Annotated in this window: 48 protein-coding genes (1 of these 48 cut by a window edge); 15 read left to right on the top strand and 33 right to left on the bottom strand. The window is 38.0% G+C overall.

The features are described from left to right. Nucleotides 1-177 precede the first annotated feature (177 nt). Nucleotides 178-1,368, top strand: a complete 1,191-nt coding sequence (sucC, locus tag BKM32_RS13525) for an ADP-forming succinate--CoA ligase subunit beta (protein WP_076664276.1) — start codon at nt 178-180, stop codon at nt 1,366-1,368. Nucleotides 1,369-1,541: 173 nt separating this feature from the next. Next, nucleotides 1,542-1,898, top strand: a complete 357-nt coding sequence (locus tag BKM32_RS13530) for a hypothetical protein (protein WP_053975612.1) — start codon at nt 1,542-1,544, stop codon at nt 1,896-1,898. A 39-nt stretch (nt 1,899-1,937) separates the two neighbouring features. On the opposite strand, the gene BKM32_RS13535 is transcribed toward BKM32_RS13530, so the two are convergent. After that, the gene (locus BKM32_RS13535; protein ID WP_076664277.1) at nt 1,938-2,201 is read right to left on the bottom strand and encodes a DUF1456 family protein; all 264 of its coding nucleotides are present in this window, start codon (nt 2,199-2,201) and stop codon (nt 1,938-1,940) included. A gap of 6 nt (nt 2,202-2,207) precedes the next feature. Beyond that, complete coding sequence (locus BKM32_RS13540) at nt 2,208-2,897, bottom strand: alpha/beta hydrolase (RefSeq protein WP_253187463.1); 690 nt, start codon at nt 2,895-2,897, stop codon at nt 2,208-2,210. Nucleotides 2,898-3,291: 394 nt separating this feature from the next. Between BKM32_RS13540 and BKM32_RS13545 the strand changes: the two genes are divergently transcribed. Continuing rightward, entirely contained in the window at nt 3,292-3,693 is a 402-nt protein-coding gene (locus tag BKM32_RS13545; RefSeq protein ID WP_053975610.1) for a hypothetical protein, read from the top strand. A gap of 5 nt (nt 3,694-3,698) precedes the next feature. Here BKM32_RS13545 and uvrB read toward each other — a convergent pair whose 3' ends face one another. The 7 genes from uvrB to BKM32_RS13580 form a co-directional block, all read right to left on the bottom strand. Further along, nucleotides 3,699-5,702, bottom strand: a complete 2,004-nt coding sequence (gene uvrB / locus BKM32_RS13550) for an excinuclease ABC subunit UvrB (protein ID WP_076664279.1) — start codon at nt 5,700-5,702, stop codon at nt 3,699-3,701. A 97-nt stretch (nt 5,703-5,799) separates the two neighbouring features. Continuing rightward, nucleotides 5,800-10,644 (bottom strand): T9SS type B sorting domain-containing protein, encoded by a 4,845-nt coding sequence (locus tag BKM32_RS13555; protein WP_076664280.1) that lies wholly within the window; start codon nt 10,642-10,644, stop codon nt 5,800-5,802. A gap of 136 nt (nt 10,645-10,780) precedes the next feature. Next, nucleotides 10,781-12,571, bottom strand: a complete 1,791-nt coding sequence (locus BKM32_RS13560; protein WP_076664281.1) for a gliding motility-associated C-terminal domain-containing protein — start codon at nt 12,569-12,571, stop codon at nt 10,781-10,783. Nucleotides 12,572-12,615: 44 nt separating this feature from the next. Then, entirely contained in the window at nt 12,616-15,063 is a 2,448-nt protein-coding gene (locus tag BKM32_RS13565) for a T9SS type B sorting domain-containing protein (RefSeq protein WP_076664283.1), read from the bottom strand. 9 nt (nt 15,064-15,072) lie between these two features. Continuing rightward, nucleotides 15,073-18,474: a T9SS type B sorting domain-containing protein gene (locus BKM32_RS13570; RefSeq protein WP_076664285.1), complete on the bottom strand. Its 3,402-nt coding sequence runs from the start codon at nt 18,472-18,474 to the stop codon at nt 15,073-15,075. Between the two features lie 26 nt (nt 18,475-18,500). Then, nucleotides 18,501-19,325 (bottom strand): ABC transporter permease subunit, encoded by an 825-nt coding sequence (locus tag BKM32_RS13575; RefSeq protein ID WP_076664287.1) that lies wholly within the window; start codon nt 19,323-19,325, stop codon nt 18,501-18,503. A 22-nt stretch (nt 19,326-19,347) separates the two neighbouring features. Continuing rightward, nucleotides 19,348-20,244 carry an ABC transporter ATP-binding protein gene (locus BKM32_RS13580; protein ID WP_076664289.1) on the bottom strand — a complete coding sequence of 299 codons (897 nt, stop codon included), beginning with the start codon at nt 20,242-20,244 and terminating at the stop codon, nt 19,348-19,350. A gap of 93 nt (nt 20,245-20,337) precedes the next feature. Here BKM32_RS13580 and BKM32_RS13585 point away from each other — a divergent pair, with 93 nt between their 5' ends. Continuing rightward, entirely contained in the window at nt 20,338-21,402 is a 1,065-nt protein-coding gene (locus tag BKM32_RS13585; RefSeq protein WP_216349602.1) for a hypothetical protein, read from the top strand. Nucleotides 21,403-21,408: 6 nt separating this feature from the next. Here BKM32_RS13585 and BKM32_RS13590 read toward each other — a convergent pair whose 3' ends face one another. The 4 genes from BKM32_RS13590 to BKM32_RS13605 all read right to left on the bottom strand — a co-directional run bounded on the left by BKM32_RS13590 (nt 21,409) and on the right by BKM32_RS13605 (nt 25,064). Then, nucleotides 21,409-21,927: a hypothetical protein gene (locus tag BKM32_RS13590; RefSeq protein ID WP_076664293.1), complete on the bottom strand. Its 519-nt coding sequence runs from the start codon at nt 21,925-21,927 to the stop codon at nt 21,409-21,411. Nucleotides 21,928-21,951: 24 nt separating this feature from the next. Continuing rightward, nucleotides 21,952-22,902, bottom strand: coding sequence for a COX15/CtaA family protein (locus BKM32_RS13595; protein WP_083702190.1), 951 nt, complete (start codon nt 22,900-22,902; stop codon nt 21,952-21,954). An 83-nt stretch (nt 22,903-22,985) separates the two neighbouring features. Beyond that, nucleotides 22,986-24,431: a CCA tRNA nucleotidyltransferase gene (locus tag BKM32_RS13600; RefSeq protein ID WP_076664297.1), complete on the bottom strand. Its 1,446-nt coding sequence runs from the start codon at nt 24,429-24,431 to the stop codon at nt 22,986-22,988. A 72-nt stretch (nt 24,432-24,503) separates the two neighbouring features. Beyond that, complete coding sequence (locus BKM32_RS13605; protein WP_076664299.1) at nt 24,504-25,064, bottom strand: L-threonylcarbamoyladenylate synthase; 561 nt, start codon at nt 25,062-25,064, stop codon at nt 24,504-24,506. 251 nt (nt 25,065-25,315) lie between these two features. Here BKM32_RS13605 and BKM32_RS13615 point away from each other — a divergent pair, with 251 nt between their 5' ends. Both BKM32_RS13615 and BKM32_RS13620 read left to right on the top strand, forming a co-directional pair. Continuing rightward, nucleotides 25,316-25,801, top strand: coding sequence for a hypothetical protein (locus BKM32_RS13615; RefSeq protein ID WP_076664303.1), 486 nt, complete (start codon nt 25,316-25,318; stop codon nt 25,799-25,801). 92 nt (nt 25,802-25,893) lie between these two features. Beyond that, nucleotides 25,894-26,784 (top strand): ATP-grasp fold amidoligase family protein, encoded by an 891-nt coding sequence (locus tag BKM32_RS13620; protein WP_076664305.1) that lies wholly within the window; start codon nt 25,894-25,896, stop codon nt 26,782-26,784. Here the strand turns inward: BKM32_RS13620 and BKM32_RS13625 are convergent. Beyond that, the gene (locus BKM32_RS13625; RefSeq protein ID WP_076664307.1) at nt 26,771-27,877 is read right to left on the bottom strand and encodes a glycosyltransferase family 4 protein; all 1,107 of its coding nucleotides are present in this window, start codon (nt 27,875-27,877) and stop codon (nt 26,771-26,773) included. The two genes, BKM32_RS13620 and BKM32_RS13625, sit on opposite strands and share 14 nt — an antisense overlap. Then, nucleotides 27,877-28,734, bottom strand: a complete 858-nt coding sequence (locus BKM32_RS13630) for a glycosyltransferase (RefSeq protein ID WP_083702191.1) — start codon at nt 28,732-28,734, stop codon at nt 27,877-27,879. Before BKM32_RS13630 ends, BKM32_RS13625 begins: the two co-directional genes overlap by 1 nt. A gap of 108 nt (nt 28,735-28,842) precedes the next feature. Here BKM32_RS13630 and BKM32_RS13635 point away from each other — a divergent pair, with 108 nt between their 5' ends. Beyond that, nucleotides 28,843-29,616: a lipopolysaccharide kinase InaA family protein gene (locus BKM32_RS13635; RefSeq protein WP_123812123.1), complete on the top strand. Its 774-nt coding sequence runs from the start codon at nt 28,843-28,845 to the stop codon at nt 29,614-29,616. On the opposite strand, the gene BKM32_RS13640 is transcribed toward BKM32_RS13635, so the two are convergent. Continuing rightward, nucleotides 29,613-30,374, bottom strand: coding sequence for a glycosyltransferase family 2 protein (locus tag BKM32_RS13640; protein ID WP_076664311.1), 762 nt, complete (start codon nt 30,372-30,374; stop codon nt 29,613-29,615). The genes BKM32_RS13635 and BKM32_RS13640 overlap by 4 nt on opposite strands. Before the next feature lie 39 nt (nt 30,375-30,413). On the opposite strand from BKM32_RS13640, the gene BKM32_RS13645 reads away from it, so the two are divergent. Both BKM32_RS13645 and BKM32_RS13650 read left to right on the top strand, forming a co-directional pair. Next, entirely contained in the window at nt 30,414-31,244 is an 831-nt protein-coding gene (locus tag BKM32_RS13645; RefSeq protein WP_076664313.1) for a glycosyltransferase family 2 protein, read from the top strand. Then, nucleotides 31,237-32,061, top strand: a complete 825-nt coding sequence (locus tag BKM32_RS13650; protein WP_076664315.1) for a glycosyltransferase family 2 protein — start codon at nt 31,237-31,239, stop codon at nt 32,059-32,061. The genes BKM32_RS13645 and BKM32_RS13650 overlap by 8 nt, the downstream gene beginning before the upstream one ends. On the opposite strand, the gene BKM32_RS13655 is transcribed toward BKM32_RS13650, so the two are convergent. Next, complete coding sequence (locus BKM32_RS13655; protein ID WP_076664316.1) at nt 32,058-33,119, bottom strand: glycosyltransferase family 9 protein; 1,062 nt, start codon at nt 33,117-33,119, stop codon at nt 32,058-32,060. The two genes, BKM32_RS13650 and BKM32_RS13655, sit on opposite strands and share 4 nt — an antisense overlap. An 88-nt stretch (nt 33,120-33,207) precedes the next feature. Further along, nucleotides 33,208-34,023, bottom strand: coding sequence for a 2,3,4,5-tetrahydropyridine-2,6-dicarboxylate N-succinyltransferase (locus tag BKM32_RS13660; RefSeq protein ID WP_076664476.1), 816 nt, complete (start codon nt 34,021-34,023; stop codon nt 33,208-33,210). 136 nt (nt 34,024-34,159) lie between these two features. Here BKM32_RS13660 and ruvX point away from each other — a divergent pair, with 136 nt between their 5' ends. The 4 genes from ruvX to mazG all read left to right on the top strand — a co-directional run bounded on the left by ruvX (nt 34,160) and on the right by mazG (nt 36,643). Then, on the top strand, nt 34,160-34,576 hold the full coding sequence (ruvX, locus tag BKM32_RS13665; protein WP_076664318.1) for a Holliday junction resolvase RuvX: 417 nt from the start codon (nt 34,160-34,162) through the stop codon (nt 34,574-34,576). Between the two features lie 102 nt (nt 34,577-34,678). Next, nucleotides 34,679-35,269 (top strand): peptide deformylase, encoded by a 591-nt coding sequence (gene def, locus BKM32_RS13670; protein ID WP_076664320.1) that lies wholly within the window; start codon nt 34,679-34,681, stop codon nt 35,267-35,269. A gap of 65 nt (nt 35,270-35,334) precedes the next feature. Continuing rightward, the gene (locus tag BKM32_RS13675; protein WP_076664322.1) at nt 35,335-35,775 is read left to right on the top strand and encodes a DUF5606 domain-containing protein; all 441 of its coding nucleotides are present in this window, start codon (nt 35,335-35,337) and stop codon (nt 35,773-35,775) included. A 94-nt stretch (nt 35,776-35,869) separates the two neighbouring features. Next, nucleotides 35,870-36,643, top strand: coding sequence for a nucleoside triphosphate pyrophosphohydrolase (gene mazG / locus BKM32_RS13680; RefSeq protein ID WP_076664323.1), 774 nt, complete (start codon nt 35,870-35,872; stop codon nt 36,641-36,643). A 200-nt stretch (nt 36,644-36,843) separates the two neighbouring features. On the opposite strand, the gene BKM32_RS13685 is transcribed toward mazG, so the two are convergent. The 12 genes from BKM32_RS13685 to BKM32_RS13740 all read right to left on the bottom strand — a co-directional run bounded on the left by BKM32_RS13685 (nt 36,844) and on the right by BKM32_RS13740 (nt 52,170). Further along, entirely contained in the window at nt 36,844-38,835 is a 1,992-nt protein-coding gene (locus BKM32_RS13685; RefSeq protein ID WP_076664324.1) for a DUF349 domain-containing protein, read from the bottom strand. 91 nt (nt 38,836-38,926) lie between these two features. Further along, entirely contained in the window at nt 38,927-39,664 is a 738-nt protein-coding gene (locus tag BKM32_RS13690) for a shikimate dehydrogenase (RefSeq protein ID WP_076664326.1), read from the bottom strand. Next, nucleotides 39,657-40,676, bottom strand: a complete 1,020-nt coding sequence (locus BKM32_RS13695; protein ID WP_076664328.1) for a DUF368 domain-containing protein — start codon at nt 40,674-40,676, stop codon at nt 39,657-39,659. The genes BKM32_RS13690 and BKM32_RS13695 overlap by 8 nt, the downstream gene beginning before the upstream one ends. 1 nt (nt 40,677) lies before the next feature. Next, nucleotides 40,678-41,691: a DUF368 domain-containing protein gene (locus BKM32_RS13700; RefSeq protein WP_076664330.1), complete on the bottom strand. Its 1,014-nt coding sequence runs from the start codon at nt 41,689-41,691 to the stop codon at nt 40,678-40,680. 181 nt (nt 41,692-41,872) lie between these two features. Then, the gene (locus BKM32_RS13705; RefSeq protein WP_076664332.1) at nt 41,873-43,282 is read right to left on the bottom strand and encodes a tetratricopeptide repeat protein; all 1,410 of its coding nucleotides are present in this window, start codon (nt 43,280-43,282) and stop codon (nt 41,873-41,875) included. Between the two features lie 158 nt (nt 43,283-43,440). Then, the gene (locus BKM32_RS13710) at nt 43,441-44,631 is read right to left on the bottom strand and encodes an aspartate aminotransferase family protein (RefSeq protein ID WP_076664334.1); all 1,191 of its coding nucleotides are present in this window, start codon (nt 44,629-44,631) and stop codon (nt 43,441-43,443) included. Nucleotides 44,632-44,633: 2 nt separating this feature from the next. Continuing rightward, a complete protein-coding gene (locus BKM32_RS13715; protein WP_076664336.1) occupies nt 44,634-46,418 on the bottom strand; it encodes an OstA-like protein in 1,785 nt (594 codons plus the stop codon). Between the two features lie 126 nt (nt 46,419-46,544). Beyond that, entirely contained in the window at nt 46,545-47,819 is a 1,275-nt protein-coding gene (locus BKM32_RS13720) for an adenylosuccinate synthase (RefSeq protein WP_076664338.1), read from the bottom strand. 8 nt (nt 47,820-47,827) lie between these two features. Next, complete coding sequence (locus BKM32_RS13725) at nt 47,828-48,283, bottom strand: Fur family transcriptional regulator (RefSeq protein ID WP_053975577.1); 456 nt, start codon at nt 48,281-48,283, stop codon at nt 47,828-47,830. A 26-nt stretch (nt 48,284-48,309) separates the two neighbouring features. Further along, complete coding sequence (locus BKM32_RS13730; protein ID WP_053975576.1) at nt 48,310-50,520, bottom strand: bifunctional (p)ppGpp synthetase/guanosine-3',5'-bis(diphosphate) 3'-pyrophosphohydrolase; 2,211 nt, start codon at nt 50,518-50,520, stop codon at nt 48,310-48,312. A 149-nt stretch (nt 50,521-50,669) separates the two neighbouring features. After that, nucleotides 50,670-51,308 (bottom strand): DUF4386 domain-containing protein, encoded by a 639-nt coding sequence (locus BKM32_RS13735; RefSeq protein WP_076664340.1) that lies wholly within the window; start codon nt 51,306-51,308, stop codon nt 50,670-50,672. A gap of 103 nt (nt 51,309-51,411) precedes the next feature. Next, nucleotides 51,412-52,170 (bottom strand): SDR family NAD(P)-dependent oxidoreductase, encoded by a 759-nt coding sequence (locus BKM32_RS13740; protein ID WP_076664342.1) that lies wholly within the window; start codon nt 52,168-52,170, stop codon nt 51,412-51,414. Between the two features lie 205 nt (nt 52,171-52,375). Between BKM32_RS13740 and BKM32_RS13745 the strand changes: the two genes are divergently transcribed. Continuing rightward, complete coding sequence (locus BKM32_RS13745; RefSeq protein WP_076664344.1) at nt 52,376-54,604, top strand: tetratricopeptide repeat protein; 2,229 nt, start codon at nt 52,376-52,378, stop codon at nt 54,602-54,604. A 20-nt stretch (nt 54,605-54,624) separates the two neighbouring features. On the opposite strand, the gene BKM32_RS13750 is transcribed toward BKM32_RS13745, so the two are convergent. From BKM32_RS13750 to BKM32_RS13760, 3 genes are all read right to left on the bottom strand, one after another. Further along, on the bottom strand, nt 54,625-55,587 hold the full coding sequence (locus BKM32_RS13750) for a DUF3365 domain-containing protein (RefSeq protein WP_076664346.1): 963 nt from the start codon (nt 55,585-55,587) through the stop codon (nt 54,625-54,627). A gap of 234 nt (nt 55,588-55,821) precedes the next feature. Beyond that, complete coding sequence (locus BKM32_RS13755; RefSeq protein WP_076664348.1) at nt 55,822-56,346, bottom strand: hypothetical protein; 525 nt, start codon at nt 56,344-56,346, stop codon at nt 55,822-55,824. A gap of 141 nt (nt 56,347-56,487) precedes the next feature. Then, entirely contained in the window at nt 56,488-57,141 is a 654-nt protein-coding gene (locus tag BKM32_RS13760) for a porin family protein (protein ID WP_076664350.1), read from the bottom strand. A 362-nt stretch (nt 57,142-57,503) separates the two neighbouring features. On the opposite strand from BKM32_RS13760, the gene BKM32_RS13765 reads away from it, so the two are divergent. Continuing rightward, nucleotides 57,504-57,671, top strand: partial view of a BCCT family transporter gene (locus tag BKM32_RS13765; RefSeq protein WP_076664478.1) — the 5' end (the start) only. Its footprint extends 1,455 nt past the window's final position; the window shows 168 of its 1,623 coding nt (coding positions 1-168); its start codon is at nt 57,504-57,506; the stop codon falls past the right edge of the window.

Here is a 57,671-nt window from a genome sequence, read left to right on the forward strand (position 1 = left end):
AGAATTTCTTATTAAGACCATAAACCAAGGCGTATTAACGCTTCTTTATGCAACTTTTTTAACCTAGGAATACTTCCTTTAAAAATTATTGGTAAAAAGTTATAGGTTGTTTACTTTTGTTCACCATAAATTTAAAAAGTGATTCTCTTTTAGGAGATAACAAATAGATTATAACAGATGAATTTACACGAGTATCAAGGAAAAGAAATATTAAGCAGTTTTGGAGTGCGTGTCCAAAGAGGTATCGTAGCCCAAAACGCTCAAGAGGCTGTTGCTGCAGCAAAACAACTAACCGCTGAGACTGGAACCGGATGGCATGTGATTAAAGCACAGATCCATGCGGGTGGACGTGGAAAAGGAGGAGGTGTAAAGTTGGCCAAAAACCTTCAGGAAGTTGAGCAGTTGGCAGGTCAAATCATTGGAATGAATTTGATCACCCCACAAACTTCGGCCGAAGGGAAAAAAGTACACCAAGTATTGGTTGCTGAGGATGTTTACTATCCAGGAGCTAGCGAGCCAGAAGAATTCTACATTTCTGTGTTGTTAAACCGTGGTACTGGTCGTAACATGATCATGTATTCTACCGAAGGAGGTATGGATATTGAAACTGTTGCTGAAGAAACTCCACACTTAATTTTTACTGAAGAAGTAGATCCAGCTGTTGGACTTATGCCATTCCAAGCAAGACGTATTGCTTTCAACTTAGGATTGTCTGGAAACGCTTTTAAAGAAATGACTAAGTTCGTAGCAAGTTTATATACTGCTTATGTGAAATCTGATGCTTCTTTATTTGAGATCAACCCTGTGTTGAAAACAAGTGATGACAAAATCATGGCTGTAGATGCTAAGGTGACTATCGATGACAATGCACTTTACAGGCACAAGGATTATGTAAACTTAAGAGACTTGCGTGAGGAAAATCCAATTGAAGTTGAAGCTAAAGAAGTTGGTTTGAACTACGTTGATTTGGACGGAAACGTGGGATGTATGGTAAACGGAGCTGGATTGGCCATGGCAACTATGGATTTGATCAAGCAAGCTGGAGGTGAGCCTGCAAACTTCTTGGACGTAGGTGGTACTGCCGATGCTGCTCGTGTTGAAGCTGCTTTCAAAATCATCTTGAAAGATCCTAACGTAAAGGCTATCTTAATCAATATCTTTGGAGGTATTGTACGTTGTGATAGAGTTGCTCAAGGAGTTATTGATGCTTACAAGAACATGGGAACTATCAATGTGCCAATTATTGTACGTCTTCAAGGAACCAATGCAGACATTGCCAAGGAATTGATTGACAATTCAGGATTGGATGTATTGAGTGCAACTGAATTCCAAGAAGCTGCCGATAAAGTACAACAAGTTTTGTCGTAAGGCAAAACCGCTTATAATATTATATATGAAGAAGACTGAAGCCTTATAGGTTTCAGTCTTTTTTTGTTAATAATGTTAAAAGTCGTTAAGGTGGCGTTAATAACTCGATTTAAGTGTAACATTTTTGCTTACTTATAGTCTATTAAGTATCAATCATTTAAAATCGAACATTTATGAAAACAATTAAAGGGCTTTTATTGGCGGTAGCAATTATCTCCAGTAGTGTACTTATGGCAAGTACATCGCCAAAAACAACTGCCACAACAAAAAGTGCTGAAGCAACTGCAATTTCAAATGAAATTAACCATTTTTTGGTAGAACCAAATTTTGTGTTGGAAGAAGATGTAATGGCTTACGCTACAATTACGTTTAACCATGATAACGAAATTGTCGTACTTTCTGTAGACAGCCCAAATGAGGCTGTAGAAGAATTTGTAAAGGAACGTTTAAATTATAAAAAGTTACCTTTTAATATCTACAACAAAAAACAAACCTTTTTGGTTCCAATAAAACTGGATGTAGAAGAGTAAATAATTTTACCGTTTGAAAAACTCCTAAGCAACTTTTGTTTAGGAGTTTTTTGTAGGGTTATTTTGTTGCTTATTAGTTTTGTCAGGCATCGGTCCACGCATATGAATAATCAATCCATTTAAAAAGTTGCGAAGAATTTGATCGCCGCATTCCATGTATTTAGGATGGTCTTCTTTTCTGAAAAAAGCGCCCAATTCGCTTTTTGAAATTCTAAAGTCTACCAACTCCAGAATTTTTACAATTTCTTCATCCCTTAATTTTAGGGCTACTCTCAATTTTTTGAATATATCGTTATTAGTCATAATTCTTTAATTTTTAATTAGCCAATTGTAGGCTTCAGCAAATTGTGATTTCCAAAAAGCTTCATTATGCTGGCCGCCATCAATTATTTTATTTACTATGTTTTCTTCTGTAACACCCTGTGATTTAAGGAGAGTTATCATTTTGTTTTGATCTGTTACCCCAGTGTCACTTTCTTCGGTTCCTATTAAAAAGTAAAACCTTGAGCTGTTTGGAATTTGTGCTGCTCTTGCAAAATCGTAAATCTCTTCACTATACCAAAATGAAGGGGAAAAAACGCCTGCATTTCCAAAGACCTCAGGATACTTTACTACTGCGTAAAAGGCCATAAGCCCTCCAAGGGAAGATCCCCAGAAGGTAGTAAATTGAGCATTGGACTTTGTTTTGTAATGTTGGTCTATATAGGGCTTAAGTGTGTTGATAACAAAATCGAGGTAGTTGTCTCCGTTTCCTCCCCCGTATTCTGAATTTGCATAAGGAGTGAGTTCGTCGAGGCGTTTGGCATTGCCATGTTCAATTCCTACAACAATGGATTGTTTGGTTATAAGGCTATCCATAAATTCATCAACACCCCATTCGCCAACATAAGACGTTTCATTATCAAACAGATTTTGGCCATCAGCCATATAAATTACTGGATAGGTTTCTTTTGAGCTGTTATAGGAGCTAGGAAGGTAAATCCATATTTTTTTTGTCATATTCAATTGCGGAGCTTGTATTGTGAAATGCGAGACATTTTTAGAAGCAGTGCTCTGTGCATTGACAGTTAACGAGCAAACGGCGATTAAAATATAAATATGGATGGCTAAAATGACCTTCATTAGAAACTTCTGGAAAAAGAACTTTACAAATTTAGGCAAATAACTACAGTGCCGTTTATCGAACTTTGATTTTTACAATTTATTATTCGTCGTTTCCGGATAAATTATGTAAATTGCTGATTTCCAACATATTAAATGATTAATAGCATACCAACGTAAAAAAAGGAGGACGAACGGTATTTTTTTTTTCGATAACAGACTATAAATCAACGATGATCCAAAATAATATCTTTCTAATTTTAAATGAAGTAAAATATTAGATCCCTTAGGTATGATAAACCGTGTTGAAAAATTGAGCTTACTTTCGGAGATGATTGCTTTTGCTCAAGCAGATGACAATATGAAGATTATTGAATATAAATTCCTTTTGGGGGTAGCCAAGCAATTGGATATTTCTAGGGAAGATTTCGATTATCTTTTTAAGCACCCCGTTACCTATGTACATTTAAAGTCGCATAGCGAACGTATTGTTCAATTCCACCGATTGGTACTTTTGATGAATTTGGACAATGAAATATCCAGAAAAGAATTGAGAAAACTCCACAATTTTGGATTACGAATGGGTTTAAGTCATGAGTCCATTAATAAAGTGTTGGACTTGATGGAAAGTTTTCCCAATAAAATTGTTCCTCCAGATTTCTTAATAGATATATTTAAGATTCAGTATAATTAATGGTATTATACTTTTAAGGCGTCCAATTTGGTTTGATAGGCCTTAATTTCATCCCTAAACTGCGCAGCTAGCATAAAGTCTAAAGCTTTTGCAGCGTCTTCCATAAGCTTTCTTTTATCTCGAATTTTCTTCTCCAATTCTGCTTTGGATAAGTATTCGCTTTCAGGTTCGGCAGCCTTGGCAGCTTTGAGCTCGTAGCTGTATGTGCTCACAGAATTTTTGGTGAGTACATTGTCTAAACTTTTATTAAGTGGTTTTGGGGTAAGCTTATGTTTGGTGTTGTAGGCAATTTGCTTTTCGCGACGATAGTTGGTTTCGTCAATGGTTTTTTGCATGCTTCCAGTGATTTTATCGGCGTACATAATAGCTTTACCATTTACATTCCTTGCCGCTCTACCAACGGTTTGGGTTAGAGAGCGGTTGGATCTTAGGAAACCTTCCTTGTCCGCATCCAAAATGGCTACCAAGGAAACTTCTGGAAGGTCAAGACCCTCACGAAGAAGATTGACACCCACTAATACATCAAATAACCCCTTTCTTAAATCCTGCATGATTTCAACTCGTTCCAAGGTGTCTACATCACTATGGATATAACGGCAACGGATTTGGATACGGTCTAAATATTTGGTCAACTCTTCCGCCATACGTTTGGTAAGGGTCGTTACCAAAGTACGTTCGTCCTTTTCAACCCGTTGTTGTATTTCTTCTATCAAATCATCAATTTGATTTAAACTTGGACGAACCTCGATAATAGGATCCAACAATCCTGTTGGACGAATCACCTGTTCTACATAAGCACCTCCTGATTTTTCCAATTCATAGTCTGCAGGCGTAGCACTTACATAGATGACTTGGTTTTGAAGCGCTTCAAATTCTTCAAACTTTAAAGGGCGGTTGTCCATGGCAGCGGGCAATCTAAATCCATATTCTACCAAATTCTCTTTCCGGCTTCGGTCACCTCCATACATGGCATGTACTTGGGAAATGGTCACGTGGCTTTCATCCACAACCATCAAATAGTCGTCTGGGAAATAGTCTAAAAGGCAGAACGGACGTGTTCCGGGCTCTCGACCATCCAAATACCTTGAATAGTTTTCAATTCCAGAACAATAGCCCAATTCCCTAATCATTTCAAGGTCAAATTCCGTACGTTCCTTAAGGCGTTTTGCTTCTAAATGTTTGCCAATTTCTGTAAAATAATCATACTGTTTTACCAAATCGTCTTGGATATTTTTAATAGCCCCTTGCAAAACATCTGGTGATGTCACGAACATATTGGCAGGGTAAATATTGAGTCTGTCGTATCTTTCAAGCACTTCGTTGGTCTGAACATTAAAAGCTTCGATATCCTCAATTTCATCCCCAAAAAAATGGATTCTAAAAGCATGATCGTCGTAACTAGGGAAGATATCAACAGTATCTCCTTTTATTCTGAAATTTCCATGGTTGAATTCAGCTTCGGTACGTGAGTACAAGCTTTGCACCAACATGTGAAGTAATTTGGTTCGAGAAATTATTTGGTCCCTTTCCAATGAAATGACATTCTTTTGAAACTCCACAGGGTTCCCAATACCATACAAACACGAAACCGAGGCAACCACTAATACGTCTCGCCTTCCTGAAAGCAGGGAAGAGGTCGCGCTCAAACGCATTTTTTCGATTTCCTCGTTAATGGAAAGATCCTTTTCTATATAAACTCCCGTTACAGGGATATAAGCTTCAGGTTGGTAATAATCGTAATACGAAACAAAATATTCTACGGCATTGTCAGGAAAAAACTGCTTGAATTCCGAATACAATTGAGCGGCCAAAGTTTTGTTATGGGCCAACACCAGGGTAGGTCGTTGAACTTTTTCAATAACGTTGGCAACAGTAAAAGTTTTACCAGAGCCCGTTACTCCCAAAAGAGTTTGGTATCTGTCACTTCCTTCAATACCCGCAACCAGTTGTTTAATGGCTTGAGGTTGATCCCCGGTAGGACCAAATTCTGATTTTATTTTGAAACGCATAGCGCAAATTTACACGTTTGCATTGCGTGAACAAAAAGAAATGAGGGCTATAAAGCGATGATTGGCATAAATTTAACAGGTGGTATTTAAGAAATATCTATCGACGAAGCGCAAAATGCCCACGGACTTCAAATTCAATATCTCCGCGTTTTACATTGGCCACAAACCAATAATCTGACGCGGGCATTAAATGGCCATTGTAAGTACCGTCCCAACCTTCTGAGTCTGACGATAGTTGTTTGAGCAGTTTTCCAAATCGGTCATATATATAAACGATAGTGCCAGGTAATGTTTCCACTCCTGCAATATGCCATGTATCTGCATATCCATCGTGATTTGGTGTCATGAACTTTGGAGCATCCACGACCACAATTTCTTTGCTAACTTCAGAACATCCATTCAAATCAATTACGGTGATAGTATGGTATCCATAGGTGACATTTTCAAAGACATTGGATTCCTGAGGTTCCTCATCATCCCATTGATAATGATAGTCTCCAATTCCGCTTACGGTTACAGTCACATTATTAGGATCTGAGAAGTCCAAAACTTCAGTAAATTCTATATTAGCTTTCTCAGATTCGGTGATTGTAAACTCACTTGTAGTACTACATCCATCCAATGTGGTTACAGTAACAGAGTAAATACCTATTTCGTCAATTTCAATTTCCGCGGTTGTGTCTCCTGTAGACCAGAGGTAAGTATCTCCCTCCACAGAGGTATTGGCGTCAATAACTAATGGTAAATTATCTAAACAGATAGCTTGGTTTGGGATCTCAACAATAGGTTTTGGATTAACAAAAACCTTGAATTGAGTAATGCTAAAACAACCTGTTTCGTTGTTTTCTACTCTGGCATAGACTATCTGTTGATCTTGTAAATTGGAAGGTTGGCTAAGTGCATTTTTTCTAGCACTGGCGTATACTTCATCTGAATAGTAAGTGACTGAGAATTTTGTAGGGTCTTGAGCTCCTAAAATAGTAGTATCCTGTCCGGAAAGATCAAAAGTTAAAAAACCATCATAATCATCATCGCAATCTTCCAAATCTGGAGGGGTGTTTACATTGGGCAATTCATTTACATTCAATATAAAGGAGTAGGTGCTGACACAACCTGTCTCATTATATTCAGCTCTAACATGAATTGTATCGTTATATGATTGATAAGTGTACTCTGTAGAAATAGGATTTATATTATTCTGGGCATCTTCCGCGGTTTCAAAATAGTTGAAAGTAACTCCATTGGTGTCGTTCAGCAGTAAACTGTTTGTTTCATTAAGATCATAGAAGTTGTTTTCGTTTTCACAGATTTCAACATTTCCTATTTGATTTATAGGAGGAGGTAGATTGACTATAAGATCAATTGGGATGGCCAAATAACAACCAGAGACTGTATTGGTAATTCTAAAATAGACGGTTTGCGGGGTGGTTACATTGTTATAAAAAGTAGGGTCAAGGATTTCGTAAGCCTCATTGTCCAAGTCTTCTAAAGTTTCATAATAGGAAATGATAATGTTTTCCTGTCTTACATCTAAAATATCTACCTCTGTTTGTGTTAAGTCAAAAGTAACAATGCCATCATTGTCTGTATCGCATTGCACTAGGGGTAAGGCGGGGTTTGCCTCTGGTGCTTGTATGACATTTAGTTCGAAGCTTGTTATTGAATTACAGAAAGTTCCGTTGTTAAGATTTGCATAAATTGTTTGTGGATTGGTGGTATTGGTATAATTTCGGGGAAGAGGTTTATTTCCGCTTTCGGCATCAGCTAAAGTAAGATGGAAAGTAAAGTCAATAGTTTCATCTATACCTTGGGTAATTTCAATGATTTTTTCATTAAGGTCGAACTCTTCAAATCCATCATTGGCAATATCGTCACACACAAACCAATCAATTGGCTTGTTGAACTGAGGGTTAGTGCCCATTTCTATGGAAAAAGAAGAAGTGATGAAGCAATCTTGATCGGTAATGTTTTCCATTCTTATATAGATAATCTGTGGATTGCTTGTATTTTGGTAAGGAGCATTTTTGTCAATAGCGGCATTTCTGTTTTCAGCATCAGATAGAGATGTAAAATACAGAATTTGTTTACCTGTCTGTCCATTTAAAATTTCATCGTCTTTTGTTATAAAGCTAAAATCTCCGATGTCATCACTATCTTGTTCACAAATTTTATAGTCACTAATTGTTGTTGATATTTGGGGTAAAGTATTAATGTAGATATCTAAAGGTTCGATAGAGAAACATGAACTGTCTCCATTTTCAACCCTTACATATAAAGTTTTAGTATTTGTAGTATAATTGTTTGGTTCCAGAATAGGTTCAGTTCCTGTATCAGCATCCTCAAAGCTATTATGGAATGTAATAGTTTTGTTTGTAGTGTCGGAAATTATCTCAGAAATTTTTGAAGTAAGATCAACTATGTGTATTCCATCCTCATCATCGTCACAAATTTTAATTGGTGAAGGGGTATTGGTGGTAGGAGCTAGTAATACAGTTATTTGAAATGAGTTAGTAGAGGAGCAACCTGTTTCATCAAAACGAATCCTTGTGTAGAAAGTTTGAGGGTTCGAGGTATTGGTATACTTATTTGGAAGTGCATGCAAGTTGGCTTCAGCGTCAGCTTTGGTGGCAAAATAACTTACTGTATACTCCGATTGTCCTCCAGTTACAAGGCTGTCAAAAGAAGTAAGGTCTATTAAAGTGAAACCATCTTGATCGTCGTCGCAATATTCTTTGTTTCCAATAGATTCAAATTCATTGATGCCAGTTATAAATAGTTCTATTTCTGCATATTCTTCACAGGTAGGGCTACTAATAGTCAAATACAATTTTTGAGGATATTCTGTTGGGGTGAAAGGCTCAGTTTGATTTAATTCACCAATTTTATTTTCTCTATCACTTTCGGATAGGTAAAAAGCAATAGTCACATCCGGAATATTATTGGCAATGGTTACAGCTATACTGCCCAAATCAAAATTCTCGTAGCCATCATTGCTGATATCACATACTGAAATATCTTGGATGTTAGTTCCTGTTAGTAATAGGTTTGGGTGGATTTCAAAAGAGGTTACTGAGGCGCAGCCGGTGATATCATCTACTACCCGAATGTAAACAGTTTGTACTTCAAAATCTTCGTTGTCGTAACTAGAAGGGTTTGGAATAGGGTTATCTCCTAAAAGTGCATCTTCATAAGTTTCGTGAAATGTGGAGGATACTCCTGTAAGACCATTCAGGACTTGATCAATAATGGTATTTAGGTCAAATGTGGCGTAACCGTCGTGTTCTGTATCACAGGCATCGATATATAAATCTTCCGAATTAATAACAGGATTGCTTTTTATTATAATGTCAAGAGTTGTCGTAGAGGCGCAGCCTGTTTGAGAATCAATTACCCTAACAAAGAGCTGCTCTGTGGGATTTGTGTTAGTGTAAGGTGAAGGTAAAGGATTATCTCCTGAATTGGCATCAGCTTGAGAGTAATGGTAAGTTACCTGCAAATTACTTTGTCCAGAGGTTATTTCTTCGTTCTTTTCTGTTAGGTCAATGTTTGTCAAACTATCAGGATTACTATCATCGCATACCAAAAGATCTGTGGGGTCTACAATTACAGGAAGTGGATTGACTACTAGATTAAAACTACTATAGGCCAAGCATCCATTATCAATATCTTCAATTCTTACGTAAATAGCTTCTGGGCTTGTTGTGTTTTGTATTGGAGCTGTTATTGGATCTGAATTGTTTTCGGCATCTGTCTGTGAATAATGATAGGATATAGCATAGTTTGATTGCGGCACAGATTCTAAAACGACATTATTCATTGAATTTAAATCAAAGGTTTCGGTGCCATTGTTGCCAGGATCATCGCAAATTTCAAAATCATCTATAGGGCTAGCTGTTTGGGTAGAGCTCAGATTTACGATTACAGTATCCTCAATTAGACAAGTGCTATTGGAAATAGGGATTTCAATAACTACTTTATAGGTCCCTGATTGGGTTACGTTAAGTGTAGGTTGTGTTTCTCCAGAAATAAGGGAGTCATCCAAATACCAAGAGTACGCAGCTATAGGATTATGAATATCTCCATTTAGGATTTCCGAAGCGGCACAAGTGGTAAGATCGTCTCCCAAATCAACATTGGTGTTGAAACTATTTCCTTCTATAAAAACTGCGGAATCGTAATTTTCGTCGGTTTGATCTGCAATAACCAATTTAACATGATATTGGACATTGGGAGTAATGGGGGCTGTTGCGGTCATAACAGCAGTACGACCATTAAAATTAGTGTCCCCAATACTGTATCCTGCAAAGTATTCCTCATTTTCGGAGGGACAATTATTTCCCATAGCATAGCCTGAAATTTCATCGTGAATGGTATTGGTATTTACAGGAGTGGAAGTTCCTGGGATTACCGCTATATTTGTATAAGGACCTGTGTTGCCGGTTTCTTTGATTAAAAATGCAAATCCGTCGGAATTTTGACAAGGGTAATGGTCAATATATTCTTCGGATGCCAAAATATAATTGAATTGTATTTGATTGGAAATAGATACAAAATCAAATTCTATGGAAGTAGCATTAACAGTACCACTAATATTCAATGCATTTTCCAAATCTGTATCTGCTCCCCAATTAGGCTCCCCTTCATTTAAAATATTTGTATTAGGAGTGTTTCCTGCAGAAGTAGCATTACCCGTAGATAAAATAATTCCTTTTTGGAATGGAAAATTTGAAGTGGATTTTTCAAAATACCCAAAACTTTGAAAACCATTAACACTCCCATTTATTTGAGAAGTTACATTGGAAATTTCAACACACCCTTGTACTAGTATATCTTCAATAAGCTTTTGAGCAGAGTATGAATTGTCCACCGAAATTTGCTGGGAAAATATGGGATTACATAAAAAACAGGCAAAGATTAGTAAGGATATTTTGAATGCTTTCATGACAAGAGGTTAAAGCTTTCCATACTTTTGCATGCTATTTGGGGCATGTTTTAATTTCAAGCTAATTATTTAGTCGGCAAAAGTACTGAAAATTAGATGAAAAGCAAAAAAACACGACTAAAGGAGATTGAAAGTTTTAATAATTAATATAAACCCATCCAACGATGTCTTTATAGTTAGGGTCGTTTAAATCTAAAATGTAATAGTAGGTTCCTACAGGCATAAGATTGCCAACATTATTTAAGCCTTTGTTGGATCTACCTTCCCAAGGAGTTGTATTGTTGCCTTCAAAAATTAAGACACCGTTTCTGTTAAATATTTTTAGTTTATGCTTTTCAAAGATATCATAAAGACCTTGGATGTTAAACCAATCATTTAAGCCATCTGAATTAGGGGAGAAACCTTCAGGAATAAAAGGGGGACAATTTTCAACTATAATATCAAAACTATAAACGGTGTAACAATAATCGTTTTCAACTTTAACAAAAATTGTTTGGGGGCTAGTGATATTGGAATAGTTATTAGTATTGAAAATTTCATTTTCGTTATTCTTTAAATCTTCCAAGGAAGTATAAAATGAATAGGTTTCGGAATTCAGAGGTAAACTTTCGAGTATTTCTTCTAAGTTGAAATAGGCTGTGTCAAATCCTTCGTCACAGGCCACGTTTGTCTGTAAGACTTCAGGAGGAGGAACGATTAACAGTTCAATATAGGTGTTTTCCGTATTGTTTTCTTCATTCAGTTCTGTAACAATTCCCGAGTTTACACCGGTGTCATCAACAGATAACGTTAGGATAAAATCATCTTCAACGCTTTCGGGTATAAGTATTGTGATAGTGTTTGATTCTGAACCATCAATAGGAATGTTGTTAAGTGTATAGCTTTGACCTACTAAAACCGAATTGGCATATAAGGCTATTGGCGTATTGGCAGGAAGGATGTCTGTTGAGTTGGTATTGAAAACCGTATAGGTTATTTCAATACCCCTATCATCACATTCTAAAGTGTAGCTATCTAAAGTAATTTTAGCATCTGGAAGCTGATTGTTTAAAACTGTGATGATATTATTGATTATTACAAGGTCTTGGCCTGAAGTGAGCTCTATGATTGCGGAAGAATCTCCTATAGAGATGTTATTTTGAAGATTGTAAACATCAATATCCATGTTGTATAAGTTGGATGAACCTGTGAAACTATTTGTACCATTGAAGGCATTGTTGGGAGGGTTTAAAGGAGGATTTCCTATAACTTTTCCATTGATTGTTAACTGTTCACTGACAGCTAAAGAAGCGTCACCTTCCCATGCAATGAATCCTATTTTTGAACCTTCATTGTCCAGAACATTTAAGTTATCTAACTTAATGCTTAGCATATCAGGAACACTTTGCAAGCCGTCATAAACGTTTAGTTGATTTAGAGGGAGATTATTATCCTTAAATATGATCACAATGGCCCAACCCGCAAAGTTTGTGCCCGTAGGACAATATGATGGGATTTCTTCGGAAACATCAAGGTCGGATATATTATATTCTCCAGAACCATTTTCCAGAAATATTGAAGTAACATCTGTAAAAGCTGCAAAAAAGGCTAATTCAGAGTCATTATTAGAAAAAATGTTTGAAAATTTCCGTTCAGCTATAATATCTATATCATTAACTTTAATCTCGAAATCTCCAGGTCCACTTCCAGCCCAATATAAATAGGCAGCAATAATATTTTGGTTCGAATTTAAATTTAAAGATGCGGAAGAAGAGGTTAAAATTTCACAAGGGTCATCAGTACCATTTTCTACAAGATTAAGGGTGTTTCCAATGGCTGTATAGTCGTACCGTCCATTAAATTGCTTGTATAATGAAATATCTTGTCCAAAGCAGTAGGTGTTATAGCAGAAAAGTATGAGGCAATTTAGTAATTGTTTACTTCTCATAGGTCGGCTTTAAGTTGTTAATTTAGTGAAATTTAACTAAAATACTATAGTTTTAAAGTAAAATGACTAGTGAAAGTTCGGCCATCTTCCAATGTTACTGAAAACCAATAATCGTTAGAAGGCAATGGTTTGCCATTAAATGTGCCGTCCCAACCAGAACTTAGAGAGGTAAGTTCTTTAACTAGTTGACCATACCTATCGAAAATGTAGATAGTGCTATTAGCTTGAAATTGTGGGCTAATACCTTTCACTTGCCAGAAATCATTATACCCATCTCCATTTGGGGTAAAGAATTTTGGAAAACCAATAACGGAAACTGTTTTTTCTGTTATCCCACAACCGTTTTTATCCCTGACATAGGCGGTATGAAGCCCTGCTTCTATGTTGGTAAAAGTAGGACTATCTTGGTAAGGTCCATCAATATCCTCTAAAGCAAATTCATAGTCCCCATCACCAGTCACAAACACAGTAATAAGGTTGTTCTCAGAAGCATCAATTACTTCAATGGATTCTATTGTGGCTGTATTAGAGGGTAAGACTGTAATAATACGATTCTTAAAGCATCCCAATGTATTGGAAACTCTTACAGTGTATGTGCCAGGGGAATCTACAATAATGGATTCTGTGGTTTCACCCGTAGACCAAGTGTAATTGTAGTCTAGAGGTAAGCCATCAATAACACCGCTAGTAAGGGTTAAAGTTTCTGGATGTAAATTGAGGCAATAAAAGGTTTCATATTCTGTTTCAAGATTAGGGAGTTCTAAGACTTCAAGTAAGACCTCTGAAATACCATAGCATCCATTATTAATTTCCACCCGCGCAAAGATAGTTTGAGAATAAGGTATTGAATTGGTAAAGTTGTCTGGTAGCGGATCTGTTTTTAAGAGGGCATCTTGATAAGTTTCGTAAAATTTTAAATCCAAATTAGAAGGAAGTCCATTTAAAATTGCTTCGGAAGCATCACTGAGAATAAAATTATAAAAGCCATCTTCTGTACCATCATTATCACAGACTTTCAGAATTGTACTGTTGGTAGAAGTTGTACTGACTTCTATCGTTAAGATTGCGGTATTGGTACATCCAGTATTGGTATCGGTAATCTTAACAAAGATGTTTTGGGGATTAAGGGAATTATTGAATTCCTCTGGATTGAGGATAGTGTTGTCTGAAGAAATGTCAGACTCGGATAGGAAGTATTGAATTGTTCTATTTGGAGAACCTCCGGTAATAATTTCTTCAGCTTCGGTTAAATTGAATAAGGTTAATCCATCTGTCTTAGAATTCTCATCACATTGGATTAAAGGGGTATCATTAGCTACAGGAATTGGATTTACAATAAGGTAACATGAAGTTATTATCTTACAGTCAGGATTGAAAGGGTCTTCAATCCTGATAAAAATTTCCTGAGAATCAGGAACTGAATTAAAGTATTCTGCAGGTAGATTTTTATTTTCGCTTTCGGCATCATCGAGTGTTTCATGATAGGAAACTTTTAAGTTTTGTTCTTCAAACCCTTGAATGATTTCGTTAGTAATAATTCCCAGGTCAAAAATTGTTTGCCCATTGGTAGCATCCCCATCTTCTATATTATCACAACTTTCCAAATCTGAAGGAGGGTTGAAGTCAGGGCTGGGATTTACTTTTAAATTGAATTCCCCCAAAGTGTAACAATTTGTGATAGTATTGGTGATTCTGAAATATATGGTTTGGGGATTCCTTTTGTTGGTATAAATGCCTCCTAAAGAAAAGGCTTCTCCAATATTGGCATCACTTTCATTTTCGTAATAACTAACGGTTGTATTAGTTTGTTTTCCAATAATAGCGGTTGAATTGGCTTCAAGATCAAAAGTGGCAAGTCCGTCATCAAAAGGAAGGAGGTCGTCACAGGTCTCCATATTTAAATTAATATTTGACACTACTTGGTTGGTGGGAGGTTCATAAAATTCAGCTGTTCCAGTCCATTCCAAACTAAATGGGCTAACTCCTATAGGCCTATCTATTACGATATAGTAGGTGTCTCCTGGATTGACGTTTAATTGTTTAACAAAGCTGTTCCCGTCAGGGCCTGGTCCTTCTGAAGTGTCTGATTCAGTTGCATTCATACCTGTAGTATTGCTACTCAGGTTGGCATTTGACGGATTTGTGGTAGAGCACCTTATGGCTTGTCCCAAGTTGTCACATGATACATTGGGGCCAAAAACAAAAAAATCATAATCCTCAGAAATATTTGTGCTATTTGGAGTTAAGGTAAAGCCCAATGTCCCATTCGTTGTTACTGTAACTTTTAGCCAAATACTATTGTTCTCTTGTCCACTACAACTATTTGAGCTTAATAGTTCTTGGATGCCCACACCATTTACATTCAGATTGAGATTGGAGTTGCCACATATTGTTACAGAGTCAAAACAGTCTGTCGGTTCTTGTGAAAAAGTATTTCTGAAAAATAGTAGTAATATTAAGGTTAACAGTAAGTGTTTCGGGGTATTATTCATAAAGTGTAGTTATCGTTTTAAAGTAAAATGACTGGTATAAGTTCTTCCATCTTCTAATGATACAGAAAACCAATAATCGCTTGTAGGTAGAGGTTTACCGTTTAGGGTTCCATCCCAACCGGAACCAAGAGGTGAAAGCTGTTTCAGTAGTTTGCCATAACGGTTATAAATATAAATGACGCTATTGGATTGAAATTGTTGGCTAATACCTTCAACTTGCCAAAAATCATTGTGCCCGTCCCCGTTTGGAGTGAAAAATTTTGGAAACCCAATAACTGAAACTATTTTTTCTTTTATTCCGCAACCGTTTTTATCCCTAACATAAACAGTATGAATCCCTGCTTCCACATTGGTGAAAGTTGGACTATTCTGATATGGTCCGTTAATGTCATACAAAGCATATTCATAATTGCCATTACCGCTAACAAATACTGTAATCAGGTTGTTTTCTGTCGCATCTATAACTTCAATGGATTCAATAGAGGCTATATTAGAAGGGAATACAGTAATGCTACGTTCTTTAAAACAGCCAAAGGAATTTGTAACTCTTACAGTGTAAATGCCGGGTGCGTCTACTTTGATGGAGGCTGTGGTTTCTCCTGTTGACCAATTGTAATTGTAGTCACTGGCCAAGTCATCGTTAGCTCCTCCGCTTAGGGTAATTGTTTCAGGGTATAGATTAACACAATAATAGGTTTCTGCCTCGGTATCTACTTTCGGAAGTTTCAAAACCTTCAATAAAACCTCAGATACTCCATAACAGGCATTATTATTTTCTACACGCGCAAAGATAGTTTGAGAATAAGGTGAGGTATTAGTAAAATTGTTTGGTAGTTCATCTGTTTCTAAAAGGGCATCTTTGTAGGTTCCGTAAAAGTTTAAATCTAAATCAGGAGAGAGTCCATTTAAAATAGCTTCGGAAGCATCATTTAACTTAAAACTGTAAAAGCCATCTTCTATGCCATCGTCATCACAGGCTTTCAAAATTGTATTATTAGCAATGGTTGTACTGACTTCCAAAGTTAAGTGTGCGGTATTAGTGCAGCCTGTATTGATATCCGTGACCTTTACATAAAGGTTTTGAAGATTAAAAGAATTGTAAAATTCCTTTGGGTTAAGGATGGGATTGTCAGAATCAGCATCGGCTTCAGAAAGAAAGTATGCCACATTTTTATTTGGAGCACCACCGGTAATAGATGCTTCAGCTTCGGTTAAGTTGAAGGCTGTAATTCCTTCTGGAGCGGTGACTTCTTGACATTGGGTTAAAGAAGAGTCAAAGGCGCTAGGTGCTGGATTTACTGTTAGGAAAAACGAGTCAGTATTGTAGCACTGGGGAGTGAGTTTGTTTTCAATTCTTACAAAAATTTCTTGAATGAAGGGTGTTGTATTAGAGTAATTTGTTGATAATGGAAAGGCATCGGTGTCAGCATCATGTTGAGATGCATGAAATGTGATATTATACAATGAAGGATCTTGATTTCCATATATTCCATTATAGAGACTAGATAAATCCATAGAGACAATACCATCTGATGGATTAGATTGGAAGTCCTCATCGCAAATAGTGATGTCATTTAAAATATCAATAGTAGGCGTGATATTTACTTCAACGAAAATAGAAGTCGTATCGTAGCAATCAGGATTATTGTTATTATGGACTCTAATAAAAATCTCCTGAGGGTTAGTTTTGTTGCTGAATGGAAATTCAATTTCATTTGAATTATTTTGAGCGTCCTCAAGAGAAGTAAAATAGTGAGCGCTGAATTTTGTAGGATCTTGAGAGCCTAAAACATCACTGTTTAATTCTGAAAAATCAAATGTTGAGATTATATTTAAGTCACAAGCAACAATATCCTCAGGTTGGAGAGCTTCAGGCATGGCATTATAGCTTACAATAGCCTCTCCAATTATGGGACAATCTCCATTGTTTGGCTTAATATACACTTCATAAAATCCAGGGGTGTCTATCAATAATTGATAAGTGTTTTCTATTAATGCTTGCCCATCCTTTGTCCAATTATATGTAGCTCCAGAAATATCCTGTGAAGTAAGAGGGTAAGAATCTCCTTCGCAAAGAGAAAGTTGGGTGGTACTTTTTCCATTTTGTATAATATCAATTTCTGTGTTGAACAAGGATTGTATAAAAGGGGGCAGGCCAATTCGGCTCAAATTTTTAAATCCACCATTAATATCCAATAAGATTCCCTTTTCATCATAATTGGCCGCTGTACCATTGGCATCTGGATTATGGATAATACCTAGATATTGAGCAGATGAATTTTGGTCTTCATAATTTAATTGGGCTCTATATATCTTCTTGTCAATTCCCAATTGTAGGGCTCCAGACGTTAGTTTATTGGAGGAGTGGATAACTATTTGTGAATTAGGGATGTTGGCTGCTTCTAAATTCCATTGAATAAGTTGGGTGGTACCTGATCCATCTGCTCCTCTGCTAATAGTAGCATAGAGCTTTTTGTTTTGAGATGAGAATTCCAATCCATAAGGGCTGTTGTTGTTAGTGGGTGAGTATAGCTCCATGGAGTTGGTTACTTCCCCTGTTTCATTGTTGAAGTCAAATAAATATACCCCGCCGCCGGCCTCCCCTGCAAGTTCAGTTGCAAAACCGAAGTGGGCGACAGCCAGCTTGCTTCCGTCAGGAGAAGCTTTTAAGTAACCAATAGCATTTCTACGATACCCATATATTGGGACGTTTGGTCCAACAACAGATATTACGGGTTTGGTGTTAACACCATTGTCATCAACTTTAAAAGCATAAAAGCTATCTGTAAAATGGGTAATTACCCAAAATGATAAACAATCATCAGCTTTTACAGCGGTAATTTTTTCAGAGCACTTAAAATCCACTTCATCTGAATCAATAATGTCATAAGTAATCAATTGAATGTTTTTTTCTGAAGGATTCACATCTCCAAGTCCTCCATTCAAGGACATGTCCACTAGAGAGTACATAAAGCCATCATTAACACCATCTCCATCTTGATTGTTTGGAAAAACTGAGGAATTGAAATGATGTGGTTCATCTACCGTAAAAATATAATAGAAATTAGGATCTTGAGGTTTAGGAACAATTAATCCAGAAGAAGTGCTGGAAGCATCCCCTTTAAGGCCTGTTCCAAACAATTCATTGGCATTGTCCATAGGCTGGTGTATGGCGTTCCAAACAGTTCTACCATCTGAATAGAACAAAAGGTTGCCATCGGAATCTGAAATAGAAGTGCAGCCTTCCAAAGTGTTCAATTGCCCATCTGTTAAAGGGGTAACGGCTCCCGTAGCTCCATTAAAGTGCAAGCCTGCATTCTGTCCAAAATACCAATTGGAAGCTTCGTTTTGCGAGAACACTTGAACAATACAGAGGAGGGAAAGTATTGGAAAAATTAATTTATATTTCATTTAGATAGCACTGGCTATCAAATATATTATAAATCTCGATTTTTTAATAATTTGTAGGATAAAATGACAAATATGGCTGTCCAACCCAAAACAATAACAATTTCATACCAATGTACTGCATAGTCGTAAGCCAAATCCATTTTTTCAGGAAACTTGGTCATTATGATACGTTGAAAAGGTTGATCAATGAGTTTGTACATGGATTTTAATGGGAAGAAATTTTGAATCTTTTCAGCAAGTTCTGCATTGGTTTGCCAAGCCAATAAACCATAGATAATCCATTCTGCAATAAACAAAATAAATAGGAAGGCTAAGGCAAAAGCCGATCGTTTTACAAGCATTCCAAAAAAGAGACACAAACTGAAAAAGCCAACCAATTTTACAAAATAGGCCAATAAAAAGTTAGTTTCCCTAAAGATGATAGCAGCTTCTTTATAACTGGAGTAATACATGCCAATGCAAAAAGAAGCAAAGCCTATCAACAGGGTTGCCAATAAAGAAAAGAATACAATAGTATAGAATTTAGATAGGATAAATTCCTTTTTACTGAGTCCGTCTATTAGGTTTTGTTTGAGCGTTTTGTTGCTGTATTCATTCCCAATCATACTCACCACTACTATAGCAAAGAAAAACTTGAACTGTGAGGCAAAAAAAGTAGTGATATGCCATATAATAGGAAAATTGAAGACACCTAATTCTCCCAATTCCAAAGTGAACAAGTTGAAAAAATTGATTTTAATCGATGACAAAATCAATACGGTAAAGGGTAAAATAAAGGAAATAAATATCAGAACTTTACTTACGTTGTTCAACAATAATTTTTGTAGTTCCAGATTTAAAAGACGTAACATAGGGAGGGTATTGGTTGCTGATTTATTTGTTGTCGGTAAGTTGTAGGAACTGTTCTTCTAGGCTTTCCTTACGTTTTACCAAATGCGATAGGGTGATGCCTTTTTCAAACATGAGTTTATTGAGAGCGGAGGCATCCATAGGCTCATTTAAAAAAGCCGTGATCAGATCATTTTCTGTGGTAATTTTTCCGAAGGTCGGATTGGTTTCCAAAATGTTCAATAGCTGTGATTGCTCTGTGGCTTTAAGCTGAAAGAAACCATAACTATTGATCATCTCATCCACACGCCCGGAATATAATTTAACACCTTTTCTAAGCACAACCACGTGCGAACATACTTTTTCAACTTCATCTAATAGGTGGGAGGCCAATAAGATGGTAGTGCCATTAGCGGCAATACTTTTGATGATTTCCCTAATTTGATGGATTCCCTGTGGATCGAGACCATTGGTTGGCTCGTCCAAGATGAGAATTTCAGGATCGTTCAACAAGGCAGAAGCAATGGCCAAACGCTGTTTCATTCCTAAGGAATAGGTGCGAAACTTGTGATCCTTTCTATCCAACAAGCCTACAATTTCCAGTTTTTCCTCAATTTTTTCAAAAGGGACCTCTTTTATTTTACAGACCAATTTCAAATTTTGGTAAGCAGTCATATAAGGGTAGAAATTTGGACGTTCAATGATGGCGCCCACTTTTTTTAGGGCATTATGTGTGCTAATGTTGCCGTCAAACCAATGAAAGTTTCCCGAGGTTTTGTTGACTACGTTTAAAACAATGCCCAAAGTGGTAGATTTTCCACTTCCGTTTGGGCCCAAAATGCCATAAACATTTCCTTTATTGATAGTAAAACTTAAATCTTGTACGGCTGTTAAATAGCCAAATTTTTTGGTGAGATTGGTGATCGTAAGGATTGGTTCCAAAGTTTTTGAAATTGAATGGTTAAAAATATGACGAGCATTGTTGGCTTTTGTTACAAGGTATTTATAAAAGCCTTAAATTAGACTACTTTTATCATTATGGACGATTTAAAAATATCCAAAAAAAAGCCTTCCTTCCCAATAGGCAGTAAGTTACACAATTATTTGCAAGAGTATAACCGCAATATACGTTTGCCTATTTTTTATGAGGATTTGCTTCGGTTTCAAGGTTCAATAGTGGTGTATGATGCCCATGGCGAAGACACCCTTTGGGTACGTGTTTATTACAACGATTATGAGCGCGAAGAAATAGATTTAAGTTTAAAGCGGGTGTATTCCATCCTTATTTCCGATGGAAATGAAAACATCTTCAAGTACCTTAATGTAGATGCTATTGACTATTGTACATTCGGGAATTCCAAGCCATTTAGGGTGAAGGTTAGAAATGTACTTAATGATAATTACACTCATTTCTATGTCAAAAAGGCTGATGCTTCCAGAGTGTACGGTTTGGAATTTGAGCATATGCTATCGCCTTACAGTCTGAATTTTTTGGTATACAAGAATACACTTATTGAAGAGCATATTGCGGGGATTCCTGGGGACGAATTCATCAAAAATATGCTGCCCGAGTGTTCCCATTCCGAGAAATCACAGATTGCTAAAGAGTTTGTTAAGTTCAATGAGCGCTGTATGATTAGATTGTTGGGAGATATGCGTTCCTACAATTATGTTATTGTACCCACCCACGATTTTGATCATGTGGTTTATAGAATTCGGGCGATAGATTTTGACCAGCAGTGTTACGAAGGGAAATTTAATGTTTACAGGCCACAGTTTTTTAAGGAGAATTTTAAAATGGTGGAATTGGTACGGGAGAAAATCCAAAACGAATCTATAGAACAGTACAAAGTTGAAGAACGCTCAATTGTGGCTCGACGTATGATTAGTTATCATGATAGAATTTCGGAACTTTTGGAGTGCATGGAGGCAGACACCATATCCATTCCTGCGCACGTCCAACAGTTGGGGGAAGCTATTTATAAATATACGTTGGATGTGGAATTTAGACGTAGTGAAACGATGGGGGCTATAATGAAAAATGCCCTGGATTTCGTGAGGCGAAATTACCAAGGCATGAATATGAAAAATTTCTTTTAGCGTTTTTTAGTTCCAGTTTTCGTCGAAGTCCAAACTGTCATAGTCATCCAGATCCAGATCATCATCAAATTCATTGAAGTCGTCCATCATGTCATCGGCTTCAAAGGCTTTTTCAGGAGCTTGGTCAGGGATTTGCCCATGAACGAACATTAAATTAGGATAATCCATGCCTTCGGCTTCTTCAACAATCTCGGCCAATTCCACAAAAAAGGTCCACATGCTCAAAAAGTCATACACGTAGATTAATTTCGTTTGTTTTTCATCGGCAATATCGTTGATACTGGTTTCGTTCATCAACCGTACAGAATTCATCCCATCACTCATATCGAACAATGAAATTTCTTCTCCTTGTTCCCAAGTATCATCACTTAAATAAAAGGATGCCATTTCGTTTCCATCAAAACCAAAAGATTGGGTGATGGCATTGTGAAGGTCTTCTAAAGTATCTGTTTCGCGAATCTCCAAATCGCGAAATACATCATCTTCTGTATCGTTGTCTAGTATTATTCTAAATCTGTAAATCATGTTACAAATGTAATCTATTTTCGGTTATTTGGTGAATCTGTGTAGCGTAAAAGTCATGGTGCTTAATAGCAAAAAAGCACCTACTTGGTGTAGTACGCCCAACCAGATTGGGACATAAAATAGTAAGGTTAAAACTCCAAGTAAAAATTGAACTCCAACCAATACTACAAGTAAGTTAACACCCTGTTTTTGTTGTACTTTTAGGGCCGTTTTTCTGGCTCTATTCCAAAGTGTCACAATTAAAACAACCACGATATAGGCAAATGTACGATGTATAAACTGTATGCCGCTAGGGTTTTCTATCCAGTTTTTATAAAAAGGTTCTACAATATAAGCCGACTGGTGAATAAATTTGCCTTCATTCATTAAAGGCCAGTGATTATGTACTAAACCTGCTTTTAGTCCAGCAACAAAGGCCCCGTAAATTATCTGAATTATTAAAGCGATGTATGCGACAATCGTGATATTTCTAAATTTAATGTTGGCAGGTTTGCGTTCTGGGTAAATTAAATCCAGTGCCACCCATAGTGTGGCTGCAAAAGTTAAAAATGCGGTTGTAAGGTGAGCGGCCAATCTAAAATGGCTAACATCCGGCATATCTACCAATCCGCTTTTTACCATGTACCAGCCCAAAAAACCTTGAAAAGCGCCTAGTCCCATTAGGACAATACTCTTTTTTATCGTGGATTTGGTAAGTTGTTTGGTTACTAAAAAATACACAAACGGGAAGAAAAATACCAAACCGATCACTCTACCGATCAGGCGGTGCAGCCATTCCCAGAAGTAAATACTTTTAAAATCGTCTAAAGTGAAATGCGAATTGTAATGTTTAAATTCTGGATGCTGTTGGTAGAGCTCAAAAGCTTCCTGCCATTCTGCTTCACCAATTGGAGGAATGGTTCCGGTAATTAATTTATAGTTTGAAATTGAAAGTCCGGAGTCTGTAAGTCGGGTGATACCTCCAACAATTACCATGATGAAAATAAGAAAGCATCCTGTGAGTAACCAATAGATGACCTTTTTGTTGTCTTTAGTTGCGTTTGCCACGGTATGAGTGTTTACTGTTTTTTGGAAATTTGATCTTTGGTCACAACAGCTTTAAGGCCCAATCTTTCCCCTTCTTTTAGCATCAATTGGTAAGCTGCTTCGTGCTCATTAGGAATGTCACCTTCCAAAATGGCTTCTTTGATAGTTTCTTTTATGATACCAATTTCTTTAGAAGGTTTTAGGTTGAAGGTTTTCATGATTTCTTCTCCCGAAATGGGTGGTTGGAAGTTCCTTACATGGTCGCGTTCTTCAACTTCCACCATTTTTTGCCTTACAATCTTAAAGTTGTTATGGTATTTTTTAAAGCGTTTTGGGTTTTTGGTAGTGATATCGGCTTCACAAAGCGTCATCAAATCTTCCACATAATCGCCTGCATCAAACACCAAGCGTCTTACCGCGGAATCGGTTACAATATCGCTGGCCAAAATGATAGGGCGGGAGCTCATAAACACCATCTTTTGAACAAATTTCATTTTATCATTCATTGGCATTTTGAGCCTTTTGAACAAATGGAACACCATTTTGGAGCCTTCAAACTCATGGCCGTGGAAAGTCCAGCCTACCTTTTTGCTAAAGCGTTTGGTAGGTGCCTTACCTATATCGTGCAGCAAGGCTGCCCAACGCAACCAAACATTATCTGTGTTTAAAGAAATGTTGTCGACCACTTCCAAGGTGTGGTAAAAGTTGTCCTTGTGTCTTTGGCCTTCCACTTCATCAATGCCTTTTAGAGCCGTGAGTTCTGGAAGGATATAATTGAGCAACCCTGTTTTTTCCAAAAGAAGGAATCCAATGGAAGGTTTTTCGCTTTCCAGAATTTTATTCAGTTCCGTTACAATGCGCTCTTTGGTAATGATGTTAATCCGTTCATTGTTTCGGCTAATTGCCTCCAAAGACTCTTTTTCAATTTTGAAGCCTAATTGCGTTGCAAACCTAATGGCGCGCATCATACGTAACGGATCGTCGCTATAGGTGATGTCTGGGTCTAAAGGTGTGCGGATAATTTTGGCTTCCATGTCCTTCAGACCATTAAAAGGGTCTAACAAATCTCCAAAACCATTCTCGGACAAATTTAGAGCCAAGGCATTAATGGTGAAATCTCTTCGGTTTTGATCGTCTTCCAAAGTGCCATCTTCCACAATAGGGTTGCGGCTGTGTTCTTGGTAGCTTTCCTTGCGGGCACCAACAAATTCAACTTCAATATCCTCATAACGCAACATGGCTGTTCCGTAGGTTTTAAAAACTTGAACTTTGGGATTGTTGGGCAATAATTTGGAGACTTGTTTGGCCAATGCAATACCGCTTCCAATGGCTACAATGTCAATATCTTTTTTAGAATCTCGTTCTAAAATATAGTCTCTTACATAGCCGCCAATAACATAGGCATCGATGTTAAGTTCTTGTGCCGCTTGAGATACAATTTTAAATAGGGGGTGCTTGAGTGCTTCTTTGTAATTCATCAATGAAATGCCAGTTTTCAAAACTTCAATTTCTAGACTTTGTTTGAAATTGATCGATTGAAATTTAGGAGATTACTTCCTTATAATTTTAACTTCACCATCTTTACCAAGCTTAATGATAGAGGACGGTTTTGTTTTTGATTTTTCGCTGGGCAAATTTACAACATAGTCCACACCTTTTAAAATCTCCTCGGAGATTTCTTCGAAGGAAGTTGGGGTAGGTTGCCCACTGATATTGGCTGAGGTTGATACAATGGCACCGTTAAACTTTCTCAGCAACTGAAAACAGAAGTCGTTGTCTGGAATCCTGATGGCAATGGTGTCGTCGCTGCCCACGAGATTAGGTGCCAAGTTTTGTGGTCCGTCATAAATTATGGTGATGGGTTGGCCGGGAATGTCAAAGAAGTCAGGGGCCGCAGCAGGGATGTCTTTGACGTATTTTTTGAGCATTCGCTCATCGGCGACCAAGCAAATTAAGGCTTTGGAATCGCTGCGTTGTTTTAGCTCATACACTTTTTGGACGGCCTCAGGGTTGGAGGCGTCACAACCAATGCCCCAAACCGTATCGGTGGGGTAGAGGATGGTTCCGCCTTCTTTTAAAGTTTCAAAGGCTTTTTTGACTTCCTTATGCATTATAAATTCAAATAGTTGAACAGGTTTTGTGCAAAATTAAGCTTAATTTCTCGACATTCTTCCAAGTGCTCTGGATACATTTCAGTTTTATGATATTTGATTAAGTGTTTTTTTAATAAGATACCAACTAGAGCAAACAATTCCTGCCAGTCACACAGCGCTTGTCGACGTACTGGAAACCCTCTAAAATCAAAAAAAGTGTAAGAAAACCCATTGAGAATATTATCTTTAAAACAAAAACCAACCACCTCATGAAAAGAAACTTCTTTATTCTATTCGCTCTATTTTTTGCGCTGTTGAGCTGCAACAACGACGATGACAACGCCTCACAAAACCCGATAGACCAACTGCCACCAGCCACACAAACTGGGGAGAATACCTTTGGCTGTTTGGTGAATGGGGAACCAATGGCTATTGAGGGGCTGCTTAATATGACGGCTATTTATCAAGGAGGTTTTATACAATTTGGAGGAGGGGGTATTTATATGATTGTTTCTGATCCTAATGTTAATACTGAATATTCCTTAATAGGAGAAGCTCGATTTACAGAAGATGATGATGGTCCAGCTATGTGTTACTATGATTTTGAAAACACCTATGAGGGTTTTGTTAAATTCTCTAAAATAGACCAAACAAATTATATCATCTCTGGCACATTTGAATTTTCAACAGTAACAGAAAACTGTGAGACGGTTCACATTACCAATGGCCGCTTTGATATGCAATATATTCCTTAATAATTTTTTGTTATACTATTCATAATAAGAACTTAAAAAGCAAAGATAATCCTATTTGAATTACTATTTTTGTCCGCCCTAAAATTTCAAACATGAACTTTTTTAGAAAAAAATACTATCGCCTACTAACAAATTACCACAAGTCAACAGGAAATGAAGTTGGCTTTGCAAAAGCCTCCTATAAGTTGAAAAACAATAGGGAGCTTGACCTGCATAATCCTAAGGAATTTGTTGAGAAACTTCAGTGGTTAAAGTTCAACCTCTATGACGAATCTTACGGAAATTTTGTGGATAAATATGAGGTTAGAAAGTATGTAGAGGAAAAAGTTGGCAAAGAATACTTAATAGATTTGGTAGATGTATATGACAATCCTGAAACCAAGGATTTACAGGACATGCCGGAAAAGTTTGTCTTGAAGGGTACCCATGGTTCGGGGTATAATATTATTGTCAAGGACAAATCACAAGTAGATTGGGACAAGACCAAAGAGGAGTTGCAGGGCTTTTTGGGCAAAAATTATTACCACAAGTATTTTGAGCGTGTTTATAAAGATGTGCAACCTAGAATTGTAGCAGAGCACTATTTAGACCAATTGGACAGTGACAATATTATCGATTATAAGTTTTTCTGTATTCACGGAAAGGTAGAATGCATTTGGGTGAAAACCTTTGTGGATGGGAAGTACCGCAACTGTTACTACGATTTGAACTGGAAGAAAATAAGTCCAGATACCAATACTTCCAACTATTTGTCCAAGGAGGTCAAACGTCCAGACAACCTTGACGAAATGATTGAGGTGGCCGAAAAACTATCGGAAGAATTTGTATTTATTAGAGTGGATTTATACTCGGTAAAGAACAAAATCTATTTTGGTGAATTGACCTTTTTCCCTTGGGGCGGTTATAAAAGATTAACCGTTGAACACTTGAACCATAAGTTGGGCGAAAAAATAAAGCTTCCAGAAGATTCTATGACTTCATAGTTGCTTTGAGTTCTTCATAAAACTTTTTTGCAATGATTTCCTTGGTGAAATTTTCAACCAAAAACTGATAGCCGTTGCCCGTCAATTTCTTTTGAAGTGCTTCATCGGCCAATAATTGTTCTACTTTATCTGCAAAATCGGTTGGGTTGCCAACTTCGGCCAACAACCCTGTTTCGCCATCAACAATAACTTCAGGAATGCCCCCGGCCTTGGCGGCAACAATCGGTACTTTGCAGGCATAGGATTCCAATAGAACACCCCCCGTAGGTTCGTTGTTGGAGGTGAACATGAATAAATTGAATTCCGGCAAAATGTTGGGGATGTCCTTTCTAAAACCAGCAAAAATGATGTGCTCGCTCAATCCTTTTTGGGCGACATAATTTCTAATGTCTTCTTCCAAGCTTCCTTTTCCTACCAAGATATATTTTGCTTTGATGTTGTTTCGGTTGACTAAAATTTCAACCGTATCAACCCAAGTGTAGTGGTCTTTAAAGCCTGTAAATTCAGCAATGTTTCCTATGATTTTTAAGTCTTTTGGAATATTGAACTCCTCATGTAAAATACCTATAGGGGCTTGTTTTGGGAATTTCTCTATATCGGTGACACTACCCACAACACAAAATTTATCATGGTTTTTTACGGCAGGTTTTAAGGATTCAACCACCGGTTGCGACACGCAGATGATTTTTTCGATCCCATCATAATTGTATTTCCACTTTCTTAGAACATTGGTGTCCACACGTTTTATGAGGGTTCTGCATAGCACCAAAGAGGTTTCAAGCCTATAGAATAATTTAGACATTACCGCCAAAGTGTGTGCCTTACTACTATGGATCAGCATGACATCTACTCGGTGTTTTTCGCAAATACGTTTGATGTCTTTGGCTAGGCCAAGATCATATTCCTTTTTGTAGTTATAAGGGATGATTTGCATGTTTTTGCTAGAAGCCACTCTGTAAACCTCAGAATCTTCTGGGCACATGATCCATTGGTCTTCTACATATCCGTATTTTTTGAAAGCTTCATAGAGATAAATAATTTTCTGCTCATGTCCTCTCCATCCGTTCGATGCTGTAAACTGTATTAATCTCATTATTTTTTCAATTTATAAATCCCCAGTCCTTTTTTTAGCGTTTTGCTCAGTAGTACGTACTTCACATAAAGTTTGTTTTTCAAACTAAGTGTCTTCCATTCCTTTTCAGGGATTAGATTTTGGCTTACAAAAGTGTCTATCTCCTTTGAAACTACAAAATCAGATTTTATGGCATTCCAATCCACGGCATCGTAGCCATCAAACATGTTCACTTTGTTTTTTTCGTGGATTATGGACATCCACAAGCGCTCTTTGGTCACTTTAACTATGCGGTTCTCCGTTTTCCACATATTGTGGTCACTTTGCCAAACCGTCTTGAAATTCTCCTTCTTTTCAATAAGACTGATAAAAGGATTGAATACGTGTTCTTTTTTGCCCAACATGACCTCAGGAGATATTTGAAGCGAATAACCTTTCACAATATCAATAGCCAAAAAGCTTTGTTGGTTGAATTGTTTCTGAACGGTATCTATGTAATGCTTACTGATGCAATCGTCATTATCTATTCTAGAGGTGATAATATAGTCATGTTTACTGGCATCCTTTGTGATAAAATCCATGATGGATGGGTGAAAACTTGCCATACCATCAATAAAAAAAGGTAGAATGATATCATGCCCTTTCAAAAGCTCATGGATCTGTTCCTTGAATTTATCTGATGTTGAACTATCGAAGAAAATAAGCCACTTAAAATTTTGATTGCTTTGCGCCAAAATACTTGGAAGGCAAAAGTTTTCAAATAACCAAATTCTATGTTCCATCCATTCGTCGGTAAGGAGGGTTTCATTATTTTTTGTGGTATTCCAACTAGGATTTTTAAGGTTAAATCTAGTTATGAGGTAGTGTTTAAACATCATTCAGGGTGTATTCGTGAGCAAAAATAATGTAAAATATTCATTCGATTTGGGTTGGGCTGTGTTAACTGTGATGAAAAGGCTACTTTTGTAGCGCGAAATATAGTTAAAATGCCTACAAAAATTGTCATCGATAAAAATGTAAATATATCCAAACCAATGCTTGAAGAGGCCTTGCAGCGTTTTGATTCTTCAGGGGAATTAATTGGGACAGGATATAGAAATGTGATTAAAACCTTAGATATAAATGGCATTCATTGTAATGTGAAGTCGTTTAAGGTGCCTAATTTAATCAACAAGATTGTCTACAATTTTTTTAGAAAAAGCAAGGCCCAACGTTCGTTTGAATACGCTAGTAAATTGCAGGGGATGGGCATTGGTACCCCAGATGCCGTGGCCTATGTAGAGCACAAAACACCCTTATTTTTTAAGGAGAGCTATTACATTAGTAAGCAACTGGAATACGATTTCACGATTAGGAAACTTATTGATGAACCCATGTGTGAGGATTACGAACGTATTTTGAGAGAATTCACAAAGTTTACTTTTGAACTTCACGAAAAGGGGGTGCACTTTTTGGATCATTCCCCTGGAAATACATTGATAAAGCAAGTGGAAGGTGAATACCAGTTTTATTTGGTAGACTTGAACAGAATGCGCTTTGAAAAGATGGATTTGGATATGCGTTTGAACAATTTTGCGCGTTTGTCTCCCAAAGATTATATGTTGGACATTATTAGCGACGAATATGCCACATTGATAGGGGCGCCTAAGGAAGAAATCAAAGAAAAGATGTATTTTTTTTCAAAGAAGTTTTCCTCTGGTTTCAAGAAGAAGGAAGCCTTCAAGAAGAAGTACTTTTTTTGGAGGAAGAAAAAGCGCTAATCCTGATTTTTGTACAATTCCCGTAGTTTTGTATACTTTAAAAACGTGATGTTGGCTGTTTGAATACAAATAACCAAGCCGTTTAAACCATCCAAAAAACCTAATCTTAGCACATAGGATTTAAAAAAGGCCCATGTCGGGTTGAAGACTATTTTCCATAAGCTGGCTTTTTTGCCCAAATCAAAATAGGCTTTGGCGGCAATACTTGAAAAGTATTCTGTTTTTTGGTTGAATTCTGAATAGGTTTGATAGGTCCAGTGTAGTAAATCGCCTTTTAATTGCCCCGTTTTTGCTTTGGGGTCGTGCAAGACCACATTGTCATGCGGATTGATCCCTTTCCAAGACGCTTTTCTACGATCAAAAACTCTTAGTTTTCTGTTGGGATACCAATCGGAATGCTTGATCCACTGTCCACAGAAATTATTGAAACGGTTGCAGTAATACCCATCCCATTGCCAATTGTCTTTTAGCTTTAAAATAGTGTCTCGTAAGGTTTCCGAAAGGGCTTCGTCACCATCTAAGGAGACAATATAATCATGGGATGCCTGTTGAAGGGCAAAGTTTTTTTGTTCTATATATCCCAAGAATTGCTGTTCAATAAAGGTGACCTTGTACTTCTCGCAGATGGCTTTGGTGTTATCGGTTGAAAATGAATCAACCACCACAATTTCATCCACAATACCTACCAATGATTGTAGACAGCGTTCAATGTTTCGTTCTTCGTTATAGGTAATAATTACCCCTGATAGTTTGAGCATGGTCACCAAATTGGATGTAAAAATAGTATTTTTGCACTAATGGAAACACCAAAGGCCACTGTAATCATCAGTACATACAACCAACCGGAATGGTTGCAAAAAGTGTTGTGGGGATATGAAGTTCAAACCGAACCCAATTTTGAAATCCTCATTGCAGATGATGGCTCTTCTAAAGAAACCAAGGACTTAATAGATGGCTTTACAGCTAATCCATCACTTAACATTATCCATGTTTGGCAAGAGGACAATGGGTTTCAAAAGACCAAAATTTTGAATAAGGCCATTAGGTTGGCCAATGCCGAATATTTGATCTTTACTGATGGTGACTGTATTCCAAGAAATGATTTTGTGGAAACGCATTTACGACTACAGCAGTCTAACTGCGTGATTTCCGGAGGGTATTTCAAGTTGCCGAAACAAATTTCTAAGGATATTACCAAAAAAGATGTGGAAAGTCAGCATTGTTTCGATGCCAAATGGTTGTTGGAGCTTGGGCTTGAAAAGACCTTTAAGCTAAATAAATTGACCTCCTTTGGGGTAAAATCATGGTTTTTAAATACTTTTACACCTACCAAAGCTACCTTCGACGGAATGAATGTATCTACTTGGAAACAAGATGTTTTAGATGTAAACGGTTTTGATGAACGCATGGGCTATGGAGGTGAAGATCGTGAAATAGGGGAGCGATTGATGAACAAAGGCTTGAAGTTCATTCAGGCGAGATACAGTGTGATTTGTGTGCACCTTTATCACGAAAGACCCTACAAAAATGAAGAAGCTTTGAACCAAAACAAAGCCATTAGAAAGCAGACCAAAAAAACAAAATCTACCGTTACGGCCTACGGAATAGAACAGCAAAGAGATGAGTAAACCAAAAATTTCAATAATTATCAGCACCTATAATTCCGAAGCGTGGTTGGAAAAAGTGCTTTGGAGCTATGCGGCGCAAACCTATAAGCAATTTGAAATTGTGATTGCCGATGATGGGTCAAAACAGCCTACTTTCGATTTGTTGGACCGTATGAGAGCCGAGGTCGATTTTCCAATAATTCATGTATGGCATGAGGACAATGGGTTCCAGAAATCGCAAATCCTGAACAAGGCTATTTTAAAATGTAAGGCCGATTATATTTTGATGAGTGATGGCGATTGTATTGCGAGGGAAGATTTTGTACAGGTGCATATGGACTATCGTGAACCAGGGTTTTTCCTATCAGGAGGGTACTTTATGTTGCCTATGCCCATTTCGGAAGTGATTTCAAAAGAGGATATCATTTCCCAAAGATGCTTTAGAGTGAACTGGCTCAAAGAGCATGGTCTAAAGGTGTCCTTTAAAAACAATAAGTTGACGGCTTCTGGTTTCAAAAGCAAATTGCTGAATGCCATGACGCCTACCAATGCCAGTTGGAACGGGCACAATGCTTCTGGGTGGAAAGAAGATATATTGGCAGTCAATGGTTTTGATGAGCGCATGCAGTATGGAGGTCAGGATAGAGAGTTGGGGGAACGCTTATTCAATTATGGAATAAAGTCGAAGCAAATTAGGTATAGTGCCATCTGTTTGCACTTGGATCATCCAAGAGGGTATAAAAATCAAGAATCTATCGATAAGAATTTAGCTATTCGAGCCACGACCAAAAAAGAGAAACGCGCTTGGACCGATTTCGGTATCCAAAAGCCGGTTTAAAACTGCTCGAGATAGTGCTCCAGTTTTGGTAAAATCAATTCAGGAGGAAAGGCTTCGTAAAGGGCAAACACATCGTCTTTCATGTCGCTTAAGGATTTCCCTTCGTAAAGTTCGGGCTTTTCATCCTTAAGGTGTACCGACACATTGGTGGTCCCATTTTCAAACATGTTCCAAGCTTCTTTTTTGATCCATGGAGAAAAAATTGTGAATGTTGGCACCTTAAGTGCCTTGGCCATATTTACTGCGCCACCTTCATTACCAATCAATGCCGAACAGTGGCTGGTCAATGCCAAAAATTCCCGAATACTTTCACCAAAAACATCGAAGAGGATGTGTTTTTTAGTAGTCTTATTACAGAAATTGTATATGGTCTTGGCTTCCGTAATTTGATTCGGAATGTAATTGAATAGAATCTGTCCTTGCGTTTTGGCAACTATGGCATCAATAAGTTTGGCCATATGAGGCAAGGGATAGGTTTTGGTGTTGGCACTCCCCAAAACACCGATCATAAAAAGTGGTTGTTCTAAATTGATGCCAGCATTTAGCAATCGTTCCTTGGCCAAAGCTCTTTCACTATCGGTCAGGTAAATTTTAGGTTTGATAATGGTTTCTGAAAGGGATTCAGAAATGGGTTTTAATAGCTGCAGTCTGTTTTCTATAGCAAGTCCTGCATTGGTAGCAGGTACTTTTTTGTTCTCAAACGTGTGGGTGTAGATGTATGAGGTGTAGGATTTATGTTGAGAAATCTTCATTTCGGCACCTGAGAAGGCGGCCATCAATCCACTGGTAAACTTGCTGTATACATCAACGACGATGTCATACTCTTCTTTTTTGATGACTTTCAGAAAGTTCAAGAACTTCAATTTACTCGATTTTATTTCTGGTGTTACAAATAAAAATCGATCAATAAAAGGATTGTTCTCTACAACGGGATAGGTGTTGCTGTTGATGACGTAGTGCAGTTCGCTCTTTGGGTATTTCTTTTTGAGGGCCTCAAACAAAATACTTGTTGCGAGCACGTCACCAATCATTTTCTTTTGAATAATAAGTATTTTCACGTTTAAGGAAGTCGGTTTGGTTAAATATGGGTAAGGTGAAAAATCACAAACACCCTTAGAGTAAGAGTGTTTGTGAAAATATATGTGATTACACCGCTACATCGTACTCGCGCAACGCATTGTTTAAAGAAGTCTTTTTATCGGTACTTTCTTTACGTTTTCCAATAATCAAGGCACATGGTACTTGGAATTCACCAGCAGCGAATTTCTTAGTGTAACTTCCAGGGATCACTACAGATCTTGCAGGAACCACACCTTTCATTTCAATAGGCTCGTCTCCGGTTACATCGATAATTTTTGTAGAAGCCGTCAAGCACACATTTGCACCCAATACCGCTTCTTTTTCAACGCGAACACCTTCTACAACGATACAACGAGAACCGATAAAGGCATTGTCTTCAATAATTACTGGAGCAGCTTGAAGAGGTTCTAAAACTCCACCAATTCCAACACCACCAGATAAGTGTACGTTTTTACCAATTTGAGCACAGCTTCCTACAGTAGCCCAAGTGTCTACCATCGTTCCTTCGTCTACGTAAGCTCCAATATTTACATAACTAGGCATTAAAATAGTACCTCCAGAAATGTAAGCTCCATGACGTGCAACAGCGTGAGGAACTACTCTAATTCCTTTTTCTGCATAGCCCTTCTTCAATGGAATTTTATCGTGGAATTCAAAAATGCCTACTTCCAAAGTTTCCATTTTTTGGATAGGGAAATAAAGCACTACGGCTTTCTTTACCCATTCGTTTACCTGCCATCCGTCGGCAGTTGGTTCGGCAACTCTCAACTCTCCAGAGTCAAGTAAAGTGATCACTTTTCTAATGCTGTCAATGGTAGATTGCTCTGTCAACAAAGCTCTGTCTTCCCAAGCGTTTTCAATAATCTGTTGTAATTCGTTCATTGTTGTCATTTCAAAATTCATGCAAAGATAAGCCGATAATTTTTACTTAAAAAGGAGATGTCCAAATAATGGGGATTTAGGAGAAAATTGGCAAAGCCTTTAGAAAATATGGATTTTAAAATGGTATTTTTGTGGCATGAACGGAAGAATTTTAGCCATTGATTTTGGAACCAAGCGGACAGGTTTGGCTGTAACCGATGAGTTGCAGATCATCGCCTCAGGGCTTACCACAGTTGCCACAAAGGAATTGTTGCCATTTTTGGAAGACTATCTTTCCAAGGAACATGTGGTGTGCATTGTGGTGGGAGAGCCTAAGCGATTGAACGATGAACCTTCCCAAAGCGAGGCGGCCATTCAACCGTTTTTGAAAAAGTTGGCAGAGCGGTTCCCAAATATGCCTATTGAAAGAGTGGATGAACGCTTTACTTCCAAAATGGCTTTTCAGACCATGATTGATAGCGGTCTAAAAAAGAAACAGCGCCAAAACAAAGCCTTGATAGACGAAATTAGTGCTACGATAATTTTACAGAGTTATCTGTATTCCAAATCATAGGAACCCTGGCTAATTTGGAAGATTCCAAGACAATTAAAAACCTTTCTAAAATTTCAAAAACGCACTAATAGTTGTATTTTTGCATCCGAAAATAAATTACTTATGATTTTACCAATTGTTGCTTACGGTGACCCAGTCCTGAGAAAAAAAGGAGATAACATCACCAAGGATTATCCACAATTAGACACGCTTATAGAAAATATGTACGAAACCATGTATGGCGCGTACGGCGTTGGTTTGGCAGCACCACAAATTGGCTTGCCTATCCGTTTGTTTATTGTAGATACGGAGCCTTTTGCAGAAGATGAATCATTTACTTCAGAAGAACAGGAGCAATTGAAAAACTTCAAGCGCACTTTTATCAATGCCGAAATTTTGGAAGAAGAAGGAGAAGAGTGGGGATTCAACGAAGGTTGTTTAAGCATTCCTGATGTGCGTGAGGACGTGTTCAGAAAGCCAAAAATCAAAGTGCAATACCAAGACGAGAATTTTGAAACGAAAGTAGAGGAGTTTGACGGGTTGATTGCTCGGGTGATTCAACATGAGTATGACCATATTGATGGCGTGTTGTTTACAGACAAGCTTTCGTCGCTAAAAAAGCGTTTGATCAAAGGAAAGCTTGCCAATATTGCCAAAGGAAAAATTAGAGTGGATTATAGAATGCGTTTCCCACTTTTAAAAAAGAAACGCTAAGAGTTAAAAGAGCATAGGCAAAAAATTATATTTGCCACCGAATTATAAAAAAGTTAATACAATTTATGGGATTAGATAAAATTCTTTCAATTTCAGGAAAGCCAGGATTATTCAAGATAGTGACACAAACAAGGAGTGGTATTATTGCCGAGTCCCTTATCGATAAAAAGCGTATCTCTGTAAACGTACACAACAACATTAGTGTATTGAGCGAGATTGCAGTTTATACTTTGACAGAGGAGTTGCCATTGTTCAAGGTGTTTGAAAAAATTATGGAGAAGGAAGAGGGAAAAGTAACTTCCGTTAGCCATAAAGACAGTAAGGAAGCTTTAGAGGAGTATTTCTTTGGAATCCTTCCAGATTATGATGAGGATCGCGTATATGCTAGCGATATCAAGAAAATTATTCAATGGTACAACTTGCTACAAAACAATGATTTGTTAGCTGCCGTTGAAGAAACTTCAAAAGCAGTTGCAGAAGCCGAAGCTGCTTCAGAAGAAGAATAAAACTATCCCAATGCGTTTACCTAAAGACACACTTTGTCTTTGGGTAAACGCAAATAGTTGTACTTTTGAGTCATTAAAATTCTTACCTCAAGTTATGACAGATAAAACAGTACAGCTTAAAGCCTTTGAGCGTTTGTTGGTAATCATGGATGAGTTGCGAGAGCAATGTCCTTGGGACCGAAAGCAAACCATGGAATCCCTAAGGCACCTTACCATAGAAGAAGTTTATGAACTTGGAGACGCCATCCTTGACAATGATTTGGAAGAAATCAAAAAGGAATTGGGTGATGTACTTTTGCACATTGTGTTTTATTCCAAAATAGGAAGTGAAACTCAGGCTTTCGATATTGCAGATGTTTGTAATAGTATTTGTGATAAGTTGATCGATCGTCATCCACATATTTATGGAGATGTAACCGTGAATGATGAGGAAGATGTAAAGCGCAACTGGGAGCAATTAAAGCTTAAGGAAGGAAAGAAAAGTGTTTTGGAAGGTGTGCCTAGAAGTTTACCTGCCATGGTAAAGGCTAGTCGTATACAGGATAAGGTGGCTGGTGTAGGATTTGATTGGGAAGAACCACATCAGGTTTGGGAAAAGGTAGAGGAAGAGTTACAGGAACTTCAGGAAGAAGTGAAGAAGGGAGATGTGGAAGCTATGGAAAACGAATTGGGAGATGTGTTCTTTTCTATGATCAATTATGCTAGATTTTTAAAAATCAACCCGGAAAATGCCCTGGAGCGCACCAATAAAAAGTTTATTTCCCGATTTAAATATTTGGAGTCCAAAGCCAAGGAATTGAATAAATCTTTAGAGGATATGACCCTTAAAGAAATGGATGTGTATTGGGAAGAAGCTAAAAATCAATAATTTTTGATTTTTTTTGAAAATACATAATCCAAATACAAGAGTTGCTACGTATATGTAATATAGAACTATGATTATAGTTTTATAATCATAAGTAGGTTAGCCTTAATATAAAATAAGCGGATTTATTTTAAGGTATTAAATTTAGTTTAGTTAGGGGTCAATATCCTATCTGTGGGCAACCACAGATAGGATTTGATTTTTTAGTACATCTCCTTAAGCTTTTTCAGCTTTTCTTCCCAGGTATTTAAGGTCGCTTTATGGTTCTCAATATTGTTAAGAACATCTTTTACCATTGGGTTGTCATCATCGACATTGGAGAAAAATAGTAGATTGTTTTCCAGCTGGTTGATTTCACCTTTAACTTCATCAATTTTTTTACGGATAAAGTTGTGCTCGTTATCCAAAAGACTTGTGTCATTTGGTTGCGAAAGGGTTTCCAGCTTGTTTTCAAACTTGATCATTTCAATTTCCGAAGGGTCCATGTCCAGTTTACCAAACAACTCATCTAGAGCTTTATTGAATTTCCCTTCAATAAAACGTTTGTTGTGCGGTACGTGACCTATGGCTTGCCATTCGGCTATTTTTTCCTTGATAGTTTCAATGTCTGCTTCTACGTTGCCGCTTAGGGTTGTTTTTCCTAAACTGTCAAGTAGCTCATTCTTTTTGTCGAAAGCTTCAAACTGCTCTTTGTTGGCAGCATTCTTTTCAGCATGTAAACGATCGAAATAAGCGTTACAGGCAGCCTTGAAACGCTTCCAGATTTTATCACTATCCTTTCTTGGAACGTGCCCGATTTTTTTCCAATCATTTTGGATTTTCTTCATCAACGGTGTGATGGTTTCAAAGTCGTCACTGTCCTTGTTGTCTTCAGCAACTTGGATAAGATCCAATTTCTTCTGAAGGTTATCGTATTGTTCCTTTTTAAGGTTTTTATAAAAGGCGTTTTTGTTTTTATTGAAGGCTCTAACGGCTCCCTTAAATTTGGCCCAAGTGGCTTCATTTACCTTAATCGGTACTTTTCCTGCATTAAAAAAGTCTTGTCTAAGCGCTTCAACTTCCTTAATTTTTTTCTGCCAAGCTTGATGGGTTTTTGCAATATCTTTGCTGATGGCTTCAATTTTGGAAATAATCTCTTCTTTGCGTTCCAAATTAGCTTCATAGGCCTTGTCCAAATCGGCATAATAGGCTTGACGCTTATCGTGGATAATTTTGGTAGCGTTGCTAAAACGTTCCCAGATTTCCTCACGGTATTCTTTGGCAACAGGTCCTAAATCTTCCTTCCACATTTTGTGAAGTACCTGTAGCTCTCTAAAACTTCTATTGACATTGTTGTCTTGGGCTAGCTCTTCGGCACGCTCAATAATTTTAAGTTTTTGGTCCAAGTTGTGCTTGAAATCCATGTCGCGCAAATCGCGGTTCAAATGAAGGAAATCATAAAATATTTCCACATGGTGGTGATAGGTGTTCCAAGCATTGTTGTATTTATCTCTAGGAATAGGGCCGGCATTGCGCCATTCTTCCTGAAGTTCTTTAAAGTGTTTGTAAGTTGTGTTGATGTTTTCTTCAACATTGATCAAGCCTTTAATTTCCTCAATAATGCGCAAGCGGTTATCCAGATTGTCTTTTAGATTGCGCTCTAAGCTTTTGTAATAAGCGTGTAGGTTGCTTTTGTATTCTTTGTAAAGTGAATTGAAGTCTTTCTTTTCTGGAGTAATAAAATAGAAGTCTATTTCATTGCCACCATCGTTAATGAACTCTTCCTTTTTTTCTTCTAAAAGTTCACCGAATTTATCGTTGAACTCAGTTTTGATATCATTCACCTGCGACTTGATAGTCTGTATTTTATGATGCTTGAGCAAATAGTCAAGTTCCTTAACAAGCTGACCCATGGTCATGGCATGGTAATCCTTACTTTCTACAGTGTGTCTTTGGCTGTTGTCTTCGTCTTCGGCATCTTCTGCGTTGGACTCGTCAATTTCCTCTACATGGGCATCCACCTTTTTAGGCGCTGCACTTTCTTCTGCTGGGTTGGTGTTTTGCGCAGTCTCTGTTTCGGTAGTTTCGGTTTCTACAGTTGGCTGCTCATTTTCTGTAGGGTTTGAAGCGTTGGTTGTGTTGCTTTGATCTTGGATCTCAGCAGAGTTTTGTTCGTTGTTTCCGTCTGCATTCTGCAGGTTATCTTTCTCTGACATTTTTACAATGTTTTAGTTGAAAATACTTAGAAAGCTAATATACTAACAAGCGCTTACATAACAAAAAGAGCGGCCGTGATTTTAATCGATTTTAAAGCTTATTCCAGATCTCCCAAGCCTTTTCGGCCTGAAGTTCCAGCATTTTACTGCCATTAACGGTGGTGGCCCCTTTTATATCTCCACAGGTTAGAAACTTGGTGTGTTCTGGATTGTAGATAAGGTCGTATAACAGATGCTCTGGGGTAAGACCATCATATGGAATGTCTGGGCACTGGTTCACGTTTGGGTGGGTGCCCAAAGGGGTACAGTTTACAATGACTGTGTAGTGCTTCAGGAGTTCTTCAGTGATATCAGCATAGGTATATTTGACATTTGCCTTAGGGGTTCTGGAAACAAAATCAAATGCAATACCCAAATTTTTAAGAGCATAGGCTACTGCTTTTGAAGCACCTCCAGTACCCAAAATCAAAGCTGATTTATGATGCGCTTTTAAATAGGACTCCAATGAAGTTTGGAAGCCATAATAATCCGTGTTGTAACCTTTAAGGGAGCCGTCCTTTTGAAGTTTTACGGTATTTACAGCTCCAATTTCTTGGGCTGTGTCGTCCAATGAATCCAAAAGCGGCATGATTTGTTCCTTGTAGGGAATGGTAACGTTAAAGCCAATTAAATTCGGATTGTTGGCTAAGGTGGTTTTCAATTCAGAAATGTTTTCCAAATCAAAATTCTCGTACACAAAGGGAAGCCCTTCTGATTCAAATTTTTTAGTGAAATATCCTTTTGAAAATGAATAGGAAATGTTCCTGCCCAATAATCCTAATTTATGCATGTGATCGACGTGTTTTTTGTCCGTATTTATCCAAACCCAAAACTATAAGAATTCCAATAATTATAAATAACAACGCTAAATAAGTTGTGGAATTTAGTTCGGGGATATAACGTTGGTAGTTTTCAACAATTTTTTGTCCAGTAGAATCCAAAAGGAAATCACCGTTTATGTCTTGCTTGTATTGGGTCTCTTTCCATGGCCATACCACACCAAGGGATCCTGTGATAAACCCAATAATACTGGCCGTGGTGATATTTTTATAATGCTTGATGATAAAATTTAAAGCATGTGAAAAGGTGACCAGTCCCGTAATGGAACCTAAAGTGAATACTACTAAAATCTTCAACATTTTAAGGCGATGCGGATCATTTATAAAATGAAAATCGCCACTAATGACGTCTGTAAAGGTGTCGAAAAGCGCATTTACGGAGTCTACCAAAAGCAATACATAGTTGCCCAGTAAAATCAAAATAAAGGAACCAGAAAAACCGGGAAGCGTCATGCCTGACACGCTTATAATACCACAGAAAAACACGAACAATAAATTATCATTTTCCTTAGCCGGATCCAAAAAACTAATGCCTAGTCCTAAGGCAATACCAATAATGAGGGCCAAAATGGTATTGGTGTGCCAATGGTGAAAATCCTTCTGAATGTAATAAATGGAGCCGATGATCATGCCAAAAAAGAGACTCCAAACATAGAGTTCATAATGGACTATAAAATAGTCTAAGAGTTTGGAAACACTAAAATAGCTGACGACCATCCCGAGAAACAATAGCCCTAAAAACCGTCCATTGATATAGTTGTAAAAACTCTTATAGCGTTTGTTGATTAAGAGTTTAAAGGCTTTTCCGTTTATTTTTTGAAGGGAATAAATAAACTCTTCGTAAAATCCGGCCACAAAGGCCACGACGCCACCAGAAACCCCAGGCACCTTATTGGCGGCACCCATAGCAAGCCCCTTTATGACAAGGAAAATGCGGTCTGAAAGTGTCCTGGTACTGTGCATGCTATACGTTTTTGGAGCCTATTTTTTCTAAAATGAAGATAGTAAAAAAACCAAGAATCATTAAGCCTAAAGCCGCTGGTATTTGATTGTTTACAAGTTGATTGTTTAATTCAGAATAATTAAAAGGCAAGATACTGTGTTCAGAAATCAACTTATAGGTGTCAAAATTTTGAATTTGTTTTTGGTACACCGAAAGTGTGGCCAAATCTGAGATTTCCGAGAATGGAAGGATTGTTCCGCTGGATTTTTCCATGACCATATCCGTAACTTTCCATGGCCAAATCTTGTTAAGCGACCCGAAAATGAACCCCGTAAGTATGGCTAGAGTGGTATTGTGGTAGTTTTTAAAAAGCCATTTCAAAACTCTACTGAAACTTAATAGCCCTACCACAGCTCCCAAACCGAAAATAGCAATTCTCTTCAAATCAAAATCATGAAAAGCATCACTAAGGGTTTTATAGGCGCCAAGAATCACCAAGATAAAAGACCCTGAAATCCCGGGAAGAATCATAGCGCAAATAGCCAAAGCTCCTGCAAAAAATAGAAATAGTGGATTTTCATTACTGCCCAAAGAAGGGAGGGTTGTGATATAATATGCAAGTACACTTCCTATGATCAAGGCTACAATGGTGCCCATAGACCATGCTTTTACTTGTTTGGCAACAAAGTAGATACTGGCAACAATCAATCCAAAAAAGAAGGACCAAATTAAAATAGGATGGTTTTCAATTAAGTATTTGGCCAATCTCATAAATGACACGAAACTGACAAGGATTCCTGTTAAAAGGGCCAAAAGGAAATTTCCATTCAGTTGTTTCCAAAAGGCTGAAAAACCATCATTTCTTAGGGTTGTAAGCAACGAAAGATTAACATTGCTGATGGTGTCAATTAGTTCTTCGTATATACCTGAGATAAAGGCGATGGTTCCTCCAGATACTCCTGGCACCGCATCGGCAGCACCCATGGCGGTACCTTTAAGGGCAATAACTATGTAGTCGATTAAGCGTCTTTGCATGTTTAGGTTTCAATAAAGAAGCGTAAAGGTAACAAACATCTTTGGAGTATCGGTATGCAAACCTGAAATGAAATTGTAAAATTTAGCTTGAAAAAAATGGAAGTCTATAAATGCAAAAAAGCCAAGGAAACAATTATGCTCCTTGGCTTTTTCGACAATTAAATTTTGTGGATTTTATATTTTATGAAGAGGACTTTTTGGTACTTACCAAAACCCTGCTAATGTTTGGGTCTTTGTGAACTTCAGGGAACAATTCCTCCAGAATATATTCAAATTCTTCGTTTAAAAGCAATCCGTTTTTAAGATGGTAATGCCCTTTTTCGCTTTCCAAAAGCTTAAAGTGCAATCCTGCTAAGCGGTATTCAATTTCAGCAGTTTCAGGGTAGAATTCTGCTGCTTGTATCAAGTTGTAAATGGAGGCCTCAAATTCTCCCAATTGAATGAGGATGTCCGAGCGTGATAACCAAGTTTGTAGTTCGTAATTGCCAAGTTCCAAGGTTTTTTTGTAACCTCTTTCGGCTTCTTCCAAAAAGTTCAAACGGTGGTTGATTTGTGCATATAGTTTCCAATACAGCACATTTTCACTATCGATATTGATGGCTTTGTTGATATAATATAAAGCCTTTTGGTAGTTGCGTGCCTTCAAGTAAAACTTGGTGATGGCAATCCAACCTTTGTCCAATAAAGGATCTTCGTGGACGGTTTTATAGAAGTATTGCACAGCCATTTCGGTGTCACCCAATTTTTCGTAGCAATAACCCATTCTCAATAAAGCAAAGGACGTTGGGTCGTCCAAAGCCAACGTAATTTTATAGTTTTCGATGGCTTCACCGTATCTTTTTTGCTTTTCAAGAACTTTTCCTTTTTCCAGATAAGCTCCAACAAAAGTGTCATCGGAAATGATGGCAAAGTCATAAGCAGCTAAAGCTTTTTTGTAATCTTTAAGGGCGAAATACTGCTTGCCCAATTGATGCCAGGCTACTTCGCAATATGGGTTGCCATCCAAATAATCATTTAAAAAACTGATGGCCTCTTCGGTTTCGTCCAAAAAGTCAAAACAGTAAATGATGTTGTATAGGGCAGAATAATCGTGCATATCTATTTCCAAGCATTGCAAGAAATATCCCTTAGCCTGTTCAAATTCATCCAAGAATAAATACTCCATTCCTATAAGGGCGTACAAATCGGAATCGTCTGGATCTTGGCTTAAGTCCAAAGCAATTTTCAAGGTGTTGATAGCCCCTTTGTGGTCATCGCGTTTGGAAAGGACATTGGCTTTCTGGATAAAAACTTCCTCGTTGGTCGGTTCCAACTCATAAAGTCTGTCCAATAGGATGTCTGCTTTTTCCAACTTGTTCTCCATGACGTAAAGTTCTATTTGGAACAGTTGGAGATTCGTGGAGGAAGGGTGTTGTTCTAGCCCCATCTTTATCGCTTTCTTTGCTAAGGCTATTTTTCCAATCTCAAGATAATGATGGATAATGTTCTCAAATTCGTTAGAGTCGAAAAACAACACATTGTTTGTTTTTAACATGGACTCAAATCTTGCTAGCGATAAGTTGTCGTGGTCGTCGTTGTGGCTAAACTCCATAAGCAGATTTTATTGTTGTTGAAATAAATTTACTCTTCTATTTGGCTATTTGAAGATTTTGGTGTTAATCTTTTTAACAAAATAATTAACAGTCAGGTGTTTATTTCAATATTCTATTAATTTAAGGCTTTGAAAAACAAGTGTTTGTTTTTTCGTTTTTAAAGTGTTTGTTCATTCGAAATTTCATTCAAAACTGAAAGTATAATATTACAGCCTTCAATAATTTCGTGCTTAGAAATGGTTAACGGCGGCGTGATTCTAATGGCTTTAGGCTCAAAGAGTAACCAAAATAATAGCAATCCTCGGTCCTGACATCTCAAAACCACCTCGTTTGTGATGTCTGCAGAAGGGGTCATGGCCGCCAACATGAGTCCTTTTCCTCTAATTTCCTCAATAAGCGGATGAACCAAGTGCTCGCGAACCAAAGCTTCTTTTTCAAGAGCTTCAGCCATGAGGTTGGTTTCGGTAATTTCCCTTACCGTTGCCAATGCAGCAGCAGCAATTACGGGATGCCCTCCAAAGGTGGTAATATGGCCAAATTTGGGCTGATCCTGTAAACTGTTCATCATTTCCAATGATGCTGTAAAAGCACCAATTGGCATGCCTCCTCCAAGGCCTTTTCCCGTGACCAAAATATCTGGAACACAATTATAATTTTCAAATCCAAACAATTTTCCAGTGCGTCCAAAACCTGGTTGGATTTCATCTAAAATCAACAACGCGCCAACTTCTTCACAACGGGCCTTTACCTTGGTAAGGTAACCGTCTTTAGGTTCTATAAACCCAGCACCTCCTTGAATACTTTCCAAAATAACGCCTGCCGTTTTGGAAGTGATTTTATTAAGATCGGGAAGATTGTTGAATTCAATAAAACGTATGCCAGGAACCAAAGGACGAAAGGCTTGTTTGCGTTCTTCATGTCCCATCACGCTCATGGAGCCCATGGTGTTGCCGTGATAAGCCGATTTGGCAGCAATAATTTCTCCTCTTCCTGTATAGCGTTTTGCCAGTTTAATAGCGCCTTCAATGGCTTCGGTTCCCGAATTAACCAAATAGGTGCTTTCCAATGGTTCTGGTAAATGCTCTGCCAAAAGTTTGGCAAGCGCTAAGGCAGGCTCTTGGATGTACTCCCCATAAACCATGACGTGTAGGTACTTGTCCAATTGCTCCTTGATAGCATTGACTACCCTAGGATGCTGGTGTCCCAAACTACAGGCCGATACCCCTGCTACAAAGTCTAAATAGGCTTTGTTGTCGGCATCATAAATATAGGAACCCTTGGCATGGGAAATCTTCATGGCCAACGGGTTTGGGGAAGTCTGTGCTTGATATTTGATAAAATCTTCCATACTTAACCTCTTTTATGGGTTCGTGGTAAAGGTTTTTTTAGGGATTTTTTAGTTTGAATACTGTCCTGCAAAGGTGTAGGAATGTTTCTTGCCGCTTTATTCTCTTGAGTCGGGTTCTTTTGTTCCGCTTCTTTGACACGTTCCAACATGGCTTCATCTACAAATTCTTCCTGAGGGACGTAAGGATCCAAACCTCTAATGACCGGAAGGTTTAAAGGTGGATCGTCCTTAAATAGGTCTTCTACGCTATTGGGGCGTTCTTCTTCGCGCCAATCAAACCCTCTAAACTTTCTCGCGTTTTCAGGAAATTGAGAATCAGGATAAAGTTCACCATCTATTTGGTTGATCAATCTAATTTCGGTAATGGTATTCTCATCAATTTGAATGTTGATGCTTCCCGATTTGGATTTGTCTATCCCCACCAATTCTTGTTTATCATCCCTAACATAGTTGATGACTTCGGCATTTTTGATGATGTCCACATTGTAAAGGGCATTATCTCTAAATAATCCAATCAAACGTTGCCCTTTTACTTGGTTGAAACCACCGCCGATAGTATCCTTACTAATCAAGAAGGCATTTTCAAATACTTTTAAGGAATCCAATTGCTCCTTTTTGGTGTTGGTAATTAAATGAATGGAATCCCCTGTCATTTGATTGCCCAAATTCCAAATCACTGGATTGCGCTTTGTGGCAAAAATATCTTTGGAAGACAGCCGCTCTAAATTGATCAGTTGGGTAAGTCCTGTTTTTTGATCGGCATGAATGGAATCTGCCTTGCCACTCATGTCACTTTTATACATTTTAGCATTATAATAGGCTCGCGTGATTCGGTGTTCAGGTTTTCCAGTAACCATAAGGGTGTCTGCATGAATGTAGATGGAATCATTCTCCTGAACTGCAATAGCCAAGGCTCTTTTGGTAATAAATACCGAATCTTTTGCTCGATACACTTCGGCGTAATGTCCTTTGATAATGCTGTTGTTGATAGTGTCTGTGACCTTTATATTATTGGTGGCCGAAGCAAAACTTCTGGCACGATCAAAGTAGAGGCTATCACCTTCAACGATACGCTGTTCATAGTCTATGCGAGAGTTTTTAACGAAATATCCAGTGTCATTATTGGTGTCGTAAAAACCGCGTTCGCAATAAATATTGTTGTTTTCGCCTATAATGGTTGAAGGCCCATACATATAGGCACCTCCCGTTTCGGTATAGAAATCGAGTTGGTGGGTATTAAGGGTATACTGAGGATTCACCAATACCACATCCTGAACAAATTGGTATTTTTTAGCATTCATATAATACCTCCCAATTTGGCTGGTAATGGTCCCGGAAGTATCTCTAACTACTTTTCCTCGTGTTTTGTAGTAGGCTTGCTGTTTCGCCCTGTCAAACCAAAGGGTGTCGGTTGTTAAGACTGATTGAGGTTCAGTTAGCACCACATCGCCACTGGCAAATGCCAATTGGGTTATGCCACTGTATTCAACATATTTGGAAGTCATGTTGATGGTATCACCCTGTTGCATGTGCACATTGCTGAAGGCTTCTATAAAATTTTCGTTTTTATAGTAAATGGCCTTATCACAATACATATTAATTCCTTCATGGACTACATGGATTTGTTGTTTGTCGTCCCGAATAAAAGTGGTGACTTCCTTTCCCATGGTACTGTCCCTAACCGTAAAACCAGAATACTCAATTTGTATACGCTTGTTTTGAGCCCAAAGGGGAGTAGTTAAAAAGCTACATAAAAGAAGAATTAATACGAATTGGTTGACTTTCAAATTTCAAAGATTTGGTTCAAAAATAACTATTAAATAGAGGCTTTGGTGGGCCTTAACACTTTTTTTAACACAAAAGACCTGCTAAATTATAAACATAGAGCAGGTCTTTTTTAGTATGATGATATGTTATTGTCTAACGATCGTCTGTTTTCTGTCTGGTCCTACCGATACAATAGTAATTGGAATTTCAAGTTCTTTTTCCAAAAAGGCAATGTAATCGTTCAATGCTTGTGGCATTTGAGAAGCCTCGGTCATTTCAGTAAGGTCTTCGTTCCAACCTTTAAATTCAGTATAGATAGGTGTTACGTTTTCCTCTTCAATATTGAATGGCAAATGCGTAATTTCTTCACCTTTATAATTGTAGGCCGTACATACTTTTAAGGTTTCAAAACCAGAAAGTACGTCACCTTTCATCATGATCAATTGGGTAACACCGTTAATTTGACAAGCATATCTAAGGGCTACCAAGTCTAACCAACCACAACGTCTTGGACGACCTGTAGTTGCTCCAAATTCATGTCCTACTTTGGCCATGATTTCGCCGTTAGTGTCAAATAACTCAGTTGGGAATGGTCCTGAACCTACACGCGTGGTGTACGCCTTGAAGATTCCGAAAACTTCCCCAATTTGGTTAGGGGCAATTCCCAATCCTGTACAGGCTCCAGCAGCAGTTGTGTTGGAAGACGTTACAAATGGATAGGTTCCAAAATCAATGTCCAATAACGATCCTTGAGCTCCTTCGGCCAAGATGGTTTGTCCACCTTTCATAGCTTGGTGTAAATACTCTTCAGAATCGATAAAGGTTAATGTTTTTAAAGTTTCGATAGCTTCAAAAAACTCAACTTCAAGTTCTTTTAGGTCGTATTGAATTTCAACATTGTAGAACTTGATCATGTCCTCGTGCTTGTCTGCTAGAGAACGGTATTTGTCTTTCCAATCGGCTAATTCAATATCACCAACTCTAATTCCGTTTCTTCCGGTTTTATCCATGTAAGTTGGACCAATCCCTTTAAGCGTAGAGCCAATTTTAGCTTTTCCTTTGGAAGCTTCGCTGGCCGCATCCAATAAACGGTGTGTTGGTAAAATGATGTGGGCTTTTCTAGAAATCAACAAGGACTTTTTGTAGTCAATTCCTTGTTCAGCCAATTTGTCCAATTCCTTTTTAAAAATAACAGGGTCTATTACCACGCCATTTCCTACTACATTTGCGGTGTCTTCATGAAAAATCCCAGAAGGAATGGTGTGTAGCACATGCTTTTTGCCGTTAAATACCAAAGTGTGTCCTGCATTAGGCCCACCTTGAAAGCGTGCAATAATATTGTATTTGGAGGTCAATACATCAACAATTTTCCCTTTGCCTTCGTCCCCCCATTGTAAACCAAGTAGTAAATCTACTGCCATTATAAAAATTAGTTAGGTTGTTTGTTTTTCGTTCCGTAAAAATAAAGTGAGTGATTTGATATGGAAATATCAAACACCTCTTCAATCGTTTTTTTAATCGATTGAATTCTAGGGTCACAGAACTCGATAACTTCACCGGTATCGGTCAGGATAACATGGTCATGCTGCTTGTCGAAATACGATTTTTCGTAATGTGCCTGGTTTTGACCAAACTGGTGCTTACGTACCAAGCCACATTCCAAAAGAATCTCTATGGTATTGTATAGTGTAGCACGACTTACACGATAGTTTTTGTTCTTCATTTTGATATACAAAGATTCGATATCAAAATGCTCTTCACTATCATAAATTTCCTGAAGTATAGCGTAACGCTCCGGTGTTTTACGGTGACCTTTTTCTTCCAGAAAATTAGTAAATACATTCTTTACAATTTCCTGATTCGTCTGTTCTGTTTTTACACTCATAATTAAGTTGCAAATTTACACATTTTTTACACTCTACTCACCTTATCAATACCATTAATTTTTTTCAGGTTATCAATGAGCTTTTTTAGCATGGAATTATTCTTAACAATCACATTAATTTTTCCGGAGAAAATACCGTCATCCGAGTCAAAACTAAGGCTTTTCATGTTTACGTGCATGTTGGAAGAAATGATACGGGTAATGTCATTTACAAGCCCAATATTATCGATTCCAGACAAGGTAATAATGGCAGAAAATTCTTGTTGCGAAGAGTCAATCCATTTGGCTAACATAATTCTGTAAGCGTAGTTGGATTGCAGGCTTAAGGCATTCGGGCAATTCTTTTTGTGCACCTTGATGCCCTCGTTGATTGTCAAGAATCCAAATACAGGATCTCCCGGAATAGGGTTGCAGCAACTGGCCAATTTATAGTCCAATTTTTCTTCTTCCTTACCAAACACCAGCATGTCATATTTGGAAGTCACTTCTTCTCGATCGAGTTCTTCCTTAGAAATATTTTGCCTTCTAGTGATTTTATTTTTAATAAAACTCATCAGGGCATTGCTTCTCGAGGCAGCAAATTCCTTTAGCATGGTATTGTCTATGGTGCCCACACCAACTCTATAGAACAGGTCCAAACTGGTTTTTAGCTTAAAATAGACCACCATATCGTTAATGGTCTTTTCGTCTAAGTGGATTTTAAGCTGTTTCAGTTTACGTCTTAAAATCTCCTTACCATCTTCGCCAATGCGTTTCTTCTCTTCCCTTAGGGAAGATTTAATTTTACTTCGGGCTCGAGCCGTTGTGGCATAATCGAGCCAGTTGGCATTGGGTTTGGCGTTTTCAGACGTAAGGATTTCTACTTGGTCGCCACTTTTAAGCTCTTGGCTTAATGGAACGAGTTTTCCATTCACTTTCGCGCCACGGGTTTTCATCCCTACTTCGGTATGGATACTGAATGCGAAATCAAGCGGAGAGGCGCCTTTTGGCAATGATTTTAAATCTCCTTTAGGGGAGAACACATAGATTTCTTTGGAATAAAGGTTCAGTTTGAACTGTTCCACAAAATCCACGGCATTGGTCTCATTGCTTTCCAAAGCTTCCTGAAGCTTGTCAATCCAAGTATCTAAGGCATCTTCAGCATTACCGTGTTTGTATTTGTAATGGGCAGCATAGCCTTTTTCAGCAATTTCATTCATCCGTTCACTACGGATCTGAACTTCTACCCAACGGCCTTTTGGACCCATTACCGTGATATGCAAAGCTTCATAACCAGTGGATTTTGGTGATGAAATCCAATCTCGCAATCGGGTAGGGTTAGGGGTGAAGTGATCGGTAACGATGGAGTAAATTTTCCAGGCTAGGAACTTTTCGTTGGCCAAATCGGATTTGTAAATAATCCTAACGGCAAACTTGTCGTAAACCTCTTCAAAAGAAACACCTTGCTTGATCATTTTTCTACGAATAGAGAAAATTGATTTTGGGCGCCCCTTGATTTCGTAATTCAACCCTTCATTGTCTAGGGCGTCTACAACTACTTTGGAAAAGGCTTTGATGTAGGCATCTTGTTCTTCTTTACTCTCCTTGATTTTGTGAAGGATGTCATGGTAGACTTCGGGTTCGGTATATTTTAAACCGAGGTCCTCCAATTCGGTTTTGATATTATAAAGCCCAATACGATGTGCCAAAGGCGCATAGATGTACAGGGTTTCCGAGGCAATTTTTTCCTGCTTGTCCGTACGCATGGAATCCATGGTTTGCATGTTGTGCAAACGGTCGGCTATTTTGATGATGATTACTCTAACATCATCGTTAAGGGTCAGCAACATTTTACGGAAGTTTTCCGCTTGAGTAGATACATCGGTCTCTTTGCTCAAGGAGGAAATCTTGGTGAGCCCGTCTACAATTCTTGCAACGGTGTCGCCAAACATACGTTCTATGTCTTCCTTGGTATAATTTTCATTATCCTCAACCACATCGTGGAGGAGGGCCGCAGCAATGGAAGTGGCATCCAGCCCAATTTCCTGAGCCACAATTTTGGCCACGGCAATAGGGTGGAAAATATACGCTTCTCCAGATTTACGGCGCTGTCCATTATGGGCTTCCACCGCCACATCAAAGGCGTGGCGGATGAGTTTTTTATCTTCTGTGGTTAATGTTTGGTAACTTACCTTGAGAAGTTCTTTGTAAGCCTTGGCAATGGCTGCATTCTCCTTTTCTATCTCTACTTCTGTCATAAATCTAAAGTAATGTAAAGAAAATAAATGCGCAATAGTTTTAACGGCTTTTTGAGGGTTTTGGCTAGCTAGAACCCTTTAAATATTTGCCGTGTAGAAGGTTGTTCTATATGAATGTTTATGCCAAGAAAGGGTAAAGCTTGGCCAAACTAGGGATTTGCTAGTTTGGGTTTGCCTCCTTTTATCAATAGCCATATGGCAAAGGACAATTCTCCAAATATACTGGGAATGGCTACCAAGGCTAAAAAGAGATTGCTGTAGGCTTGGTAATTGGCCAAGAGAAAATGTGCCGCTGTATCGGCCATATACATCAGCCCTGCAATTATGAGAAAGAGTGCTATTATTTTGGGCGATTTTATAATGCGTCCCAAAAGAATAAGATGTATTCCGAAGAAGAACAAGCCAATGAGCCAAATGGTATTGAAAAGTTTTACTAAATGCAATATGTCTTTGGCTTCCTCAACTTCCAAAGTTTGCACTAGGGCAAATAGTGCAACGGCCATAATAGCGGCATGCATCATTCTAAATAAAGTGCTCAATTGTGATAAAAAATGATGCTTGTACAATTCATTTAAGGCCCAAGCAACGACAACGTCAAATACAACCGTAAGCAAAAAGGCCATGATCCCAAAGCGGACCATCATATGGTTTTTTGAAATCGTTTCTTCGGGAGCATTAAGAAGTGTTTCCAAAACAAAGAAGTTGGCAAAAATAGCAGCGAAGAAAATAATCAAGTAGCTAATCCCGGCAATTAGGGCGAGGTTTCTAGGGGTATTGTTTATGGGCATGGTAAATTGATTGGCTATGAGCTTTTTGGCTAATTTAAGAATTGTCTCTATTAGCTAAATGATATATGTTTAGCTGGTTTCATTTAAAATTAAGGGAGAGGTTCTAAATCATCTGTCCTCCGGAAACCTCAATTCTTTGGGCATTTACCCATTTGGCATCCTCGGTACATAAAAATGCCACGACACTTCCAATATCATCTGGTAAACCTACACGGCCCAGGGCTGTCATGGAAGCGATAAAGGCATTCAATTCTTTATTGTCCCTAACCGCGCCACCGCCAAAGTCGGTTTCAATGGCTCCAGGAGCCACTACGTTCACACGGATTTTGCGTTCGCCCAATTCTTTGGCCATATATTTGGAAAGAGTTTCAACAGCACCTTTCATGGCCGCATAAGCGGCATATCCGCCAATGGCAAAACGTGTTAGGCCAGAAGAAATATTAACGATACCGCCTCCATCATTCATTACAGGCAACAGTTCCTGGGTTAGAAGAGCGACACCTTTGAAATGGATGTGGTACATTTTATCAAATTGGGCCTCGGTGGTTTCTGAAAAGGGAGCATAGGCACCAATACCGGCATTATTCACCAAATAGTCAATTTTATCGGAGCCAAAGGAGCTTGTCATTACGGTTTGTATTTGCTTTATGGTTTCAGGGAAACTGCTAGGGTTTGTGACGTCTAAAGATAGGGCAATGGCTTTTTGGCCAAGGGTTTCTATTTCTGCAACCACTTCATTGGCTTTATCTTGATTGCTTTGGAAGGTTAAAACAACATTGAGTCCCTTTTTGGCAATGGCTAGTGCCATGTCTCTGCCCAAGCCGCGACTTCCCCCGGTTATAAATGCTACTTTTGCTGTCATCTTGCAATATGTTTTTAGTTTGTAATGTCTTGGAAGGTTAGTTGGGAACGGGAGATGTGGGATTACTAAGGTAGCTATTTTTTCTTAACTGCTTGCTTGAAATGCTCTAGGCTTTAAACGTTTGATTTTCTTACATATGTTTCGGGTATTCTTTGGTATTTATTTGTAAATTTGGTAATAATCAATGAGTTCCAAATAATTCAATATGCTCCCAATACAACGTTGTTTGCCCTTAATATTCCTTCTGTTTTTAACTGTTTTTTCATGTAAAGATGAAAGCTATGTCGATAAAAAAGACTTAGCAAGTGCCTCTCCCATGGCTACGTTTTTGGGAGATGAAGCCTGTATGTCCTGTCATCAGGAAGCTTATAACGATTGGAAAGGTTCTCATCATGATTTGGCCATGAAAGTAGCCGATTCTATTTCGGTGTTGGGCGATTTTAATAATGTGGAATTTCCATACAAAGGAGGCAAGGCCACGTTCTATAAAAAAGATGCTGATTTTTATGTGAATATTCCAGGTCCTGATGATACCTATCAAGATTACCCGATTAAATACACCTTTGGGTACACGCCGTTACAGCAATATATTGTGGAGTTGGACAAAGGCAAAATGCAATGTCTCACCATTGCGTGGGATAGTGATAAACAGCGATGGTTCAACCTATATCCCGAGTTAGAGTTGCGGAGCGATGAATGGATCCATTGGACAGGAGGAGGGATGCGTTGGAATACAGCTTGTGCCGATTGCCATTCCACCGATTTGCATAAAAACTACGATCCAGTTTCGGAATCCTATAATACGACTTTTAAAATTATCAATGTAAGTTGTGAAGCTTGTCACGGGCCAGCCAGTAACCATGTGAAATTCTACGAAGAAGGTGAAGATCCTATCTATAAAAGTAAATTGACCATGACTCCCGATACGGCACCTCAAACCTTGGTGAATCAATGTGCGCGTTGCCATTCAAGAAGGACCCAACTTACCAAGGATTTTACGCATGATGAGGCATTCTTGGATCAATATTTGCCAGCACTTTTAACGCAGCCTTTATATGAGCCCGATGGACAGATTTATGATGAGGTGTATGTGTATGGATCCTTTGTGCAGAGTAAAATGTATGAAAACGGAGTGTCCTGTCGCGATTGCCACAATGTTCATTCCCTAAAGTTGAAAGAGCAGGGTAATGCTCTTTGTTTGAATTGTCATGCACCTACTGTTTACGATACGGAAACCCATCATTTTCATATGGCAGGTACAGAGGCAGCCCAATGCGTGAACTGCCATATGACGGGGCGGACGTATATGGGGAATGATTTTAGAAGAGATCACAGTTTTAGAGTGCCGAGACCCGATCAGAGTTTGGCTTATGGCACACCAAATGCGTGTAACAGATGCCACGAAGATAAAACCCCAGAATGGGCCTTAAATGCCCTCAAGACTTTAGGGAAAACCAAGGCTATTGATGCCAAAGACCATCCTTCCGATTATCTGTTGGCGGGTTATGCTGGTGATAAAGATGCCTTTCACACTTTGGCGTCAAATCATCAAGCGTCAGAATTACTTCGGGCAACCGCTTTGAGCAATTATGGAAACATGGCATTGACTTCAAAGGAATTGGAGCAATTGAAAGTCTTTTTGAAGGATTCGTCGGCCTTGGTGCGTAATGAAGCCGTAACCGCGTTGACCCAAATAGGAGATACCACCAGTATTAAGGAAGTTGCCAAACTTTTGACGGATTCGGTGCGGGTGGTACGCATTACTTCAGCTAAATATTTGGACATTTATGGTCATGGAAATTCTCAATTGGATGGTTTTGCTGAAGCCTATAGAGAATTTGGGGAGTTTCAGGAAATGAACTCCGATTTTTCATTGGGGCAGGTACAGATAGCTGAGCATCATTATTTTAAAAAGGATGTAGAAAAGGCTATTGCAGCTTATCAAAAAGCCATTTCGTTTGATAGTTATAACAATAATGCCAGAAACAATTTGGCATTGCTATACTATCAAAACGGCGATTTTGAAAATGCGGCAAAATACTATAAAGACATTTTGGAGTTTGAACCGAATAACAGTTATCCATACTATATGTTGGGGTTACTCTATAATGAAATGGGTCAGGATGAAATGTCCTTGAAATATTTGGGTGAAGCCTGCCAAAAGGAGCCCTTTAATTTACGCGCATATTACAATTATGCCTTAAAACTGCAGGAGGCCAAGAATTTTAAATTGTCTTCGCAAGTTTTGGATAAAGCACTGCAATACGATCCTAATAACACCGATTTGCTGTACATTAAAATGATCGCGGCCATGAATACCGGCGATTTAAATACGGCACGAGCTATTTGTAAGGGATTAATGGAATTGTATCCAGAAGATCCTAGGTTTTATAAACTACTGCAGGAATTGGAGCAGCCTATGGGGGCTATGTGATCACTAGTTAGTTTTATTGCTTACTCGGGCTTATCCATTTCAATGACCCAAATCCCACGCAGTTCATCGATGCCATATCCTGTGGCTAAATCTTGTGGGTATTTTTCCTTAAGCGTCATTATGGTCTCAGGCGTAATGTCTTTGTTTGGGGTACCGTGGCATTGTAAACACATTTGATTGGTCATGATAGGGTAGTAACCTATTAATTTTCCGTTGTCTTCAACCATTTTAGGGCTTGCTTCTCCTGTGGCTGCAATATCTTGTTTTGCCACTGCGATATAGTCTAGTTCCTTAGCATTTGCTAGATTGTTTGGGTTTCTGTTTTTATCTGAAACACGTTTCACATTGGCGTGAAGCTCGGTAGACATACTATCTGTGAGAACAATGGCTCTTTCGTTGCAAAATTCCAAAGCCCCTGAAGTGCCTTTGGTTTGGATGGCGGTTAATAGGTTTTTGCCCAAAACTGCTTTAGTGGATAGGGCAATGCTCATTCCTTTCTTGAGGTAATCTTGAGTGCCAGTTTCAGAATACTTCATCAAATCGGCTTCGCGTTGTTGGTGATGGGTTTCAAACCAATCCGGTTGATCCAATTTAGCTCTATAAATATAGGTGGCTACAGCTTCCAGTTGGGCTTGGGAATAGCCTAGTTTAGGCATCAGGCCAAAACGCTCTACAGCTCTGGGCATTTGTGAATTTTCTATTTTTGGCGAATTTAAAAAACTGGCTACGGACTGAACAAATTCAGCTTCCGTCATATCTGGTTTTAAATAGTGGTCCTTCACAGCAATGAGTGGTGGGGCAATTCTTGTGGTTGGGTTGCCAGCAGGAGCATGACAGGTTACACAGTTTTGGGTCACAATGCTATGGGCTTCCTCAAAGGCTTCTTTGCTTATTGGGGCTTCTTGAGCAACGGTTTCGGCACAGCTTACAAGGGCTAAACTTAGTCCAAGAACTAGGGTTTTGGAGATGGTGGATATTTTCATTTGGTAAGTTTAAAATGGACCTTATTTGTTAAGGTTTTTAGGCCATATAAAAGTAAGGAATTTTTGCCCAGGTATTAGGGTTTTTATGAGAGATATTGTGGGTTTTAATGCTAAAAATCAATAATTTTTAGGATTCCTTTTGTTCTTCTTGGCAAGGGTAATTCCTTGAAAATAGAGTGGTTTGCTTTCTTCAAGAAAAATAACCGCGCGAATGTTATCTCGCGGGAAAGAATCTTATTGGATATCTTTCATTTTTTCTTTCATTTGATTTCCAAAATAAAAATACATAACAATATAAAGTGGCATGCCTAAGAGGAAATACATGAGAACTCCCTCTGTGCCATAATCGTCATTAGTGACCTTGTAAAACTTGTTTTGATTTAAGAATGATTTAATTAAAAAAAGAAAGTAAAGAATGGTTGCTATGGCATTTATTGACACAGAAACAGAAGTCAAATAGTTGGCGCTTACTGCAAAAATAGAAGTTGATATATTGGTGATTAGAAGTACGCAGAAGAGGATGAATGCTACTTTGGAATTTCTTTTAAATGAATTATATAAAGTTTCCGCATAGTCATATGTTTTGTTATCCATATTTCCCGTAAGCTCTAATGTTTCTTCTGAAAACCCTCTTTCTCCAAGTATTGAAATAGCTGTGGCTCGAACAGAAATGTCATAACCATATTGACGATAATTTTTGACAACATCCATAAGTTTTTTGTCATCAAGATGTTTTAGGCGTTCAGAGTAATCTGTCATTATATGGGGTTTGGTTAGTTTTGTAAATTTTCTTCAACTGTATGGGATCCATTGGTTTTGGCATTTTTGGCGATGCTATATCCAGTATACCCTCCAAGGGCAGCACCCAACATACAGAAGAGGTAAATAATAAAAAAGTTTCTAAAAAAGATATTCTAATCCTAAATTTAAGACAGAGGATTTTAGGTAATTGTTGCGTTCTACAAGACCAAAGAAATATCTTGAATTAAGTCCAATTTTTTCTGAAAATTTAAGTCCTAATCCAAAAGTGAGTCCGAAGTCAAATTTGTCATAATCAATATCATTAATTTCATTGGTAGTATCGCCAAATTGCTCAGCGGGGTTTACTATTAACTTTTCTGATCTGTCTATGATATAACCAAATTGCGGACCACCTTCCATATAAAACTTTTCAGAAAAAAAATACTGAGATACTATGGGGATAACTATAGTAGATTCGGTAATTCTAGATTCAAAATCCCCTACAATATCGGGCCCATATTCGCTTGTTAGATGAATATTTTCACTTACATATCTAGCGCCTTGCGACGCAAAATTAAGTTCTGGTTGCAATTTGAAATTATTGTTTATTTCAAAATTTAGTACACCCCCTAAATAAAAACCAAATTTACTCGAGTAGTGTATTTCTTTAAATCCAGCCATAGGATATCGCGGTGAATAACTTGAATAATTAGCACCTGTTTTTATTCCATAGGTTAAATTTGAGTTTTGGGCTGATAATGTAATGTTGAAGAAAGAAAATAATGCTACTAATAGTAAAAGAGGCTTTTTCATACGTTTTGTATTTCAAGTTTGGTATTGGTTGGTGTAAGGTTTCTTGTTTTGAAGGACCTTAGTTTTTTATAACATGCACCCAAGATACTAATTTGAAAGTATTTTCTGGTTACAAAAGTCGTTGTAAGGTGAATTACATTTTATGAGCTTAGAATTAGAGGGCGGAACTCTAACGAATGTAAATCTTAGTTTTGCATTCAATAGCTTGTTATCGAGCGGTTTACTTTTTAATGCGTATATTTGTAAGACCTTGTTCCTGAATGGTTTTCTGCGCCCACTGTTTGCTTTTTGTCAAGATTTTCCATGGTGCTTTTCAGGGCTACAATTCTGATATTCTAACATTAGCGAAATCCACGTTTGATATGGAGCACAAAAAAAAGAAGAAACCTCTCTTTAATTTGTATTATCCAGTTACCATTCCTGCAACCCTGATTATTTTGGGCTTTGTATTGGTGACCTTAATTGTTGGGGAGCCCATAGAACGTCTTTTTGAAAAGTGGCGTGATGTACTTTATGATAAAGTGGGCTGG

The organism is Mangrovimonas sp. DI 80 (assembly GCF_001975575.1).
GTDB lineage: Bacteria > Bacteroidota > Bacteroidia > Flavobacteriales > Flavobacteriaceae > Mangrovimonas_A > Mangrovimonas_A xylaniphaga.

Coding starts and splice junctions, on each gene's coding strand:
- BKM32_RS13590 (WP_076664293.1), bottom strand. CDS start 21,927: ATGATTTACAGATTTAGAATAATACTAGACAACGATACAGAAGATGAT.
- BKM32_RS13725 (WP_053975577.1), bottom strand. CDS start 48,283: ATGAGTGTAAAAACAGAACAGACGAATCAGGAAATTGTAAAGAATGTA.
- BKM32_RS13540 (WP_253187463.1), bottom strand. CDS start 2,897: ATGACAAAAAAAATATGGATTTACCTTCCTAGCTCCTATAACAGCTCA.
- BKM32_RS13605 (WP_076664299.1), bottom strand. CDS start 25,064: ATGCATAAGGAAGTCAAAAAAGCCTTTGAAACTTTAAAAGAAGGCGGA.
- BKM32_RS13595 (WP_083702190.1), bottom strand. CDS start 22,902: ATGGTAATTGTTGGAGGTATCACCCGACTTACAGACTCCGGACTTTCA.
- BKM32_RS13530 (WP_053975612.1), top strand. CDS start 1,542: ATGAAAACAATTAAAGGGCTTTTATTGGCGGTAGCAATTATCTCCAGT.
- BKM32_RS13545 (WP_053975610.1), top strand. CDS start 3,292: ATGATAAACCGTGTTGAAAAATTGAGCTTACTTTCGGAGATGATTGCT.
- BKM32_RS13625 (WP_076664307.1), bottom strand. CDS start 27,877: ATGAGATTAATACAGTTTACAGCATCGAACGGATGGAGAGGACATGAG.
- BKM32_RS13695 (WP_076664328.1), bottom strand. CDS start 40,676: ATGCACAGTACCAGGACACTTTCAGACCGCATTTTCCTTGTCATAAAG.
- BKM32_RS13700 (WP_076664330.1), bottom strand. CDS start 41,691: ATGCAAAGACGCTTAATCGACTACATAGTTATTGCCCTTAAAGGTACC.
- BKM32_RS13705 (WP_076664332.1), bottom strand. CDS start 43,282: ATGGAGTTTAGCCACAACGACGACCACGACAACTTATCGCTAGCAAGA.
- BKM32_RS13660 (WP_076664476.1), bottom strand. CDS start 34,023: ATGAACGAATTACAACAGATTATTGAAAACGCTTGGGAAGACAGAGCT.
- BKM32_RS13640 (WP_076664311.1), bottom strand. CDS start 30,374: ATGCTCAAACTATCAGGGGTAATTATTACCTATAACGAAGAACGAAAC.
- BKM32_RS13675 (WP_076664322.1), top strand. CDS start 35,335: ATGGGATTAGATAAAATTCTTTCAATTTCAGGAAAGCCAGGATTATTC.
- BKM32_RS13750 (WP_076664346.1), bottom strand. CDS start 55,587: ATGAAAATATCCACCATCTCCAAAACCCTAGTTCTTGGACTAAGTTTA.
- BKM32_RS13720 (WP_076664338.1), bottom strand. CDS start 47,819: ATGGCAGTAGATTTACTACTTGGTTTACAATGGGGGGACGAAGGCAAA.
- BKM32_RS13710 (WP_076664334.1), bottom strand. CDS start 44,631: ATGGAAGATTTTATCAAATATCAAGCACAGACTTCCCCAAACCCGTTG.
- BKM32_RS13560 (WP_076664281.1), bottom strand. CDS start 12,571: ATGAGAAGTAAACAATTACTAAATTGCCTCATACTTTTCTGCTATAAC.
- BKM32_RS13740 (WP_076664342.1), bottom strand. CDS start 52,170: ATGACAGCAAAAGTAGCATTTATAACCGGGGGAAGTCGCGGCTTGGGC.
- ruvX (WP_076664318.1), top strand. CDS start 34,160: ATGAACGGAAGAATTTTAGCCATTGATTTTGGAACCAAGCGGACAGGT.
- BKM32_RS13575 (WP_076664287.1), bottom strand. CDS start 19,325: ATGTTACGTCTTTTAAATCTGGAACTACAAAAATTATTGTTGAACAAC.
- BKM32_RS13685 (WP_076664324.1), bottom strand. CDS start 38,835: ATGTCAGAGAAAGATAACCTGCAGAATGCAGACGGAAACAACGAACAA.
- sucC (WP_076664276.1), top strand. CDS start 178: ATGAATTTACACGAGTATCAAGGAAAAGAAATATTAAGCAGTTTTGGA.
- BKM32_RS13645 (WP_076664313.1), top strand. CDS start 30,414: ATGGAAACACCAAAGGCCACTGTAATCATCAGTACATACAACCAACCG.
- BKM32_RS13570 (WP_076664285.1), bottom strand. CDS start 18,474: ATGAAATATAAATTAATTTTTCCAATACTTTCCCTCCTCTGTATTGTT.
- mazG (WP_076664323.1), top strand. CDS start 35,870: ATGACAGATAAAACAGTACAGCTTAAAGCCTTTGAGCGTTTGTTGGTA.
- BKM32_RS13620 (WP_076664305.1), top strand. CDS start 25,894: ATGAACTTTTTTAGAAAAAAATACTATCGCCTACTAACAAATTACCAC.
- BKM32_RS13535 (WP_076664277.1), bottom strand. CDS start 2,201: ATGACTAATAACGATATATTCAAAAAATTGAGAGTAGCCCTAAAATTA.
- BKM32_RS13755 (WP_076664348.1), bottom strand. CDS start 56,346: ATGACAGATTACTCTGAACGCCTAAAACATCTTGATGACAAAAAACTT.
- BKM32_RS13555 (WP_076664280.1), bottom strand. CDS start 10,644: ATGAAAGCATTCAAAATATCCTTACTAATCTTTGCCTGTTTTTTATGT.
- uvrB (WP_076664279.1), bottom strand. CDS start 5,702: ATGCGTTTCAAAATAAAATCAGAATTTGGTCCTACCGGGGATCAACCT.
- BKM32_RS13760 (WP_076664350.1), bottom strand. CDS start 57,141: ATGAAAAAGCCTCTTTTACTATTAGTAGCATTATTTTCTTTCTTCAAC.
- BKM32_RS13650 (WP_076664315.1), top strand. CDS start 31,237: ATGAGTAAACCAAAAATTTCAATAATTATCAGCACCTATAATTCCGAA.
- BKM32_RS13630 (WP_083702191.1), bottom strand. CDS start 28,734: ATGATGTTTAAACACTACCTCATAACTAGATTTAACCTTAAAAATCCT.
- def (WP_076664320.1), top strand. CDS start 34,679: ATGATTTTACCAATTGTTGCTTACGGTGACCCAGTCCTGAGAAAAAAA.
- BKM32_RS13565 (WP_076664283.1), bottom strand. CDS start 15,063: ATGAATAATACCCCGAAACACTTACTGTTAACCTTAATATTACTACTA.
- BKM32_RS13615 (WP_076664303.1), top strand. CDS start 25,316: ATGAAAAGAAACTTCTTTATTCTATTCGCTCTATTTTTTGCGCTGTTG.
- BKM32_RS13730 (WP_053975576.1), bottom strand. CDS start 50,520: ATGACAGAAGTAGAGATAGAAAAGGAGAATGCAGCCATTGCCAAGGCT.
- BKM32_RS13745 (WP_076664344.1), top strand. CDS start 52,376: ATGCTCCCAATACAACGTTGTTTGCCCTTAATATTCCTTCTGTTTTTA.
- BKM32_RS13690 (WP_076664326.1), bottom strand. CDS start 39,664: ATGCATAAATTAGGATTATTGGGCAGGAACATTTCCTATTCATTTTCA.
- BKM32_RS13735 (WP_076664340.1), bottom strand. CDS start 51,308: ATGCCCATAAACAATACCCCTAGAAACCTCGCCCTAATTGCCGGGATT.
- BKM32_RS13635 (WP_123812123.1), top strand. CDS start 28,843: ATGCCTACAAAAATTGTCATCGATAAAAATGTAAATATATCCAAACCA.
- BKM32_RS13600 (WP_076664297.1), bottom strand. CDS start 24,431: ATGAATTACAAAGAAGCACTCAAGCACCCCCTATTTAAAATTGTATCT.